Below are 45,463 nucleotides of genomic sequence, written 5' to 3'. Positions count from 1 at the left end.
CATGCTGGGCTTTTTGCTTTTATATTATTATTTTATGATATGTAAAAAATCACTTAGTTGCTTTTGCTTTATTTTTAGTAACTTAACTTTAATCTATCTTATATTTTTATCTATAACTGATATGTATTTAGGTTTCTTTCTTAAATTGTTTAGTAAGTTTTTATCATCATCTTTCCACCAATATTCTTTATATATAGCTGGTTTTTTAAATTCATAAATGCTAATTAAACCTAACAAACCTGATGGTGAATCGGCCATAAAATCCCAACCGTTCTTTTCAGTACAGTACATTTTTAACTTTTCGTCATACCAAATTCGGTATCCTTTTTTATCTAATATATTGAGTACAGTGTTTGATATATTTGAATATTCAGATAATGCCGGCATAAAATTAATCCTGTTTCATAACTTTAATAGTTTACAACTAGCTGATGTGTGATTATCTCATTTTTAATACAAAACTAACGTAGAAAATCATGCTAGTTGTTTTTGTGTTTTGTATTCAATAGGCGTTATACTATTTAATGTCTCATGATTTTTTCAGTATTATAAATGGTAAGTCATTTTCGGTCATTCTATTTGCTTGCTCCAGGTTGTTAAAATGATACAAATCTAACCTGACATATTTTTAGATAAAAAGCACTTTAATTATTTAAAATTTTATACTCAAACACATAGTTTCCTGAAAATTTTTAACATTATTTTAAGATTTAAAGGTAGGTACAAAAATAAGTATGTAGAAATAGTATTCTCCATTTTATAATTATTTTGTTAGATCAAATACCTTCAGAATATTTTTATAAAAAATAAACACAGCCTCTATTTTTTAGACTTATAACGTTGAATAGAGCTTGAGAGGTTTTGTTCTTCTATCCATGCTAATTTTTCAGTATAATTTTTTTCAGCACCACGAGTTGTTGGGCGATAATATTTTGTATTAGCCATTTCTGGCGGAAAGTAATTTTCACCTGCTGCGAAAGCGTTGGGTTCATCGTGGGCGTAACGATACTCAGCGCCATAACCTAAGTTTTTCATTAAGCTTGTTGGAGCGTTGCGTAAATGCTCAGGAACATCGTAATCAGGTTTTGATTCGGCATCAGTCATTGCTTGTTTAAATGCAAGGTAAACTGCATTACTTTTTGGTGCACAAGCAAGATAGATGATTGCTTGTGCAATTGCACGTTCACCTTCAGCAGGACCAACTCTTGTAAAGCAGTCCCATGCGGCAAGCGCGACTTGCATAGCTCTAGGATCGGCATTACCAACATCTTCCGAGGCAATGGCTAATAATCGACGTGCAACATAAAGTGGATCTCCGCCAGCTGATATAATTCTTGCATACCAATAAAGAGCGGCATCAGGTGCGGAACCACGTATTGATTTATGTACCGCGGAAATTAAATCGTAAAAACGATCGCCTTGATTGTCGAATCTCGCATTACGTTCTCCTATAACTTCTTTGAGTAAATCAGGTGTAAGTTCATGCCCATCTGACATGTCAATTAATAGTTCAAGTGTGTTAAGTGCTCGCCTTGCATCACCACCAACGAATTCAGCAATTTGTTTTTTTGTTTCTTCTGGTAGATTGATGTTTTTATTACCATAACCACGCTTAGTATCGTCCATTGCCTGCTGTAAAATTTGCTCAATGTCATGGTTGGTTAATGATTTGAGCAAATAGATTCTTGCACGAGATAATAATGCAGAATTTAATTCAAATGATGGATTTTCAGTTGTTGCTCCAATAAACGTAACAGTGCCGTTTTCGACATAAGGTAAAAACGCATCTTGTTGACTTTTATTAAAACGATGAACTTCGTCAACAAATAATATAGTGCGGATCCCTGCTTGCTGATTAATTTTAGCTCGTTCAATTGCTTCACGAATATCTTTTATGCCAGATGTAACGGCAGAAACTCGTTCAACTTTAGCATTAGCATGATGAGCAATAATTTCAGCTAAAGTTGTTTTGCCCGTGCCTGGCGGCCCCCAAAGGATCATTGAGTGTAAATTTCCAGCTTCAATTGCTTTGGGTAGCGGTTTATCTTTCCCCAATAGATGAGATTGACCTATATATTCAGCTAGATTACGTGGGCGCATTCTAGCTGCTAATGGTTTAAATTCATCAGTAGTAAATTCAAAAGACATACTCGGCATGGCAGGTATTTATCCGCATTTGTAAAATAAAACCTATTATATACTCGTTATTTATTAAGTGAAAAAAGAAAAGAAAATATCTTTCCCCAGTGGAATAAAAACGGTAATATTTCGATCATATATAGTAATCAAAATATATTTAACATATTTTTATAGAATAAATACATAAGGATTGATTATGAAAAAGTTTTTACTTTTAATTGGAGCATTAGTTAGTTTATCTGCATGGGCTGGCGATAAAGAAGTATTACAACAACGTTTAGATAAAATTGACGGGTTTTATGCAAGGTTTTCGCAAGATGTGAAAACGGCCGATAATCAACAAGTACAAGAAGGTAAAGGCGATTTATGGGTTAGTAGACCTTACTATTTTAATTGGACGATGAATGAACCTGATGAAACATCGATTATTTCTGATGGAAAGAATATGTGGGTATACACACCAGCAGTTCAACAAGTTAGTGTAATGGACTTGAAAAAAGCGATCGATAACCGATTAATGTTACTAATTACTGACAGTCATAACCCAATTTGGAATGTTTATAATGTCACTCGTAAACAAGATTCGTTCACTTTAAAACCAACCGATGGGTCTAATCAAGACTTTATTATTTCGGTATTACCTACAGGTATGATTTCTAACTTTACTATTATAGAAGAAGATGGCCAACGTAGTTTTTATGACTTGTCTCGACAAACACTAGGTAAAGTCGCATTAGACAAATTCAAATTTACTCCGCCAGCAGGCGTAACTGTTGATGATCAACGTTAGTATATTGTAGATTTATAATGTACTAAAAAAGATAGCGCTAGCAAATCTAATTAAAACAGAAATTGAATCGATATCTACTGCTAGCGTTATATTTTACGAAGTGAATCAAAACATTACCGATTTGCGTTTTTCATAATACGTGCTTTATCAACTTGCCATTGGCGTTCTTTAATATCGGTACGTTTATCGTATTCTTTTTTACCTTTGGCAACACCAATTTTTACTTTTGCCCATGCGTTTTTCCAATATAACGAAAGAGCAACAACCGTATAGCCTTGGCGGTTGATCTGACCAAATAATGAGTTGAGCTCACGCTCATTTAGCAGCAACTTACGATTTCGCATCGGTTCACAAATAACATGCGTTGAGGCAACATTTAACGGCGTAATAGTTGCACCAAATAACCATGCTTCACCATCTTTAAGTAAAACATAGCTATCACTAATATTTGCTTTACCTGCACGGAGAGATTTTACTTCCCAACCTTGCAGGGATAATCCCGCCTCAATTTCCTCTTCAATAAAGTACTCATGGCGTGCACGTTTATTTAATGCAATAGTTGCCGATCCCGGCTTGTGTAATTTTTTCTTAGTCATAATGTGCGTTATTATAGAGTTACGTGATACTATATGCTACTAATTTTAACTTTTTATTTTATTATTATGGCACATGTTTTTCACGAAGTTATTGAGCCCTACTCAATTGAGCAAATGTTTGCTTTAGTTAATGATATAGAAAAATATCCAGAATTCATTCCTGATTGTATCGCAACAGGCATTATTAGAAAACAAGATAATATTATGACTGCCTTTATTAAGGTTGAAAAGTTCGGTTTTAAAAAATCTTTTACCACATTAAATAGAGTTAATGAACCTAACTCAATTGATATAACGCTTTTAGAAGGTCCATTCAAACAATTATCGGGTCGGTGGCAATTTGTTAAAATTACTGAAAACCAAAGTAAAATTAGTCTCAATTTAGATTTTGAGTTCAAAAATAAATTATTAGATATGACTTTTACTCCTATATTTAAAGAAATCATGACTAGTATGGTTAATGCGTTTTCAAAAAGAGCAAGGCAGATTTATTAAAATGATCAATATTCAAGTTGTTTATGCGTTACCGAATAATCCAACAGTAATTAATTGTAATGTTGATGAGCAAACGAATGTCTTGCAAGCAATTACAAAATCCAATATCTTATCGTTATGCCAGATTAAACTAGATGAACATTTAATCGGCATCTATGGAAAACGTTGTGATCTTAATGAATTGGTTAAAAATGGCGATCGTATTGAAATATATCGCCCTTTAATCAATGATCCTAAAGAAATAAGACGAAGAAAAGCTGCACAAAAAAATTATGGCTAAAGGCAAAGGATATTAAATGCATAATCTGTTAATTGAAAAGATTGAAACTTTATGCAAAAAACGTGGTATTAAACTGACAACGCAACGTCGAACAGTTTTAGATATTATGTTAACGGCAAATAAAGCAATGAGTGCCTATGATCTTTTAGATCTACTCAAACTAAGCGAACCTCAAGCTAAACCTCCCACAATTTATCGTGCACTTGAATTTTTACTTGAACAAGGTTTTATCCATAAAGTGGAATCTTCTAATAGCTATATTATTTGTCCACATTTTCAAGATCCTGAACATATTTCAATTTTATTCATTTGCGATAAATGTCAACAAATCATCGAAAAACATTCACAAGATATCGAACATCAATTTAAACAGTTAGCACAACAAAGTGATTTTTTAATCAAACATAGTGTGCTAGAAATACACGGATTTTGCCAGCAGTGTCAACCTTAATTATTGTTCTTTGGTTAATTAATATTGCCTGTGATACTGTTGGGCAAATTGCATTTAAGTATGCCGCAATTACTTCAAAAAATAAGCAGGGTTTACATTATTGGCAAAAATTATTTAGCAATTTTTGGCTTTGGTTGGGATTTGGCACATATTTTATCGGTTTTATTTTTTGGCTAGCATTTTTAAGTAAAGTGCCTTTATCGCAAGGTATTTTACTAGGTTCATTTAATATCATAACTGTTATGTTAGCTGGGCGTATCTTATTTCAAGAGCACCTTACTTTATTCCGTATCATTGGTATATTTTTTATTACTACTGGCGTAGTTTTAGTGGGGCTTACGTAATGAAAAAATTTTATATTATTGGATTTATTTTACTATTATTTTTTGACACATTTGGTCAAACAAGCTTTAAATTAACGGCAATATCAGCTATGCCATTTGAAGTGAGTATTGATTGGTTAATCCGTATTTTTACTTATGGTTGGGCTTATTTAGTAATGCTTGGCTATACAGGGGCATTTGTCACTTGGATGGTATTATTAAAAAAAGCCCCAGTGGGTCCAGCTTTTGCCGCTTCTCATTTACAGGTGGTTACAGTAATGTTGGTATCGGTTATTGTTTTTGATGAGCAAATTACATTGACACGCATGCTTGGTGGGTTATCTATCATTATAGGTATTGTCTTTTTAGCTCTAGCAGAGCAAAAATTACAGCATAAATCCTAAAGTTGCCTATTTTATACTGAAACATAGTGTTTCCTGAAACTTTTTAACAAAGAATTAATACTTCTAATTTACTAATTTAGCAATTAGCCAGTTTGAGTTTATCTTATTTAGTAGAAATAATATGCCCTAATGAGCATATTGATTTCTAACCTTACAACTATTAATTTAAAATATTATTACCTGTAATGGATTATTTTAATAAAAATGCTTTTGGGATTGTTTAAATACGGTCACGCTCAAGGATAACAATGTGAGCTTCTCGATTCCAGAATAAGAACAAGCGACGTATCTCTCTTTCCATCGTTACTACACGCCAGCCTGCTTCAGCATTTTTATTTAGTAACTCGGTAAACCTAGCTGGATTAACATTAGCTGATCCAAAAAGAAACGAAGAAAAAGCGTTTTCTTGATAAATAACTACCTTATATTCTTTCATAAAAAATTAAAACTCCAATAATTTATTTAAATTAAGATTAAAAATTTTTAATATTATATACTGTTAAGACTTTAGTATCTAGCGTATAACATTTTTGTTTGATCTAAAAAATAGATATGTTCAATCTATATTAAAATTGTTAACCATTTTAATATATAGCTCTATTTTGCTCGACGTTAGCCTGACTAAGCACGAGGGTATTACGGCCTGACAGGTTATTAGACCCTTTATCTACTTTGCTCAAGCTAAAGGTACAATTGCTTGGTATGAAATGGCAAATTGTAGGAAAAAATAATAAGTTAAACAAATACACATAATATATTACCAATTATTTATCGTCGATGATGATGTAGCTGACCTTTATAAGAGTTATGAATTTGGTTTTTTATTCGTGAAAGGTATAATATCTCTAATACTTATTGATAAGTTCTTTATATAAAAAATATTACAGTTATAATTTGTAAAAAAGTTTCAGGAGAGTAGTTGTTTTAGTATAAAACACTATTATTAATTATTGATGAATAAAGAATCTTACTTTCAACGTTTTAGCGGTATAGCTAGGCTTTATGGTGAGTCAGCTTTGCAATGTTTTTCACAAGCGCATATTTGTGTAATTGGTATCGGTGGTGTAGGTTCTTGGGTTGCTGAATCGCTAGCGCGTAGTGGTATTGGTCAAATTACCTTAATTGATATGGATGATGTTTGTGTAACAAATACAAATCGCCAAATTCATGCGTTAAAATCCAATATTGGCAAAGCTAAAACCTCGGTTATGGCTGAACGCATTTTACAAATTAACCCTGAATGTATCGTGAATGAAATTGATGATTTTATTAATTCAGATAATGTTGGTGAATATTTAGGAACAAAGCAATCCCCATGTTATCACTATATTATTGAAGCAATTGATAGTGTACATGATAAAGCGGCTGTGCTTGCATATTGTAAGCGACAAAAATTGAAAGTGATTACCATTGGTGGAGCTGGTGGACAAAAAGATCCAACCCAAATTAAAATTGCAGATTTGGCAAAGACAATTCAAGATCCATTAGTAGCAAAGTTACGTGAAAAACTAAAGTATAATTATAAATTAAATAAAGATAGCAAAGGTAAATACGGCATTCCTTGTGTATTTTCGACTGAGCAATTAACGTACCCTTCTAAAAATGGACAAGTATGTTTAACAAAAAGTGAAGCAGATGGACCTAAAAAAATGGACTGTGAGTCAGGGTTCGGCGCAATTACAACAGTTACAGCCACCTTTGGTTTTGTGGCGGTTAGTTATGTGCTAAATAAATTGTGCAACACATAATTTTTTAAAACTAGTCCTTTTTCTTCCATAACAAATTCCATTAATAATAACCATTTTTGAATAAAAATGGTTCCTTTTTTTATATCTATTTCTTTTTTAGTGACTAAATACATAAAAATTAGTTACTTTTCTGATGCCGAGCGTGATAAATCACGCTTAAATTAAGTGATAATTAACTATTTTGTATTTTTCATCATATGAAAATAAATTACAAATATTAAGCTTTAATTTGTAAAATGTATTTTTGTAAACTTTCTAACTCGGATTTTGTGTCGTATGCGTAGATCCGAATTTCATCATAATGTTCAGTTTCATTAATTTCTAGTTCGTGAGAATTTTCATTTGTTACTACTGTTTTCTTTAGCTCACCAGCTAAATAATATTCAATATGATATTTAACGGTTTCTGGTTTATCAATATTACCTTCATTATATGCAATGAGATTATCTTGTTGTATTTCTTTGTTTCGATGTAACCATGTTAATACTATTGTTTCTTGTTCTTTTAGTGTTATTGTCTCTGTAATAACACCATTTACCTGTAAATTAGCTGGAGGATATGGGCGTGCGGCTCTTGCGTCAAATTTTAGTGCTCGAATGGGGGCCTTATTTGCACTGAGTGTTCCAGCATTAGTTTGTGTTAACTGTTGAACATAAACAACTTCACCTTTTAAATATTCAATACCGTCCGTTTCAAATAGGCTATCAAAAAACCAGATAAACGAATCTTTACTGTGTGTTTGTGGTAATGTGTCTGCACATCCCCTTGCTATTGTTAAGGTCCCATTTAACTCATCAAATGCATCAATTCGAACAATTTCATTACCAATAATAGCTGCACTACCAATTGAAACATCTGTCATATTTTTGTTAAAAATCACGTTTAATTGTGTATCTATTTTACTTAACTGACGTTTACTGATTAATACCGCACTTGGCGTAAAGTCGCCTGTTCCTCTTATTGTAAAATCAGCACCTTCAGTTGTAGTTTGTAATAAATAGTTAATTGACTGTGAATTTGGCTGAGCAGAAACTAGAAACATATAGCCTGATTCGTTATTAACATCATAATTTGATAACTGGCTCATTGCAAAATAGGGAGATTCAAATAACATATAATTTTTAACTGGTCTTGGTGTTGTATCTTGAACTATCCCTGTCCCAGATTGATTACCACTATTATAAACGGTGTCTGCCAACCCAAAAACATCCTGAATTGCGGTAATTTCAATCATTCCATCTTCGTGCTCGTTAATAGAGCCCACCCGCATGACCATATCTTCGATATCTCGGTCTGGTAGTGATACCCGAAAACAATCAGCAGGAGTTAATATTTCACCGCGTCGATCAAACTGAATCGTTAGACGAATTAAACCCGCAATTCCAGATTCCAGTTCTCGCTGTGCAACACGTGCAGCCAGCTCAAATGTTGGTAGTGCTTTATATTCAATAGAGCTACTGATTAAACCAACGGCTTGAATTGCACCTAAATTTTGTGCCCGAACTTCACTATCCTCGTTCGTTACTGGATTATGCCATTTTACAGCAATTTCATTTGGTACATTATCGGAAGCGCTACTATCATCGTCCTGTACCACTAAAATACCGTTATCATAATTAAACAATGGTAAATCTTCTGTTTTGTAATTATCACGAATCAGTTTTAGTTTAATTTTTCCTGTTGTTAAATCAGCATATTGTACTGCGCCTATATGATCTAACACCTGCTGTACAAATGTATCTAACCCATCTTGTCGATTGTAACGAAAGCATAAACCGAATTTTTCATTATATAGAATATCAGCAGCAGTTTTAAATGAATCTAAATCAATATCCTCATATAGTTGCAATCCTCGTCCCCAATCATTGTTGGTTGCACACTCTATCAAAATATGCGCAGGATTCATTGCGTGAATAGTTCTTAAATTGCTATTTATTCCATTATCTTTTTCATGAATTGTTGATGTATCATCATATAACATGATGATACATTTTTCTGGGTACCATACTTCGTTATTTGACCAACCTTGTGTTGTACGTCTGACTCTATATTTCCACGGTTTTGGACTTGCTGAATAAGCACTAATTAAACCATCAAAGAACGTCGTAACCATGCCCCGAAAACCAGGCACAACGCCGCCCAGTAAATTTTTTACACGACTAGTTGGCTCCTGATCTGCATCACCCATTGCGATTTCAAATATGCCTTTAATTCCACCTTCACCACCAACATTAGTACCACCAAACAAATTCGGCTTATCAATATAAATTGATTTGCTAACAGTAACTTCATTTGCTTTACCTGCAAACACAGTTTTATCATCAGCGGTAATAGCAACTAACTCATTAATTGGACCACGCCCAAGCCCCGACTGAATACTGAAAAAGTATTTATAACCAATTGTTGTTTTCTTCTTTTTACTGCCCATACTTACCCCTTATGCACACTAGCTTGCTTTGCGAGTTCAACAATACGAATAGCTAATGCATCACCCGTACTTAAAATCGTTGTGCTATCAATCCCACCATTTTGAATAAAATCGTTAAAACTCAGTCCATAGTGTTTAAACCAGGCTCTTAATCCCCACGCACAGCCTCCACCTTGACGAATATCTGCCATAGTTATCCATATACTATTTTCTAATTGCTTCATAACGATAATTTCCATAAGCCAGCACAAACCAATCCGCAGTCCAACAGTCACCAAAAAACACACACTGTGGCGTTCCTTCTGTTGGCTGTGGATAATCAAAGTCATCAAACGTTGCTGCATTAACCTTATTATTATGTTTTTTGGCTAATGCTTGATTTAGAAAATAGGATGCAACCAGTACAACAACAAAACGCGCAATCGCCCACCACATAATTAACCTCCTAGAATAGTTTAGTAATGCTATACGGTGATTTGCCAGGCAGGTGTGGGCAACCACCATAATTCAAATGGTTATTAAATTTATTTTCACATGTATCAATCGTATTATCACAACCAGGATATACATTAATTATCAAACCTACACTTAAGCCATAAGTCCCACCGTACAGACTTAAATTATTGTTATTATGCATGCGAATACCTCGCCTTTCTGTTAGACCTTCAAACTCATATTCAATATAGCCACCGCTAAAGTAACCATTATTAATACTCTGTGGTACATTAAATGTAATTGATTTACCATCTAATGCAATTATCTCTAACCCTGAAATGACATAATGACGAGCTTTAACTTTACATCTACTATCATAAAGTGCATGGGGGCACTTTCTACCCCAGGTCAGCCTCAATCCCTGACGGCCAAATGTATTGACAATATTAGTTGTGATAATTTTGGCTTCACCAATTTTTTCACGTTTGACTTCAGTGATATTACCCACCCATGCCACCCGTAACTCTTGTTGATTATCATGATAATGCATGCGATAAATTCTAATTTTTACCGATGTACTCGGTGGAACACCTCGGTAAAATGAAACCACTTTATTCGTAACGGGTAATGTGATTTCAACATTATTATTACTACTTGCTGATAGCCCGTTATCACTAATTGCGATCGCTTCCCATAGCGCATTATTAACCATTATTGAGCGATCTGCATTTGTATAGCGATAATATAAATTTTGCCTTTTGAACTCATACAGAGTTAATGGCTGACCATTTGCAACGGAATACTCAAACTCACTCCAGCTCATACCGTACCTCTCTAAATGTAACTTTTATTCTTGCTGTACCATCAGCATCAGTTAAATGTTCCCATATAACTTTGTCATCATTTAAACGACATAGTCGCATTATTGATATTTTGATGACTTCATTATGTGTAAATGACGCCTTTTTATTGAGCAATAACCGAAGTCCACCTTTATTATTGCTTTTCACGTTGACAATCTCACGATATAAAATTCGGTTACCACTCAGTAAAATTCTTAAGAACTGTCCGCCGTGATCAGTTTCAGTCATGTTATTTTGCTCAATATCTAAAATTTCACTCGTTACATCATCAACTAGTTTGCAATCATTACTGAACGAGGGGACAAAAATAGGTTTTTGGCGACCACGGAGAGCATAAAACAAGGCACGCAGCTCAAGCTGTTTATTACGACCGTTAATTAAAAACTCATGAGACTGAGTGATAAAAACACGACTCGCGCTATCTGAGTAGTACAAGATACCCGTTTGATTGTCGATTTCACGTCGCATTGATTCATATGAAACATGTACATCATCTGACCAATCTGGTTCTTGCTCCAGCACATAAAAATTATTGTACATAGGTAGCTCAACATTAACGTTAATGTCATTTTTTTCAACAACTAAAAATCGTAACTCTGCAGTTGCTAATTCATCTGTTCGTCTGATGATTTTGGGCGGTTCAGTCAGTTTTGCAAATTTAATAGGAAATACTTTTGCACCTTTAAAAATGGTTGTGTATATCGGTTCAGATAGTGTAATACTTGAATTTTTAATTGATTCAATATTGGCAACAATTGTATTACTACCATCTATAACGGTTAAATTACCTCCTATATGATAATCTCGCCCGATGGTTGATAAATAAATTGTCTTATCACCTGGTTTGATTTCTTTATCCAGTAATGCTATATCACTATAAATCGGCAATGAAAATGAGCTTAAATAGTTCTGAAATAGTATATTTTCAATTTGTCGACGTTCGTGTTTATGGATAAGCGTTTGAAACTCAAATGTCCGACGAGGTGTTAATCGCATTGCTACCCGTTGTTCTGCCCCTGTTTGTGATTGATGTACATTGGTTTTCCATTCTAATGTTTCTGTAATACCATGCGACCAATTTGGAGAGAGAGGAAGCGGTAGCGAACGATTACCGCTAACAACTAATGTAACGGTTTCAGCGTTTAAAAAATGAAACGAAATTGTACAGTTAATACTATCTGTGCCGTGGCTATCAATATCAATTGATAATATTTTTAGGCTTAATCGGCTAAATAAAAATGGTAACGTCACATTACTGACAGTGACCCCTTGTTTATCACTATAGGTAATATCAGTCAGAATTTTACTGCTGAAATAACCGTTGAAAATTGATACTTCTATAGTGCGTTGATTACTCACATAGCCAACATCAATAGTGGATGGATTAATATAGAGCTTATTATAAATAATATTTAAAAATGATTGTGTAATGTAACCTTTTCGCACATTGAGCAACTGCAAAGGTATACCATGTATAACGAACCCCGTTTCATCTTCAACAACAGATGAGAGCTTAGCCATACCCTGATATAATTGTAAATCAAAGCTACGTTGACCACGAATTTTTTTCAAATCATTAATAACGTATCCTGTATGTTTGTTACTCATTACTCAATTACTCTATAAAAGTAGCCAAGGTCATAACTATTATCTTCATCCTGAACATTGGATGTGACAGTTTGAAACATTGTTGCCGCACAACAATAATATTTTTCACCATTAATTTCACGAATAGTACCAGGAACAACACTATCAATTCTGGCGACATAAAAATCAGGAACTACACCGATGCGTTGATATTGTTTGCTAGCCAAATGCAGATAAATCGATTGTGGCACAAGCGTTATCAAATTATTAAATTGAGATAAACTTGCCTCAACAAGTAACATATCAGGATGGGGTTTATAATCACGTTTAATCGTTGCATCACCAATGCCCATTGCGCCCATTCCTTCATAACCTGACTCATTTGCTCCAAAAAAATAGTCTTTTTCGTTAACTCTGACAACGCTAGCAAAGGAACGATATTCTCGGCTTCCGATATACAAGTACATATCACTGGTGAAGGGATATGATGCGTAACTTGTATCATTTGTATTTGTTGAATGTGTTCCGTACGCATAATGACCATCAACATAAACGCCATCTTTTTTTAGCGTTCCGAATCCAAAATGTCGAAAACGGCGAGAATCAACACGTACAACAACATGAATATATTGTGTTGTTGCTAAAAATGTATATGACGCAAATGGCTCATGATGAAAATTGGTACCAGCCCCCCAATAATAACGATAGAAATTTGCTTTACCGTTAACAGAGCTTGAACCAACTTGGTTATCCCAGGATAAATTTGCGTTAAACTGATTGTTGATAACAATGTACAACGTGGGGAGTGAATTCGATGATCCAACTCTTAGGCTCCAAAAACAATTTTCATTATGTAAATAGAGTTCTTTTGCTTTAGTATCAATTTTATCAACAACCCACCCATCAACTGATTGTGCAAACGTTGCTAGTTTTGATAATAAATCTACGACTGATGATGCGTTACCCGTTTGATATGTCATATTTAGCTCCAATTCTATACTTTTTCAATTGCAAAAAAATCAATATTCGTTACACGAAAACCGTTTTGAAAAATAATAAATTCGCGGCCATCATCGGTTTTAATTGTATCTTCAGCTGCACGACTTAATCCTGGCACCCAGTAAACGCCATCTAATGCTCCCCAGAATTGAGTTGCACCTTTTGTTACATCTACAATCGATACGGGATATAGCGGTGAGTAACAATCAGGTGATGCAGTTAACACACTGATTTTTTTATTGCCATAATAATAAAATTGTCCAATACCTCTTGGATAAACTAACTTTGTTCGGCTACCTTTTGAACCATAAAACTGTTGCCATGACTGCGATGGGGCAAATACGTAAAAATGATTGATAAGAGGGTCGATAATTGACGCAAAATAATCTGTTGTAACGGAATATCGTTGTAGTTCATTATTACAGCTACCTGCAATCACTAGTGGATAAGGGTACTCATTTGGTAATGAGTTTGGCAGCATAAAACCACAATAACAACTTGAATAAACGGTTGTCATTTTTGTTATCACAATAAATCGACGATTATTAGCAAAAAACCAGTAATGTAATGGATTATTATCAGCAAATAGTCCGACTTGTGTACGATTTAACATACCACTAAATACATTTTCGGGCTGATTGACCAATTCAACATTAAAATAGGTTCCACCACAAAAATAGAGATTATAAATATCGTTAGAAATACTATTATCTGTTTTACATGCAACATAAATATTATTGCCAGCAGTCGCTCCCGGCGCACTCCATGCATATGATTTTCGTTTTGCTATAGTTGCAGTAGCTGCAGTTTCACCACTGTAAATTTCTGTCCAATTATCTCCAGAATTGACCAATTCACTATCAGTTGTTAAAAATAGATTTAATTTATCCAGTAAATCAATTTCATTATCTGCAATTCCACTTTGATACGCCATTTAAATCCCCAAATCCTGTTTAATTGTTTGCTTATTTGCTCGAATAAATGTTTTAAATGCTCTACCGCCTGTTACGCTATTGATTCCGCGACTGACCATATCACCCGCATCAATGACTAATTCCTGCTGAATAACGGGACTTAATATTGTTGGTGAGCTTTTGCGTTGTTGGCTATCATCAAGTAATGGCGCTTTTGGAATATTGACATTGCTAACTAGCCCGCCTGTTGCATAACGACGTAATCGCCCCGTGTTAATAGCATGAAGATAGTCAAGGCCGTATTTTTTCACTGAAGCAGCTTTAACAACATATTCCCCATTAGATAATTTTGCTGGAATAGAATCGGATGTTGATGTACCAGCTCCAGTTATATAACCACCTGTTGCTGCCGCAACAGATGCCACGCCCGCTAAACCTGACATAGCAGAGCCACCAGCATTCGCTGATGTAATTGCGGTATATAAGGTCGCAGCGCCACTTGAAAATGCAGCTGCCATTGCGCCTGTTAATCCTGCGGTTCCCGTTGTCATTGCGGTGGTTAATGAAGTACCAAGTTCAACCGAACCAACACTTGCCGCAGTGGTTATTGCTGTGCCCATCAGTTCTGCTGAAGAGATAGCACTGGCATTTTCAACTGCCGTATCGGTTATTGAGCTAAAAAGTGATTTACCCAAATTACTAAGTTGATTCATGGCAATATCAGCAAGACCTTTACTTGCTACCTGAGCCATTGCTGATACGATACTTTGTGCAAGGTTTAATAATGCGTCTTTTAATTCAAACGTACCTTTTGCTAAAGAATCAAGACTACCTTGGATACCGCTTTGTAATCCGTTTTTAAATGCATTGGTTAATGCATCGGTAGTTTTATTTAGTTCTGCAATTTGTAGCTGAAGTGTAGCAAGTGCTTTTTGTGCATTTTCTCCAACTTGACCAGGAAGCGCTGTCATAGCTTGCAAAGTAGGTAAATATTTGGCAAGTTCTTGTGCTGTTTGCTTGTGCAAATCAACTAACTGGCTTTGTGCTTCAATTTGTGTAATTAAACCAGCAGTTACTTGTGCTTGTATACTTTGTTCTTTAATTGACTGTTGTGATTGTGCTTGCTGAACTTTTGCTAAAATTTCGGAAATATTTGCTTCAGCTTTTTTTAGTGGTAACAACTGGTCAATTAAGTCAATACCCTCAATATTTTTATTAGCTTTAAGTTGTGCAATAACCGCTTGATACCATCTATCAATTTCTGCCGTTTTAATTCTGGCAGGATCAAACAATAGCGAATTGAGTTGATTTTGTAATTCGTCATTAAGTTTTTTATTTTCGTGTGCTGTAATTGCATTATTTGCCGCATTAGCTCGATTACGTTGCTCTACCGTTAATTTTTGAGAATCAATCAACGCTTGACGAGTTGCGTATGTTTTTTGTGTCTGCTTATCAGCTTGTGATTCTAGCGATTTTATAAATTGTTCTGTTTCACGTGCCGCAGATTTTGCAGCTCGGGCTGATTCTTGTATTGCTTTTTTCTTTGCTTCGTGCGCATCTATCAATTTTGCATTAGCGATAATCTCTTTTTTGAGCTCTGGGCTAGCATTTTTATACTGACCTTTTTCAATTTCATAAAGTGCTTTAGCTAGGGCAGTACTTTTTTCTTGTAACGCAACTTTATTTTTTAATTGTTCGTTATACTGCCTGAGCGATTTATCCGTTATTTCTTTTACATCTTTATCATATTGACCACCAGAAAATGATTTACCGTCTTTTGATTTAACCCCTTGTGCTTGTAAATCTTTACGACCCTTTTCATTAGCCCACAGCGCTTCATATTTTTTACGTAATTCATCAACCGCTTTAGCTTGTTTTTCGGCATCACTGGCATTTTGTTTATGCAGCTCATCAAGCTCTTTTTGGGCATTGATTGCTTTTTCATTAATGACATCGGTGTCATGCTTTTCTTGTACTTCTTTTTGCTGTTTATCTCGTTGAGCCTGTTTTTCTTGTAATGCTTTATCATCATTTTTATTGTATGGAATATATCCTGCCCCAGGAACAATATAAAAACCTCTATTTTTGGCTTTCTCCATTCTTTCAATATCTTCTTCTAGGCTTGATAATCCTAAATCAAACTTAAGCTCTTTCTTTAACTCATTACCTAGAACACTAACCCCATTTTTGAAGCGTCGCCAGGCATCTTCTAACCAATTAAGCTGTTCTTGCATCTTGTTAGCGCTGACTTCCATCTCTTTGGCATATCTCTCGGTAGCAACGGCAATAGCTTGTTCTGTGTCACCTTGTGCTTCTAACGCTGCAATACGCTGATAAGTAGCCAGATCTAAAAAGTGATATTGTTTATTACTTTCAACAGCCCAGCTTGTGACCGAATTTTCAATACCTTTAAATGATTGAACAGCGTCTTGGGCACTTTTTCCTGTCACTTGTGCCATATACGCTGATGCTGTAGCAATGTTTTCAATCGATTTTGCTGATAATCGCCCCGCTGATGTCAGTTCTGCAATAACACCACGTGTTTCACTGTAGTTATGATTAATTTTACCGATACGTTGAGACATAGCCTCAAGCCCGCCTGCGGTAGCTCCAGCATAATTACCCGTTGAAATTAATGCACGATTAAACCGCTCTTGGTCTGAAATTATCGTACTTATCACTTGTGACATTTTGTAAGCGGCAGCAACAAAAATACCAACGGATAGTGTGGCAGCACTAAATAATGGCGGTAGTCGCCCAGTCATATTACCAATTGTTAGTAATGAATTTCCCGCTGATGCAAAATTACCACTTGCTAATTGTTTAAACATACTGGCGATACTACGACGGGCGCCTTTGGTATTCAGATCTAATTTTTTAGTACTTTCATTGAGTGTTTCAACTGTTGATAATGCAGCACGTTGATTATTGATTTTCCCAAGATAATCATCAAACGTATCACTATCAATGACGCCAGCTTTTTTGGATTTTCTTAACTTGTTTTCTAATTCATCTAAACGACTTAGACCTTTTGTCGCTGGATCAATGCTAGCAAGTAATTTATCTAAACCTTGGCGCAGTTTTTCAACTTCTTTTTTATGCGCTTCAGCTGCTTTAGTGGCAATACTTTGTGCTTTAGCTTGTTTTTCAGCAGCAGCGGCAGCTTGCGCACCACGGTTCATTGCCTCAGTTTGTGCCGTATAAACATCTTTGATGCTTTGAGCACTTTTTTTGTTAGCATCTTGAGCAACATTTGCTGACTCTTTCAGCTCAGCATTTAATTGACTGATATTATCTTTTGCTCTATTCACGTCAGCCGTGAACTTCATTGCAATATTCATATCGTTATTAGCCATTATTATTGCTCTCCGCGTAACTGTTTTACAAACTTAGTAACTTGTTTACCACCATTAAAGCCAACACAAACATCCTCAATTCGGTTAGCTCGTTCTCGGTTTTGTAACTTAATTAATTCATCGTAATACAGCAGTAATTGGCGTTGCGTGTAATACGGTAACTGCTGCGCATCATGTCCATTTTTAATTAATAATGTAAAAACTTCACTCCAGCTTACTGATTTGCCTGTTTTGCAGCGTTTTGCCGAATGATTTTGCGAGTTACCGCGTTCATAAAAAAACGAGAATTAACAACCCACCACCAATCAAGTAGTTGTAAACCATCTTCATATGACAACGCTTCAATAAACGAAATCGGTTTTTGAATAGAAGTACTGATTAACGAATAAACCAACTCTAAATTACCCATAATAATTGTGTCGGCTTGCTCAATAGTGATTTTGTTTGTACCGTTCATTTCATTCACAATTAATGCAACAAACTGGTCAATTTCGTTACCAATAGTTAGTGCATCTTTAAATGAATATTCACGTACTGTAATTGTTTCGCCTGCTAGCATGATTTCACGATTCGGCATTAATGTTGCTAAATCATTTGATTCTTCTTTTGTTGCTGTCACTTTTTCTGCCATGTTATTTACCTACTAATAAAATTAGAGAGTTGAATAATTAGCGGTGACACATCACCGCATAATAAAATAAATTTATTTCGCCTTTTGAACGTATGAGCCAAAATAACCAAGCGAACTATCCTTGTTTTGACTCATATCAGCCAAGACCGTGGCAGTAAGTGGTAATTCACCGTATCCCTCATTGTGTAGTAACGAGAAGTTAGAAATTGGATTGAATTTAACGCGGAATAGCTCCACAATTACATGTTCATTTTCACGGTCAGTATTGATACCATCGAGCATAAACCAACGTTCTGGTGGTTGACGGGTAAAAATGCCCAAGCTCTCTTTTTTAGCATAGGAATAATCTACCGTTGCAGTTAATGCTGTTGTAGTTAATAATTTGATTAATCCAGCGTGAGCTGATTCGATTTCATAATCCGTGCCTAATACTAATGTAGAGCCATCTGGTGTTTTTAACTCGACATCAGCTACAAATGGATGAGTTAACTTGATACGATCACCAATTATCAGGTTCTCTGGTAATTTTTCATCTGTCGCTATACCTGAATTAACAGTAATCTTTTCACCATAAAGCGCCAACGCAATGTTTTCAATTGACCAATCTTTTAGCGTTAAGTTTAACGTGCCACTTTTACCTAGTGTTAATTCACCAACTTGTAAGCGTTGTCCTGTGTATGATTCATTTTGTGTCACGGTTTCAACACTTAACTCCATCTCGCAAGAGTCAGCGGTACCAACATGCCGAAAGGCATTAGGTCGAACGGGTGAACTGGCGGTATTACGGGTGGCAAGATTTATGGTACCTTGTAAACTCATTAATAAATCTGACATATCTTTCTCCTAAAATTATTTATCGGCTACCGATGAAGTGTTGGGTTTGAAATGAATCAATCCAAACCAGCACGCCATTTTGAAAACCTAACGTTTGCCCACCAGTCCAACTAACTGGGCGAACGCCGTCAATAAACTGAACTGTTTTACCAATCAACAAATCGCGCACAGCTCCAATCACTGGGTTAGCTAGCTGTTTAACATTTTGAATATTGGTTGCTTGGCTAGAAATATCACGAGCAACAACCACAACACCAAAATTAACACTGACTGACTGCCGTGTACCTGCGGGCTTATCGTTGGGTGTTTCTTTACCAAGCAAAACGTAAGCCGCTGGTGTCGGCGCTGAAGTTAAATCGGTTAACTTACTGTATTCAGCACTAGTACCAACAAAAACTAAGGTTTTATCCGCTAATAGGCTTCTTAGCTTTTCAGCAATCACTGAAACATCAAATGGTGCGCTACTCATCGTCCAAAATCCCGTAATGTGTTCATATCAAATACTCTTACCGGTCCAGTCTGTTTTGGTACACCACCTGCGACAGGCAAAGCATCATCAATACCAAGCGAATATTTCCCTTCAGCTACCATTTTTAGAAAGCCCAGAACTTGTTTGTAATCACGCACGATAGGATCGTTTTTTTCATCAGAAACACGATTACGATGCAATTTGTAACGAACAATAATGCGTGCCCAATCAGTTAACAAACGAGGTACCTTAACTAAGGGTAGCCTGTGTCCACGTTGCCGTAAAAAGCCGTTTATTTCAGCTTCAGTATCAGCTATTGATTCATTAATACGTGCGATTGCTCGATTTGCCTTAATAACATCATCAGGCAACCAACTTGAAACATCACCACCATTAATAATGACTTCCAACAAATTAGCATCTACGGGCATTTCACCATCTTGAGCAACCAATTGGGATAGCTCAACGAGTCCTGGACGTTTGGATAAATTTAGCAATGTAATGTATGGAATATTCATCATCTTGACCCAAACCAACGATAAATTACCATTGGTTGTTGTTCACATTATTAACTGTTTGCGGGAATAACATTTTCAAACAGATAGCCAGCATCTTTAGCTACAACGAGTTCTTTGACAGATTCACCGACACGAACACGTTGACCGCCACGTAAACCAATATCAGGATCAACAATCGAGCCCGAAACACGATCTTTAAATTGAGCTGTATAACCAAACGTCACACCACCTTTAGTATTTGCTAATTTATTACGTACCGTGAATGATGCTTTATTGCCCCAAGCACGAAGTAATGCTGGAGATTTACCTGGTTTTGCACTATTTAAAAATGCATCACCGACATAAATAGCTTCTAACTCTAATAAGTCAGCTAAGAACCCTAGCGGAACAAGACCGTTTTCACCCGCATTACCATGGTACGCGGCAACAATTTTTCGATGACGACGTAATATTGTGGCAACTCGACGTCCTAGTGTGCCGATATTTGGACGCTGAACCATTGCATCAAATGCATCCGTTATTAATGCTACTGGGTCACTATCAGGATTATTCCATTGTTGTGCAGTAGTTAATGTTTGTTTATTGCTGTAATTTGCACCATTAAAAAGTAAATTTGCTGCTCGAACTTCACGATCTAACAAAATTAAATCAGTCGTGGCTTCAACGGCATGACCAAGTGGGTTATAACCTGTAATGGCTGTATCAATATCATCTTGAGGAACAGGACTATCAAGACCATAATCATTCACAGAACTTTCTTGCTCTTTGGCACCAAACTCAACTTGATTGGGTTGTGACGTCCGACCAACTTTGGTATTAGGCAAAGTAAATCGCTCTGAAAAATCAAATTCAAGCCATTTAAATGATGTGCTAGAAACAGGCACACGAGGCAAAACCTCATCGGCAATTAACTTATTATTACGGTAAGCGATAGCAATTGCAGTCAACTGCGGTTCAACTGGGAAAGGGCGTTGCATATAAAACTCCTCAATTAAAAATTTGTTTATTAAAGGTCATAGACTATTAGTTAAATAACAGGTCAAGCTTGTTTGCTTGGTGCAATCCAAATTGAGCCTAACTCACCTTCATTACCATTTTCTTCAGCAAAACCAATAATAAAATCACCACTATTTGCTTTTTTCGCTCGACCATCGGCATTTGCTGTGATTGGAGCACCAATTGCAATTGCTTCGCTATAAAAAACTTGTGCCAACCCACTGCGCACAACATCAAATACTTCACCGTCACCACCACCCACAATTGTTGATACACCGATTAATAATACGGTACCGTCAATCGCTTGTTTTGCTAGACCATCTTCACTACCATGACAGACAATCACGCGTGGTTTGACTTCGCCTTCAGCGGTTTTTGCTACTGTTAATCCTGGAATATTCATATAAAAACCTTTTGGTTAAAATTAAAATGATGCTGACATTAATAATCAGCCTGTAATTAATGCTCTTACTTTTTAGCTTTGGTTACATGCGTAACTGCTTGGCTAATTGAAATTGTATTGCCTTTGTCTGCCTGTTCTTTTTGATAGGCTTTGGCTGCATCAGCAATGACTTTTGGATCTTGTTTATCAACGTTATCTTCACTATCACTAGCAGCCGATTTTTCAGCAAAGTTCATAAAAGCAGGACGTTCTGAAAGTACTTTTTTGATTAAATCAACTGGGGAACTGTTAACAGTTGCATCACCTTCAGCAAATGAAATTGGTTCACTACCCAACGCCATAAATACTTCAACAACTGTAGTTTTATGCGCAGGTAATAATTTTCCATCTTTAACTAGTTCATCAACAAAGGCAGCAAATTCCGCTCGCTTGTTAGTTTGTTCTTTTTCTAGCAATGCTTGTTCACGTTTGGCTAGTTCAGCATTCTTAGCGTCAATTGTTGCTTGTTGTTCGGCAAAGCTAGCGTCTAAAGGTTGTGGCATTTTTTCTTTCTCCTTTTGTTTTCTGTCGGATATTGCACGCAATGATTCAAGGCGCCATTGCGGTAAAAATAGGTCTGCACTGGCAATGCCGGCTTTTTCAATCAGCAGGTCACGCAAATTAGCTAAAATTGAAATCAAATTCTCATCAAATTCTTCATCAGCCATAGAGAATTCAACAGCACCTTGCTCGCCGTCAGATTCGGCAAAACTAACATCAGGCAAACCTTTAATAGCAGGCGCTGCTGCACCTAAAAAACCAATGTGCCGCGCATAGTAATGACCCGGTTTAGGATTGCCTGGTGAATCCGGTAAATAAATTGAAAGTGAGCGTTTTTTATAACTGCCCGCATTATAGGCTTCAGCAAATTCTGGATTAATCTGATCTAACTTGGCATAAACCAAACCATCTTTTACTTCAAATGATTTTGCCCATGCGTAAGCTGGAGCTGTTAGTTTGGGATGGCCGATTACAGCAGGTGCTTCAGATAGCGTTGGATCATAGCTTTCAGCTAAATCAATACAGTTTTCTAAAGTAAAAGTGATTTTTCGACCATCTACCGCAGTATGCGTACCAGGTTTAAAAACGGGAATAAGTGCCATAAAAAATGCTCCAATAAATTGATATAGAGCATCATGACTTATTTTGAGAAAACGGTAATCTGAACGCGGGCAGATAATTTTTTAATGATTTGGAAAGGGGAACGGCAAAATAATAGAAGAAATACACACTAAAAACTTATTATAAAGCATTTACAACACGATTAAAGCGATTCGTAAATAAACTAATTAGCCTTTTTTAGTAAAGTGGCTTAAAACGCGTTATATTGCGTTTTAAGCAAAACCCAAGTGCTCACGCACAACATCGACCAAGAGTAATTTATCTTGAGCGCTAATGCCAAGCCATGGTCTTGCTGGAATTACCACTTGCTTTACAGGAAGTCCTCCCACATTTAATGCATTGCCCCTAACTGGTTTAATTGTACCGCCGAACTGATGAATAGCGCCATAGATTAAGTTTGTACCAAACAACAAAGTATTACCTTCAATCTGCCAATGCAACGTACTTCTTAGATTACCATCTAGTGTTAAAATTTTATCTTTTTGTTTGGGTTTAGATTCTTGATACCACGGTGATAATGCTTGCCAAGGTATACCATCTGGTGATTCTTGGGCATTAAAGCGTGCTTCATGAATATCTAATAACACTTCACCCATGTGATCAAATAAACCAGACATATCATCTATGGCTGCTTCAATATAAAGCATGGCATCAAGCGCATCTTGTATATTAAACTCAATATTTACGCCAGTCATTTTTTCACCTATACTATTTCGAATGTAAGTAAGCAGCTTCTGCCAAAGCCTCAAATCCTTACTTATGCACCTCAATTATGGCAGTGATTGAGGTTTATCGTTTAAACACTCGAACACCGACCCGAAGCTGTTCTAAATATTCAGGGTTATCAGGCGCAAATGTTGTCACACCTAACCAACCATCATCACCCACTTCAAATACCGCAAGCATTGGCTTAACTTCTCCATCAATCATAAAACGAGAAATGTAGCGCCGGCGCACTACAGATTTTTGTAGATGATCAAAGTATTCCATTCTTGTCCAAATTTCATCGGGCAGTTTTAACGAATCCGCAAGTAACAATAAAAATTGCTCACGACCACGTTTTGTAACTTTCAATTCACCAGTTTTGCTAACAGTAAAAAGTTGTTTGCCTATTACTAATGCTTCACCTGCTACATCTTTAAAAATGGTAGGATTATTTAATGTTGCACCAAATTCGTTTAAAAAAATATTTGCATAATCTTCTTCCGTTAACCCTTTTTCTAATATCCTATTTTTACTAACTTCACGAATAGTAGGCCAGTTATCAACGGCTTTAATGGATGGTACACCACGTTTAAGCGTTGGATCGCTATCAAGTGGGTTAGGTACAAATGTATCAAGTCTTGATTGCCCGGGAATATGTTCAAAACTTGGATCAATGCCCTCTGGCACTCTTACAATACGTGGATTACCGCTATTTTCACCAATTACTCTATCAACCCAATTAATTGATGGGGCGGTGTCTGGCCCATCTTTACCCATTCTTTTTAAATCACCTTTAGTTCGCCCACGAACACGACATTGACAACCATAGCCATTGGGTGGAAAGTGAGTATTCCACCAAGGATCATTAAAATCTAATACTAGATGATCCCAACTTTGATGAAGTTCTCTAGGGTGTTCAACATAATCACTATGCAAATATTCCATGTATGGAAACTTAGCATCACGTAATTGCTGGTAGCGTCCAGCTTGATAAGATGAATTTAAATTTGTTTCATAGATGATACGAGTACGCCAACTAAAACTACCGTTATAGCTCCAGCCATGTTTTTCGACAATTTCGGCAAAATCCTTTCTAAATTCTTCAAGTGTAGTACCTTGGCTAATTGCTTTATCAATAGCTGCACGAAAATCATTTAGTAATGCATTACGATTTGCCCCCGCCACAACAAAGGCATAATCATGTTCATTATTGTAGATATCTACATAGCTGTTTGTGGGCACATTTGCTTTACGTCTGAAGAATTCAATTTGCTCTTTAAATGGCAACGAGCCATATGCGACATTAACCATTTTTGCTATCCTCAAGTAGTTCTGTGCGACCTGCTAAATTAGCTGCTGTTAATGCTTCAGCCATGACCTTTGCATATTTATCTAATTGCATATCGGGAATTAGCTCAAATAACTTATCACGTAATTCTTCTAATGATTGAACATTATCAACCAGTTCTTTAATTTGATTAATCCATTTATCAGTAACGGGGTGCATCTCAGTATTTAATCGTTGTGACTGAAGTACTGGCGCAAAGTTATTCGGTTGCTGTTCGGCAAAATCAACGTTTTTTAAAGATTGCGCATCAATCGATTCCGCTGGTGCTGGTTGTGGTTTTTCTTCCCATTCCCCGCCGTACGTATCTTGCACATGAGCCAATGTTGGGCGGTAGCCAGTTGATTCAATAATATTTTTATCACGTTCTGATAATGATTTCAGATCCTCAGGTTCATCAAAAATACGTGAAACTTGAGGAACAGCAGCACCGGGAAAATTCATCTGTGTAAACCAAGTACCTGGTCCTCGATTCCAACTCTCACACATTACATCAGAATCTGATTTTGCAATTGAACTTAATACCGCAGCTTGGAGTGATTCATCACCACCGATTGAGCTTGATGCACCACCTGAGGAAGTAATTTGTCCAACGGTTACACGCCGGATAGCTTCGTTCATTGAGTCGTAAAACGCTTTATAATCGCCTGCGCCTGAGCGTGCTATTTGTAGCAATTCAAGCGTCATGCCATCTGGCATGATGATGCCTGAATCGGTCTGAATTGCACGAGTGAGTGACAGTAAGTCCCTTTTTTGTTCTTGTGTTGCACCTGTACTATATTTGCCCACTGCCGTTGGCATGCCGAATTTTTCCAGAAAAATTAGCCAGAACTTAATATCATTGCGTTTAAAAAAGCTTGGCCAGTAAAGCCAGTGAGCCAAGCCTAAGCCGTAGGGTTCATCATCATGATCGGCACCAGTTGCATAATGCCAAAAGTACGGTGCATCACAAGCAACACCTTCATGCATATTATTGGGCGTTAATAAGCGCAGTTCACCCATTGGAGTAAACCGAAAACGACGCCGATCACGAACTTTGATATCGTCAATCCAATATAGATTATCTTTGATGCCATAAATTAACTCCGCCACAGCATAACCGTAAAAAACACCGTAGTGCATTAACTTAGTTACACGGTCAAATCCCACCGACTTCAGTAACTCACTCATAGCTTCAGCAGCTTCGGTATCAATTGGTTTATCGCCTCCGGGTTCCACTTTCCATTCGCGAGAGATTACTGCATCTTGACGTTGGGTAAATGCTGACTTGACTTCATCATCATTCAATACTTCTTTATAAATATCTAAACGACCGCCACCCCGATTACGAAGAACACTATCATCTGGTAGCGCTAGCGAACCAATATACAATTTAGTAATATCATTATTTTCACCTGTGCCTGCCAGCTCTCGTCCTGTTTCAACATGTGGCTTTTTACCTTTAAACCATAACATTAAATAAATCCTCCAAAATCGTTACCGCCACGTACCGTGCCAAAGCCTGTATCAGCTGTTTCCAGTTCTGAGCTACCCGAATATTGATTCAATGAACGGTAAGAATCACGATATCCAAGTGACTGATATTCAATTTCATACCTATCTTGGCTAGCTGCATTAATTGCAAGAAAGGCAGCCCAAGTTCGATCAGCATGACCATTACTATCAGAATCAGCAACAAAACGCGGTTGCCCCGTTGCGCCAGTCACTTTTTTCAACTTATGCAAATCAGCACGAAGTGCATTATTGCCGGCTGGGATACGAATTTTTCTATCTTGAAAAGCTTGTTTACCTTGTGTTGCTAATGTTAATTTATTGGGAGCGGTAAATAGCACACCTTCAACGACCATTTCACCATAGCGCCGTTTAGCATCCTCCACCGGTTTTTCACCCATACCTGTTTGGTCCATACAGATACGAATAACACGATAACGTCTAAAAACATCATCAAGCAGTAAATCTTGCTCAGCAAAAGAGAGTCGCTTTCTCTCAATAATTTCACGAGTCCAAAAAACATCGCCCACTTGTTCAATGACCCAAATAACAAATAGGTCATTACGTGCAGCAATATCAACACCAACAAAACAAGGATTGCCTGTATAGTGTTCAGGAACTCCTGCTTTTTCATCTTCAACGCTAGTAATTAAATCAAAATCAAGCCAACTGCTGGCTTCATCAAGCCACTTGAGTTCAAACTCTTGTGCCCATAAATCATCATCACCGGCACCTTTGCGTAATTCCTCAATATTTCGAGGTAACCCATCATTAACGCATTGATAAATATCCGCTACATGGCGTGACCAACCATCATCTTTACCAGTCATCAGTTCATAGAACTTATTCCCTTTACCATTGGGAGTGCTGATCACACGCAGTTTTAAGCCGGGTTTAGATATAACAGGGAACAGTGCTTTCCAAATGGCACGGCTATCTTGATGAAAGGCAAATTCATCCAGTAAAACACTAGCACTAAAGCCACGAGCAGTATCAGGATTTGCAGGCAATGCTGTGATTTTACTACCACCAGGTAATTCAACTTCTAACGCTCGAATATTGGCATCCCAATCATAATCGAGTTCTTTAAAACCTGCGGACATTGCACGCAGATGAACTTTAACCCCCTCATTCATGGCTTCACGTGCTTGACGTTCACCACGTGATAAAATAACCCAACGCGCACGTTTACCTTGAGCTTCAGCTCGCAAACAGTCGAGTACAATTTGCAATGTACTGGTAAAGGTCTTACCGCATTGTCGAGAGAACATTGCAATAGCAAAACGGCTGGTATCATTAACCCATCGCTTTTGGTAATCATATAATTTAAGAGCTGGTTCGGTTTGTGTTGTCATAAGTCATACGCCGCTTTAATTACTTTTGCTAACATCTCAGCTGGTACTTCGCCTGTTTTTTCTAGCTCATTCAGTTTTTCTTTTTGCTCACGCAATAACTTTTCACGTGCTGCTTTCTCTATTTCCTGCCTCTCTTTAAAACTTAATTGCCTTGCTTGCATGGCTTCTTTGGCGGCTTTTGCTAAAAAGCTAATTTCCTTGATAGTGATATCTTCCGATTCATGTGCCTTAAATGCGGCACGCGTTGCCAGCGTTGTAACAGCTTGTGCAAGTAGTGCCCCTGATTTATCATCAACACTATCACCAAGCTCATCCACCAAAATACGTGATGCTGTTTCAATTTCACGTAAGCTATTGGTCATTTCATTAAAACCTTTTTGATAGCGGTGAAGGCTAGAACGGCTTGGCGTATCAGTACTGGGAAACGTTTGTTGCAGTTCGGCAATCATTTCATCAAGAGTAAGTTGATCGGCTCGTAATAATTTTTCGATATATGTTCGAACTTCTGGCTCTAGCTTGTGAATTGTCGATTTACGTCCCATAATTAAGCTCCTGCGCTTGGACGTTTTACACCAGGCACAACAACTTTACCGGTGGTCACATCAGCACCAAAATCGGTTAAACGTGCAACAATAACACTACCAATTGTTTCGGTTTTAATTAAGTCTTGTTGTCCAAGCCAACTTAAATGGGTTTTAACTTGATCACGACTAATAGCGTGGCCATAGTGATCTAACGCACTATAGATAATGCTAGAATTACTGCTATAACTTGGCATTTCATATAAGATACGCAAAATAACCAAACGTTGATCTTCTTTTAAAAATTCAGCGTAGCTCATAATTCCTCACTTGTTCTTTAATAAAAATTGGTTAATGTTATCTAATTGACGAGATAATCCTGAAAGCCGATCAGATAACTGATTTAAAGTAGCTTCATTGCTACTTAATTTTTCAATCAATTTGGTTACCTGATGCTGAGTTGGTAATGACTTAACCGTCTCTTCAACTTGTGTTACTCGAATACGTAAGTCTAGTAGCTCTTTTTGGCTAGCCGATTGACGTCCAATTAACCATGAGTAAACACCAACCACCGCCATTACAGCCCATTGCAGAAACTGCCAGTTAAAGGTAAGTTCATTAAAATTCATCGTTTATTCCTTTTTTCTTCCAATGCTGCACATTCAATACATAAATCAGTAACGACTAACTTTCGACGTTCTTCAGCTATAGGCTCTTCACAGATTTGACAATACAGGCTCGATACTCCCGTCTTTGCTTGATGTTTTGCTAGTATTCGTTCTCGTGCTTCCATTTCAACAGTTGATGCTAAATCAGCGTTATCCATTGTTTACCTCGTTGATATATTTTATTAGTTCAATAAGTCGACCTGAGCACTGACCGTATTGATCATAAAGCTGTTTTAAGGCTTGAGCTAAACCGTCAGCCGTATTATTTCGCCGTTTTACGGGTAATTCGCATGGTACCGTCAGTTGTGCTGGTAAAACCATGGGTTGTTGCTTGTGCGGCATTTGCACGGGCTGAGTCGATGAACTGCAAGACACTATCATCAAACACGCAATGAGTGCGATCATTAGCCGTTTTGTTAAGTGCATCTTGTAATGCTTGAGTTGATTGTTCATCATATAATTTCCTTTCTGCTATCTGCTGTGACAATGAATAACTTGCATCATTAGCAGTTTTAGTTAGTTGCTTTGTACTCTCAATAAATTGGCTTAAAGTATTCATTGCTTGTTGTGCTTCTAAAGCAATATATTCTTGTTTGGCCATTGATTTGCCATGGCTGATACCTAATCGGTAAAGCGCACCCAAACCAACAACCAAAATTATTCCCAACAAAAAATAATTTTTACTGCCCACAAAAAAGCTTTTGATTAATTTGCCTATATTTCTAATCATCACAAACTCCTAAACCCCAATTTTCATTTATATAAACAGGTTGCCAACGGTAGATAATGCGAATCGGATAATCACGGTTTTCTTTAAAATTAATACTTTTACGACCGCCATTTATATTTTCAACGACTCCCCAGTAATGTGTTGCATCTTGGTATTCTCGTTTTGCTCGCTGACGATCACGATTTATCCAGCCAAGCCCACCGTTATATGCTGAGAGCGTGAATCCCCATCTATCACAATCACTCGCCGTTGCATTAATACGCTGATATAACCAATAATCATATTGAACTAAGGCACGCAGTGCCCAAGATGGGTTATAAGGTTCGTTGCTACCCAATGATTTAGGGTAAGCCCCCGCAATCCAATCCGCCGTAGTTGGCATAAACTGAGCTAATCCTTGAGCACCCACATGTGATTTTGCGTTTACTTTCCATCGAGATTCCTGATGAATTTGCGCTGCAAATAATGAAACAGGTGCATCAAGACCAAATATTGCTCGTGCATTACGTGTCAGTTCCCGTTGATGTTGCTTAGCATCATTTGGTACACCTGCTATAGCAGGTGCTAAATGACAACTAAACAGCATAAACACAATAATTAAAGTTAAATAACGCATGGCTATAATCCAAGTGTTACGCCAAGGATTACAGCAAAAACAATTAATGCACGGCGAATTAAAACAACCGCAAAAATCATCCGATAAGGTTCTAATACAGGATATTCGGCTAAGTAATTGGCATTTGATTTGTCATACAATCTACCGTCTTTTTTGTATTTAATTTGATAGAAGTTTTTACCATCTTTTTTCCAATCAGTGCAAAGATAACTACCTGGAGAAGAATAAGGAAAAAGGGCACGGTCAAGGTGATAACCAACAACAGCAGAAAGTAAAACAAGAGATAGTTTATAAACGACGACTGGTAATTGCTGAGGTGATAATAATGTTATGATTAATAAAAGAATAAATGAAACTACATACCATTTTAATAAGCGAATTTTGGATAATTTTTTGATAGGGTGTTCCATAAAAAACCTCATAATTAAATTAATGTATGAGGTTATTATGATCTTACTTACTTGAAATGTAATTTGAACGGGGGCAGATTAATTTTAGTCTTCCAAGCTCTTTTTAAAGTCATTTTGACAAGCATTCAATTGTAATTGATAAATATCAAGTTCTTTAGATAAAATATCATCTCGCAATTCTTCTAATTCAACTCTTTTTTCATCAGAGATATCCATGCCAAGCTGTTTATTTATCTTTTCCAAATACTCAGTTTGCGCATGTTCGTATCTACATTTTTCTAAACTTTTGAATGAATAACGAGAGGAAAAAACAACAATATAATAAGCAATAAAAACGGAAACTGCAGGGCTGTAAGTTTTATACCCAATAGTCCATTCATGTAAAGCGCACAGGTTATCTAACAACGGTGTAAAAACAGACACCAAAAAAGCCTGAAAAGCTAAATAGGCCTTTTTACTTAGCACGATGCTTTCCTCGTGCTAATTTTTGTTTTTTTCTTATATCCAAAATTTCATCAATAAAATTTTCATCATCTAGAAATAATTTTTTACTATGTTTTAAACCATTGTTATCAGTTACAGTTAATTGAATATATTTTAAAGGTTTAAATTTAGTATATAACCAAACTATCCCACCTTTAACTAATAAGATGGTTACGATGAATATTGTTATACAAGTTACAATATCAAAAATGGACATAATTTTACCTAAATTATTCTGCGCTCTTTAGCTGCACGATGCCTAATAACTCTATCAATAGAATAAGTTGTTTTTGTTATTATATCTTCTTCTGTTACTGTTTCTGTTCGTAATAATACAACAAATAAATCATCTTTGGAAAATCTAGTTTGATTTGTATTAACACGTTCTAAAAAATTTTCATCATTCATCGCTACTGTAATTTGTTCACCTGAAGGTAAAATAATGCTCCATCCTCTAACTGAAGAAAAATTAACTTTTGCGAAATGTACATTCACTTCTTTTTCTTCTGTTTCTATATCTTTTTGAACGAGAACATTCTTTTTTTTAAAGCTTTTTGCTGAGTTTTTTTCCACTTCTGTAAGTATTTCTTGATCATCTGATTTTAATTTAAATAAAGATGATTTCTCAGTTTGTAATGGTTTATAGACTAACTGGTCAATTTCTTTTCTTATAGCTTGGCTTGTTAGTAATTTTTTTACATCTTCTGTACATTCAAGTTCTTTATTACCAACTGTTAATTTAGATATACCAGATCTTTTATCTGTGTTAATTTCAGCTATCTTTTTACCTTTAATTATATCAAGCGCAGCCCAAATGGATCCAATTGCTGTTGCAGTACCTGTTGTTAAACCTAAGGCTTCTAATGTATTTCGTGATATATCTATAGCTTCACAGATAACTTCAAAAGAGCCTTCTTTATGGGCTTTTACTGTAAGTTTAGGGGATGCACCTTCACCATTTAATAATTTATCTGAATGCTCTATTAGTGTGGCTAGTGAAGAAAGTGCATTACCTAATGTTCTGGCATCAATTTGATTATCCGAGTATGCGTCACCACCATAAACAATTGAAAATTCTGTTTGATTTGTCATTATTTAATTCCTTACATAAAAATATTTTTTATTCGCTACAATTCTTCTCTTCAACTTCTTTTAATTGCGCCAACCGCCTATTCGCACTTTTCAGCGCTTCACCTTTTTCAATAACATTACCAACCCCAAAATCACCTAAAAAGGATAGAACGGAACGACCATCAAATTTACTTTCTTTGTCAACATGTTCTATAAAACCTTGAACTTTTGCTTTTTCTAGTGCTATTTCACGGCAAGTCATGGTGTCTTTTTCATATTGAGTTAGCTCACTAACCATCAATAATCTTCATTTTCTCAATAACTTCAAATCTATCTGTGTTTGTTAAATGGCTAACTTCCTCAACACCACCTTGGGATAAAAGTAATCCACTTATTTCAGATGGATTTTTGTAGATTGCAAACTCATATTCTTGAAAACCAGTAAACGCACCATACCCATTTTTAGCATTAATAAATACAACATAAACAGTTACATCATGACCATCTATTTTTCCTTGCATATAGCCTTTAAATATATATTGCGCACTATCTGGATCTTTCAGTTTACCCATCATATAGTTTTTTATTTTTTCCTCATATTCAGGATGAGAATTGCAACCAACTAATAAAAAAATGCTAAATATAATTGAAATGCAAAATAACCATAATTTTTTCATCTTTAATCCTTAAAAAATAATCGCCCCAAAAATAAAACCCACGGCAAATATTGCTAACGTGGGTTTTATTTGAGTTCTGAATAAAGTTATTGTTTGGTTATATAAATTTTGATTATTTAATTTCTCTAAATTAGAAAGTTCTTCAACATAATTTAATACATTTTGTAACTGCATTTTATTAAGCCGTTTTAAATCTGAAGTACAAAATTGCCGCTTACTGTAATGATTCATCTTATTTTTTAATTCATCTTTGTCATTAATTTCACAAAGAATCAAATGGATAAGCATTTTGCAAGATGCTTTTTCTTTAGCTGCTTCAAATTCATCTGTTAAAAATTTATCGGCAATAGGAAATTGTGAAACAGTTATTTCATTAATACTACAAACACCAAGAGTAGCGTGTAGTTTAAGCCATAGTTCTCGTGCCGTTAACTCCCCATAGTTTTCAATATCAGAAATTAAACTATGAAGCGATTTTCGTTGAGCGGGAACCAACGGGCGAGTATCTAACTCATCATCATTACTTGACGTAATATTATAAATATCTCTACCAGCTATTTGTTCTGCCGTATTATCCTGAAGTCCAACCGTCACTTTGTTTTCCGCCTCCTAGTTGTATAAATATTTCCACCAGCAATTTGACCTTCACCTCGAATTGTATTATTCGAAATATTAACCCCTGCCTGCTGAGCCGTTCCTGCCGTTAGTGCACCTAAGGCTGCCGCTTTAATTGCCAATGGTGCTATTCTAAATTTGTCAATTAAATCTTGCTCATCAACAGATAAATTATTTGTTGTTCTAATACCAGTTACAACATATTGAACATCTAACCCAAAATTAGCTAATGTAGATAAATATAACGCATCAGGAAATCTCTCACCTTTTTCATAATTAAGTTGAGTTAATTTCTTTACATTAGCAATTTCTCCCATAGCAACTTGGCTAAGTCCCATACGTTCACGTTCTTCTTTTAGTCTTAATCCGATATTTTTTTGCATACTTTTTATCTTGACAGGTATAAATATTTATACCATAATTTAACACATAATTTATAAATCACTTATTAATAACTTATATCAAAGGAGCTAAAAATGTCTAAAGTTCTCACTCCCGAACAAGTTAAGCAACAATTTCAACAAAAAGGCAAAACTATCAAATCTTGGGCGATTGAAAATGGTTACCACCCCGTTGTTGTTTATAACGTTTTAAATGGTTTAAGCCGTGCTCATCGTGGTAAAACACACGATATAGCAGTAAAACTTGGCTTAAAACAAGCTTACTAATGCTGATTGTAACAGTTTTTCATATACAGAAAAAGGGCGAAAAACATGAACAAATCACAAATTTCGACATCTGGCACTCGAATACTTAAGGTACTAAAAGCGCTTAAAGGTTATACGTTAACGGGTTTATCTAATGGCGATATCGCAAAGATGATTAATGAATCACCTGTTAATGTAACGCGTTCACTTCAAACACTAATCGAGGAAGGACTAGTAATTAAGTTAGATAATGGTTTGTTTGCTCATAGTGTGCAAATGTTGCAAATAGCCCAAGCGCATGCAATTCACATCACTAAAATGCAAGACCAAATAACAGAAATCAATCAGCGTATTACTGCTGGTTCAAGAGGATAACTAAAATGGCAAGACAAGCAAACAAAGCAAAAGAAGAAATTGAACTACCTGCAATTGATGAGCAAGGGATTAATGATGCAATGAATACCGTGACTACTATTCAAAGTGAATATAACGAAGAACGGGATCTAGTTAATCAGCTTTTGGGGCAAGTTCAGATGGCTGACTCATTCAGCCAATTTTCGAAAACGGTTTACGTTTCGAAATTAGCATATGTTAAAGAAAATCAATTGTATAAAAATTTAAAAGGTCGCAAAAACGTAAACGGTTTACTTTTTTCTGGTACATGGGAAGAATTTTGTCAATTATTGGGAATGTCACGAGTTAAAGTTGATGATGATATTGCTAATCTAAGGATATTAGGCGAAGAAGCCCTTGAGTCTATGTCTCGTATGGGCATCGGCTACCGTGAATTACGCCAATATCGTAAACTGCCCGAGGACCAAAAAACGGCATTAATTGAAGTTGCTAAAGCAGGCGATAAAGAAGCCTTAGTTGAGTTAGCAGAAGAATTTATTGCTAAAAATGCTAAAGAAAAAGAGCAACTCAAAAAAGAAAATAGTAATTTGCAAGCTGACTACAAAGCATTAAGCAAACGTAATGCTGATGTAGCGAAAGAAAAGGAAGAATTAGCAATAAAACTGGCTCAATTTGAAATGAAAACCGTACCACTAGATGAGCGTTTAGAGCCGTTTAAAAAACAGATAGCAGAAACACAATCACGCATGGATAAGCTATTTGAAGAACAAAGGCAGTATGTAGACATTATGTATAAATTGATGCTCGAAATACTGGAGAATGACCCTGATTACGATCCCGAAAAACCATATTCATTGCCTGAATCAATGCAAATTGCATTATTAACATTGAATGGTTCAGCCGTATTAACTTTAGATCAAGCTCGCTATGTACATCGTGAACTTTGGAGCAAATTTGATAGCGATATTATAGAAGCTCAACAGCGACAAGAATCTTTAGTAAATGAGAATATCCAAGATTTATATAAATGATATTTCATATCAAGGGAATTTAAAAATGGTATCACCTAATATTCGCAACTATTTAAATGAATTAGCAATCAAGCTAGATAACACAGATTTTGGTTCAAGAAGCGCTATTATGAGTGAAGCTCAAGCCTTTTTAGGTATTTCTAAACAAACTATTTACCGACAATTAAAAGAGTTTTGTGGTTGGTCAAGTGATCGGAAATGCAGAGCTGATAAAGGTGATACAAGTGTTTCTGATATTGCTTTAAATGTGGTCGGAGCAATATGTAAAGAGTCGGTGCGTGATAATGGTAAACAAACTATGTTTACAACAACAGCAACAAGTATTGCAAAACAAAATGGTTATGAAATTGGTGTAAGTACTAATCATTTTACTAGGTTATTACGAAACCGCAAAATGAATGTAAAAGCACAACAAGTGGCAAATCCTGTTCAGTCATTACGTGCATTACATCCTAATCATGTGCACGAAGTAGATCCTTCTCTATGCCTAATTTATTACATGAAAGATAAACAACATATTATGCGTGACCGTGATTTTTATAAAAATAAGTTAGGAAACTACGCAAAAGTTAAATACAAAGTCTGGCGTTATACTTTGTATGATCGCGCATCGGGCATGATTATACCGTGGTATGTAGAAGCAGCTGGCGAAAACCAACACTCATTATTCCAGTTTTTAATGTTTGCTTGGGGTGAGCAAGATGGGCGGTTATTTCACGGTGTACCAAAGCTATTGTATTGGGATAAAGGTTCAGCAAATACATCATCAGCAATCAAGAACTTGCTAGACCATTTAGAAGTTAAATATCTAGAACACGAAGCAGGTAATGCACGAGCTAAAGGCGGTGTAGAAAATGCCAACAATATCATCGAAACACAGTTTGAAAGCCGTTTAAAATTTCAACCAGTTAACTGTATTGATGAGTTAAATCATGCAGCAATGAACTGGGCGGAGGCATATAACGCTAATCGTTTACCTGGGCAAGATACACGTTTGCGTCGTATTGGGTTATCAGAACCTGTATCACGCCAAGCGCTCTGGCAACATATTACGGCAGAACAATTACGTACATTGCCATCTATAGAAGTTTGTCAGGCATTAATGGCAAGTCGTGAGCAAGAGCGCCAAGTTAAGTCTGATTTAACCATTAGTTTCAAACATCCACAATCAGAATCATCATTAGTCTATAGTTTAAAAGGCTTAGAGGGTATTGCTGTTAAAGATAAAGTCAGTGTGCGTTCATTAGTTTACGGTGATTGTGCTATTCAAATTGAAGTCCCTCGTTATGACGGCGAGTCATTAATCTACCGTATTGAGCCAGACCGCAATTTTGATAAGTTTGGACAACGTTTAGATGCACCAGTGATTGGCGAAGAATATAAATCGAAAGGTAATACCGAGATTGAACAAGCAGCAAAAGCGATGGATCAAGTAGCATACCCAAACATGACCGAAGATGAAATCAAAAAAGCAAAGCAAAAACAAGTAGCACCGTTCGGCGGTCAGCTCAATACACTCAGTTATCTAGATGATATTAATCATCCTGCCTACTTTGAACAAAAAGGCAATGAAATTGAAACACCGGAACATTTAAAGCCAGCTACAACAACATTAACGCTAACCGCAGCTTTAATGCGTATTACCAGTTCAATCGGTCGCAGATTAACAACTGATGAAAATAAATGGTTATCGGCTCGTTATCAAGATGGTGTTCCTGAAGATTCGTTAGATTCACTAATTCGTACATTTACAACACCTGTTGCAGTCGGTGACGGTACGACAGGGTTTAGGAGTGTTAAATAATGCTGAAATTAAAAAGCGTAATGACGCAATTCAATATCAAACAGGCACAACTCGCCAAGCATATTGAATACAAAGGCAATTCAATCAGCCAAGCAGTAATTAGCCAGCTCGTTAATCACAATATTTGGCCACGCTCTATTAAACGTGAAGAACTAGAGCAGAAGATTGAAAAGGCATTAATAAAATTAGGTTTAAGCAATGATTATTTACTAAATATTTTTGAAGAAGAAACTGACACAGCCGAAATCTTGGCGGACGACGCTGTGCCAGTTGACTCAAATGAAAAACACTTAACAAAGGAGTCAGCCTATATGTTACTACGAAAACAAACTATAAATCGAGATGCACGGGCACATTTCCGCATTCCTAGGGATCCATTTACGGATGAAATGACCGAAGATGCCGACGTTTATCTATCCGATGATATCCGTTATGTACGTGCAGCAATGCGTCAAACGGCAAAGCATGGGGGCATGTTGGCAGTTATTGGTGAATCAGGTAGCGGTAAATCAACACTACGCCACGATTTAATTGATTGGATCAATATTAATCATGAACCAATAACAGTTATCGAGCCTTATGTACTTGGTTTAGAAGATAACGAAGTCAAAGGTAAATCACTAAAAAGTATGGATATTAGTGGTGCAATCATCAATGCGATTGATCCACAAGCAAAACCAAAACGCAGTGCTGAAGCACGAGCAAGGCAAATGCATGAACTACTCAAGAATAGTGCGTTATCAGGTCGTAAACATTTAATGATTATTGAAGAAGCTCATGGTTTATCAATTCATACGCTTAAGCATTTAAAACGCTTTTATGAGCTACAAGAAGGTTTTAAAAAATTACTGTCAATTATCTTGATTGGGCAAACAGAGCTACAAACAAAACTATCAGAATACAACCCTGAAGTTCGTGAAGTGGTTCAGCGTTGTGAAGTTGTGAACTTAAAACCACTTGATTTTAAAGTTGAAGAATATATCAAGCATAAATTTTCACGTGTTGATATGGACTATACAACGTTATTTGATTTATCTGCATTTAATGAAATCATCAATCGGTTACGTGTTGCAACAACACGTCGAGGTGAAAAGCAAGTGCGTTCATTATGTTATCCATTAGCAGTAAATAACCTTGTTTCTAACGCATTAAATCTAGCTGCACGCATTGGTGCGCTAAAAGTTACAGGTGAAGTAATTGTTGAGTGTATCAAAGACCGAGGAGATATCTGATGAAAAAGAACCAACTCATCAATAATAGCATCAATGCGGTTAATAATGCTGTAACTATATTATCTAATGAAGAATTTACCGTCATTGGTTTTTATCATGATTCACTTTCAAAGCCAACTATTGAAATTGAGCATCACCCAAAGTGCAATAAGTTTATAGCTGTGGGTAAAGCGATGTATTACCGACATGAAGGTTATTACAGGTTTGGGCAATTTGAATTAAATGGCTGCCGAGTTATATGGAAAGAACGCGATATTAGTCGTTTGCATTAATCGAATAGGAGCTATAGAAATGATAAAGACTAAAAAACGTATTAAAGCTACCGCATCAATCTATGTTGTGCAATCAAAAGATCAAGCAACAGAGGCTATTAAATATTTAGGCGATATACAGCGTGAATTAATCCGATTAGAAACCGAAATGAACGATAAGATCGCTGAAATTACTGCAAGTTATTCATCAAGTATTGAAGTATTAAAAAAGAAGTCAGTAGAAATACAAAAAGGTATCCAAATTTGGTGCGAAGCAAACCGTGATGAATTAACCAACAATGGCAAAGTTAAATCAGCCAATTTAGTTACTGGTGAAGTGCAATGGCGCAATCGTCCACCATCGTGTGTTATTCGGGGGTTAGAAACAGTTATAGAAACCCTGAAAAAGCTAAAATTGGAACGATTTATTCGTACAAAAGAAGAAGTTAATAAAGAAGCTATTTTAAACGAACCAAATGTAGTAGCACATGTTCCTGGCATCACTATCAAAAAAGATGTAGAGGATTTTGCGATAGTACCTTTTGAACAGGAGGTTATTTAACTATGCAAAAACAAGATTTTTATATTTTGCATCAATTTATATTAAGCCAGACAGCTAATTTTATAGTTCACTGTAAAGAGTATGGTTTATCTGAATTTGAAGCTGATCGCATCATCGACGAGCTAGAGGAATTAGCAAATGGCTAAATTCTCTAGCCCAAAACGTTATATGCCCGACCATTATATTTCAATCAGTCATGAACATTCATTTATGCGTGAAGTAACTGGTCAGGGCTATGTTGATGGAAAGCTGTACGATGAACTTTATGCTGAATATATAAAATTAAAATCAGTTAAAACATTGAAACAGCGTTTTGTTAGTTTTTTAAGGTGTTTTTATGACAAATAATAATGAAAAGTATATTGAAAAAATCAAAAAACTTTTAGCTTTAGCAAAATCAACAAATCCAAACGAAGCTGCTATTGCAATGAATCAAGCCATCAAATTGATGGTAAAACATAATATTAGTAATAAAGATGTGGAATTATCTGAAATTGAGGAACATGTGTCAAAACATGCCCCTTCAAATGCAGAAAAACCACCAAGATATTTTTCAATATTAGTAAGTATCATTTCAAGCGCATTTGGTGTTCGAGCTTACTTTACTTGGGAAAACAATAAACGAAAGGTTTCATTTTATGGACTTAGGGAACGACCACAATTAGCAGCTTATACCTTTGACGTTTTAAGTGTTCAATTAGTTAAAGCTCGAAAAGAATTCTTATCGCAACAAAATGGTAATTGTAAAAAAATCACTAAAATCAACCGAGCTGATGCGTTCTGTGTTGGCTGGGTTAATGGTGTTTATCAATTAATTGAAGATTTTGCAATGACTGATGAGGAACTAAATCTATTAGCTGAATATAGAAAGACAAAAGATTTATCACCAGCTAAGGTTAGAGATGCTAAAAAGTGTAATGGTTCAGACTCTTCACAATTTATTGGTTATTTACAAGGTAAAACCGCTCAATTGAATCATGGTGTATCAAGTTCAGGTTATTCTTCATCACTAATAGGGGTTAAATAGATGAAATCTAAATACATCAAGCTGATTCATATTGCAAAATCTCAACTTAATCTGGATGACGATACCTATCGTCATCTATTACTGAATATAACTAAAAAAACTAGCACCAAGGATATGACTGTTTGGGAACTGGAAAAAATTCTAAATAACCTGAAATCAAAAGGTTTTAAAGTTAAATCATCAAAAAAAACAGGGAAGATAACTGCTACAGAACCAGTTCATAAAAAAATACGCTCATTATGGCTAGAGCTAGCTGATGTAGGTGAAGTAAAAAACCGCTCAGAAAAAACTATCAATTCATATGTAAAACGTATTACTGGTGTTGAAGTGATGGATTGGCTTACCCAAAAACAAGCAATGGTTGTAATTGAAAGCCTAAAAAGTTGGCTAGAACGCGTAAAAAGGAATAAAAATGAAATTAACACGTTGCCCAATTTGTCATAACGAAATTAATTTAGAAGCATTAGTCGAAGATGATTCTGGCAGAGAATTACTTATATTAGTAAGTAATTTAAACTATGGCTGTGCTAAACCGATGATTGCCTATATTGGTTTATTTCGTACTCAAAAATCAAATTTAAGTAACTCACGAGCAGTAAATTTAATAAATGAGGTACTACAACTTTTTCAACCAAGTAGACATCTAGCTCACGCGCTACGGGAAACAGTTAATAATATTCACGCTAAGCGTTTAACTAGTGAGTACAAACCGTTTAAAAATCATAATTATCTAAAGTCAGTTTATGATTCTACTAAGCATTTATTTGCATATGTTGAACATAAAGAAGAAGACAAACCAGCTCGTAGCAGTAATGAAGAGTATTTTGAACAGATGTATAGAGCCGGTATCGATTTTAATAAATTAGAAAAAAATATACCCGGTGCACTAGATTGGTATAAGAACAAAACAGGAGCGTAAATTATGACTAAGTCTGCAATATCTATTAAACGTCACGAACTGCTAACGCATATATCATTATCTGTGGCTAATGAAGCCATGGATTATGGTCTACCTGAAGATATTGCAGCTCATCTTGGCGATAGTATTGCAAATACAATTTCAGAACTGTTCGGCGGTCAGAATATCACATTTCCACGCGACTACAGATTTAAACTAAACCAACGTGACTTGCAAATCTATGACGCATTTAAAGGCAATAACTACGCAGAACTAAGTCAAAAATATAAAATGACAGAACGAGGTATCAGAAAAGTAATCGACCGAGTTCATAAACGAATGATAAAAGAAAAACAACCAACACTGTTTGAATTTAATGACGCCTAATTAATTTTTAGAGCAAAATTTTTTAGGCAATTTTTTATTTCATATTTTGTAACACTTTTTCAAAAAACAATTTCATTATTTCCCTGTTTATTTTGTTATATCCCATTTATCTCATCATTCTGTTATTATTTATCATGTTCTATTTCACTTTTCGTAACATGCTTTTTTTTATTCAATATATTATTGTATAAAGTAAAAATCTGATTTACGATAACGTCAATTTCGTTTTGTCATTATGCTTAAGCATTAAATAGTTTCAAGGAAGACGCCAAACGATCCCGATTTATTTTTTAATTTCAAGGAGAAATCTATGGCAGTAACTAACATGAATGAGTTAAATGAGTTAATGGCTCGAGTCAAAAAGGCACAGGAGACTTATTCAACTTATACTCAAGAACAAGTCGACAAAATCTTTGTAGCAGCTGCGACAGCCGCTGCTACGGCACGTATTCCACTTGCGCAACAAGCTGTTGCAGAGTCAGGAATGGGAATTGTCGAAGATAAGGTCATAAAAAACCTTTTTGCCGCTGAGTATATTTTAAATAAATATCGTCACGATAAGACTTGTGGAGTCGTTGCTGAAAATGAACCATTCGGTACTATTACTATAGCAGAACCACTTGGTATTATTTGTGGAATTGTTCCAACAACTAACCCAACTTCAACTGCGATTTTTAAATCATTAATTAGCTTAAAAACTCGCAATGCAATTGTCTTCTCTCCACATCCTCGAGCTAAAAAATCAACTATTGAAGCTGCTCGAATTGTATTAGATGCCGCAATTAAAGCTGGCGCACCAAAAGATATTATTGGTTGGATTGACGAGCCATCTATCGAATTATCAAATGCATTAATGCATCACGATGATGTGTCTGCTATTTTAGCAACTGGTGGACCAGGCATGGTAAAAGCCGCTTATAGTTCAGGTAAACCTGCGTTAGGTGTTGGTGCAGGTAATACACCAGTTGTTATAGATGAAACAGCTGATTTGAAACGTGCTGTTGCCTCAGTACTTATGTCTAAGACATTTGATAACGGGATGATCTGTGCATCAGAACAAGCAATTGTTGTTGTTGATTCTGTCTATGATGAAGTACGTCGCTTATTAACTCAATATGGTGCATATGTCTTAAATGCTAAAGAAACTAAAGCAGTACAAGGTATTATTTTAAATGACAAAGGCGCCTTAAATGCCAATATTGTTGGTCAGCCAGCAACTAAAATTGCTGAAATGGCCGGTCTTAAAGTTCCAGCTGGTTCGAAAGTACTTGTTGGCGAAGTAAGTAAAGTTGATTTATCTGAACCGTTTGCCCACGAAAAACTTTCTCCAACGCTTGCTATGTTCAAGGCTAAAGATTTCTCTGAAGCTGTTGATAAAGCAGAAAAATTGGTTGAAATGGGTGGAATGGGGCACACTTCAGTCCTTTATACTGATCAAGATAGCAATCGTGAACGTATTGCTTATTTTGGTAGTAAAATGAAAACTTGCCGTATTTTAATAAATCAACCAGCGGCTCATGGTGGTATTGGTGATTTATATAATTTTGATTTAGCGCCATCTTTAACATTAGGATGTGGCTCTTGGGGGGGTAACTCGGTATCTGAAAATGTTGGACCGAAGCACTTAATCAATAAGAAAACAATCGCTAAGAGAGCAGAAAATATGTTATGGCACAAACTACCAAGTTCTATCTATTTTAAACGTGGCTCACTACCAGTAGCTTTAAGTGAAGTGGTTGAGCAAGGTGCAAAACGTGTATTTTTAGTAACAGATAAATTCCTATTTAATAACGGTTACTCAAAACAAATCACTGATCAATTAGAAGCACAAGGTGTTATTTGTGAAACTTTCTTTGATGTTGAAGCAGATCCAACATTAAGTGTCGTGCGTAAGGGTACTGATTCAATGCAAGCATTCCAACCAGATACAATTATTGCGTTAGGTGGTGGTTCACCAATGGATGCTGCAAAAATCATGTGGGTTTTATATGAGCACCCTGAAACTAAATTCGAAGAGCTAGCATTACGTTTTATGGATATTCGTAAACGTGCTTGCCACTTCCCAAATATGGGGCAAAAAGCAAAATTAATTTGTGTAACAACCACATCAGGTACAGGCTCTGAAGTAACTCCATTTGCCGTGGTTACTGATGATGCAACAGGTCAAAAATATCCATTAGCGGATTATGCTATTACGCCTAATATGGCAATAGTTGATGCAAACTTAGTGATGAATATGCCTCGCTCACTTTGTGCTGCTGGAGGCTATGATGCTGTAACGCATGCTTTAGAAGCTTACGTATCAGTTATGGCAAGTGAGTTTTCTGATGGGCAAGCGCTACAAGCGCTAAGCATACTTAAAGCTTATTTACCAGCAAGTTATAGAGAAGGCGCTAAAAATCCTATTGCTCGAGAAAAAGTGCATAGTGCAGCAACGTTAGCAGGTGTTGCTTTTGCTCAAGCATTCCTTGGCGTTTGTCACTCAATAGCTCATAAAATTGGTGCAGCATTCCATATTCCTCATGGTGTTGCTAATGCGATGTTAATTAGTAATGTTGTCCGTTTTAATGCAACCGACAAACCAACTAAACAAGGTACGTTTAGCCAATATGGTTATCCTAAAGCAGTTAGCCGTTATGCCGAAATTGCTGATCATTTAGGTCTAACCGCAGCTACGGATAATGATGAGAAGAAAGTCGAGAAATTAATTGGTTGGTTAGATCAACTTAGAAAAGATCTTGATATTCCATTTTCTATTAAAGAATTTGGTGTGGATGAAAAAACTTTCTTGGCTCAAGTCGATCAGCTTGCAGTTGATGCCTTTGATGACCAATGTACTGGTGCAAATCCACGTTATCCTCTAATTGCTGAGCTAAAACAGATCCTTCTTGATACTTATTATGGTCGTGCATATCAAGACAAAGGCGATATTAGCGAAGATGTAGCGGTACAAACAGCGGCTAAAGGTGTAGGGACAACTAAAAAAATGTAGTTAAAAAGAAATAACATAAGTTTATTTTGAACTAAATAAAACCCGAAATAAGCATAAATTTCGGGTTTTTTTATGTTTTTGATTTATTTTTAAGCAAACAAAATAAAATTTGTTTTTTTTGCTTGCAAGGTTAAATGTTCTAGTTCATAATGCGCAGCACTTAGGCCGGCTTAGCTCAGTAGGTAGAGCAACTGACTTGTAATCAGTAGGTCGCCAGTTCGATTCCGGCAGCCGGCACCATTTTCCTAAGTAGACAAATTTATAAAGATTCGGGGTGGGGTTCCCGAGCGGCCAAAGGGAGCAGACTGTAAATCTGCCGTGTCACACTTCGAAGGTTCGAATCCTTCCCCCACCACCATCATCTAACATTAGCAATAGCTAATTGAAGCATTTAGGTAGCCGAGTTTGAACATGCGGGCATCGTATAATGGCTATTACCTCAGCCTTCCAAGCTGATGATGCGGGTTCGATTCCCGCTGCCCGCTCCAATTGCTGATATAGCTCAGTTGGTAGAGCGCACCCTTGGTAAGGGTGAGGTCGGCAGTTCAAATCTGCCTATCAGCACCATTCTTGTTAATCTCCTAAACTTCTAAAAATATCAAATTTGCCTGCTTTATAGCTTGTCACTCGGTAACTTTATCTGTTATCATTCAGAGCTAATTTTAAGTTAGTATTATGTTGATATTAAATATGATACTTGGTTAATGTGGTGATTCACCACCGATTTGTATTACATTTGAGGGACGATAAATGTCTAAAGAAAAATTTGAA

59 protein-coding genes and 4 tRNA genes are annotated in these 45,463 nt (G+C 36.2%); 25 read left to right on the top strand and 38 right to left on the bottom strand.

Annotated features, from left to right (window positions below; translation table 11 throughout):
- Nucleotides 1-93: 93 nt before the first annotated feature.
- Both B9N71_RS10630 and B9N71_RS10625 read right to left on the bottom strand, forming a co-directional pair.
- Nucleotides 94-387 carry a hypothetical protein gene (locus tag B9N71_RS10630; RefSeq protein ID WP_085165911.1) on the bottom strand — a complete coding sequence of 98 codons (294 nt, stop codon included), beginning with the start codon at nucleotides 385-387 and terminating at the stop codon, nucleotides 94-96.
- 432 nt (nucleotides 388-819) lie between these two features.
- Nucleotides 820-2,157 (bottom strand): replication-associated recombination protein A, encoded by a 1,338-nt coding sequence (locus B9N71_RS10625; protein WP_085165910.1) that lies wholly within the window; start codon nucleotides 2,155-2,157, stop codon nucleotides 820-822.
- Between the two features lie 178 nt (nucleotides 2,158-2,335).
- Between B9N71_RS10625 and lolA the strand changes: the two genes are divergently transcribed.
- Entirely contained in the window at nucleotides 2,336-2,929 is a 594-nt protein-coding gene (gene lolA, locus B9N71_RS10620) for an outer membrane lipoprotein periplasmic chaperone LolA (protein WP_065560472.1), read from the top strand.
- A 113-nt stretch (nucleotides 2,930-3,042) separates the two neighbouring features.
- Here lolA and smpB read toward each other — a convergent pair whose 3' ends face one another.
- The gene (gene smpB, locus B9N71_RS10615) at nucleotides 3,043-3,525 is read right to left on the bottom strand and encodes an SsrA-binding protein SmpB (protein WP_065590504.1); all 483 of its coding nucleotides are present in this window, start codon (nucleotides 3,523-3,525) and stop codon (nucleotides 3,043-3,045) included.
- A 33-nt stretch (nucleotides 3,526-3,558) separates the two neighbouring features.
- Here smpB and B9N71_RS10610 point away from each other — a divergent pair, with 33 nt between their 5' ends.
- From B9N71_RS10610 to B9N71_RS10590, 5 genes are read left to right on the top strand one after another with little or no spacing between them, the layout of a single operon-like run.
- Complete coding sequence (locus B9N71_RS10610; RefSeq protein WP_081296689.1) at nucleotides 3,559-4,020, top strand: type II toxin-antitoxin system RatA family toxin; 462 nt, start codon at nucleotides 3,559-3,561, stop codon at nucleotides 4,018-4,020.
- Nucleotide 4,021: 1 nt separating this feature from the next.
- Nucleotides 4,022-4,300: an RnfH family protein gene (locus B9N71_RS10605; protein ID WP_065590505.1), complete on the top strand. Its 279-nt coding sequence runs from the start codon at nucleotides 4,022-4,024 to the stop codon at nucleotides 4,298-4,300.
- A gap of 16 nt (nucleotides 4,301-4,316) precedes the next feature.
- Complete coding sequence (gene zur, locus B9N71_RS10600) at nucleotides 4,317-4,751, top strand: zinc uptake transcriptional repressor Zur (RefSeq protein WP_051634260.1); 435 nt, start codon at nucleotides 4,317-4,319, stop codon at nucleotides 4,749-4,751.
- Nucleotides 4,739-5,095 (top strand): EamA family transporter, encoded by a 357-nt coding sequence (locus tag B9N71_RS10595; RefSeq protein ID WP_034913647.1) that lies wholly within the window; start codon nucleotides 4,739-4,741, stop codon nucleotides 5,093-5,095. Before zur ends, B9N71_RS10595 begins: the two co-directional genes overlap by 13 nt.
- Nucleotides 5,095-5,478, top strand: a complete 384-nt coding sequence (locus B9N71_RS10590) for a DMT family transporter (protein WP_034913644.1) — start codon at nucleotides 5,095-5,097, stop codon at nucleotides 5,476-5,478. The genes B9N71_RS10595 and B9N71_RS10590 overlap by 1 nt, the downstream gene beginning before the upstream one ends.
- 220 nt (nucleotides 5,479-5,698) lie before the next feature.
- On the opposite strand, the gene B9N71_RS10585 is transcribed toward B9N71_RS10590, so the two are convergent.
- The gene (locus B9N71_RS10585) at nucleotides 5,699-5,914 is read right to left on the bottom strand and encodes a DUF4177 domain-containing protein (protein WP_065590507.1); all 216 of its coding nucleotides are present in this window, start codon (nucleotides 5,912-5,914) and stop codon (nucleotides 5,699-5,701) included.
- A 517-nt stretch (nucleotides 5,915-6,431) separates the two neighbouring features.
- On the opposite strand from B9N71_RS10585, the gene tcdA reads away from it, so the two are divergent.
- Nucleotides 6,432-7,226, top strand: a complete 795-nt coding sequence (gene tcdA / locus B9N71_RS10580) for a tRNA cyclic N6-threonylcarbamoyladenosine(37) synthase TcdA (protein WP_085165909.1) — start codon at nucleotides 6,432-6,434, stop codon at nucleotides 7,224-7,226.
- Nucleotides 7,227-7,443: 217 nt separating this feature from the next.
- Here the strand turns inward: tcdA and B9N71_RS10575 are convergent, their stop codons facing one another.
- The 34 genes from B9N71_RS10575 to B9N71_RS10415 all read right to left on the bottom strand — a co-directional run bounded on the left by B9N71_RS10575 (nucleotide 7,444) and on the right by B9N71_RS10415 (nucleotide 33,890).
- Nucleotides 7,444-9,654 carry a phage tail protein gene (locus B9N71_RS10575; protein ID WP_085165908.1) on the bottom strand — a complete coding sequence of 737 codons (2,211 nt, stop codon included), beginning with the start codon at nucleotides 9,652-9,654 and terminating at the stop codon, nucleotides 7,444-7,446.
- Between the two features lie 2 nt (nucleotides 9,655-9,656).
- Entirely contained in the window at nucleotides 9,657-9,878 is a 222-nt protein-coding gene (locus tag B9N71_RS10570) for a hypothetical protein (protein ID WP_208610491.1), read from the bottom strand.
- Nucleotides 9,859-10,089: a hypothetical protein gene (locus B9N71_RS10565; RefSeq protein WP_075508847.1), complete on the bottom strand. Its 231-nt coding sequence runs from the start codon at nucleotides 10,087-10,089 to the stop codon at nucleotides 9,859-9,861. The genes B9N71_RS10570 and B9N71_RS10565 overlap by 20 nt, the downstream gene beginning before the upstream one ends.
- Before the next feature lie 10 nt (nucleotides 10,090-10,099).
- Nucleotides 10,100-10,912, bottom strand: coding sequence for a phage/gene transfer agent baseplate hub protein (locus B9N71_RS10560; RefSeq protein ID WP_085165907.1), 813 nt, complete (start codon nucleotides 10,910-10,912; stop codon nucleotides 10,100-10,102).
- Nucleotides 10,899-12,560, bottom strand: coding sequence for a hypothetical protein (locus B9N71_RS10555; RefSeq protein WP_085165906.1), 1,662 nt, complete (start codon nucleotides 12,558-12,560; stop codon nucleotides 10,899-10,901). Before B9N71_RS10555 ends, B9N71_RS10560 begins: the two co-directional genes overlap by 14 nt.
- Nucleotides 12,560-13,519: a hypothetical protein gene (locus tag B9N71_RS10550; RefSeq protein WP_085165905.1), complete on the bottom strand. Its 960-nt coding sequence runs from the start codon at nucleotides 13,517-13,519 to the stop codon at nucleotides 12,560-12,562. The genes B9N71_RS10555 and B9N71_RS10550 overlap by 1 nt, the downstream gene beginning before the upstream one ends.
- 14 nt (nucleotides 13,520-13,533) lie before the next feature.
- Nucleotides 13,534-14,472 carry a hypothetical protein gene (locus B9N71_RS10545; RefSeq protein WP_085165904.1) on the bottom strand — a complete coding sequence of 313 codons (939 nt, stop codon included), beginning with the start codon at nucleotides 14,470-14,472 and terminating at the stop codon, nucleotides 13,534-13,536.
- Entirely contained in the window at nucleotides 14,473-17,808 is a 3,336-nt protein-coding gene (locus B9N71_RS10540) for a phage tail length tape measure family protein (protein ID WP_085165903.1), read from the bottom strand.
- 214 nt (nucleotides 17,809-18,022) lie between these two features.
- Nucleotides 18,023-18,439, bottom strand: a complete 417-nt coding sequence (locus tag B9N71_RS10535; RefSeq protein ID WP_085165902.1) for a DUF6631 family protein — start codon at nucleotides 18,437-18,439, stop codon at nucleotides 18,023-18,025.
- 72 nt (nucleotides 18,440-18,511) lie between these two features.
- A complete protein-coding gene (locus B9N71_RS10530; protein ID WP_085165901.1) occupies nucleotides 18,512-19,273 on the bottom strand; it encodes a phage tail tube protein in 762 nt (253 codons plus the stop codon).
- 19 nt (nucleotides 19,274-19,292) lie between these two features.
- Nucleotides 19,293-19,742: a phage tail terminator protein gene (locus tag B9N71_RS10525; RefSeq protein WP_065569086.1), complete on the bottom strand. Its 450-nt coding sequence runs from the start codon at nucleotides 19,740-19,742 to the stop codon at nucleotides 19,293-19,295.
- The gene (locus tag B9N71_RS10520; protein ID WP_085165914.1) at nucleotides 19,739-20,260 is read right to left on the bottom strand and encodes a gp436 family protein; all 522 of its coding nucleotides are present in this window, start codon (nucleotides 20,258-20,260) and stop codon (nucleotides 19,739-19,741) included. The genes B9N71_RS10525 and B9N71_RS10520 overlap by 4 nt, the downstream gene beginning before the upstream one ends.
- Nucleotides 20,261-20,310: 50 nt before the next feature.
- A complete protein-coding gene (locus B9N71_RS10515) occupies nucleotides 20,311-21,237 on the bottom strand; it encodes a phage capsid protein (protein ID WP_085165900.1) in 927 nt (308 codons plus the stop codon).
- 62 nt (nucleotides 21,238-21,299) lie between these two features.
- Nucleotides 21,300-21,659, bottom strand: a complete 360-nt coding sequence (locus B9N71_RS10510; RefSeq protein WP_085165899.1) for a hypothetical protein — start codon at nucleotides 21,657-21,659, stop codon at nucleotides 21,300-21,302.
- A gap of 65 nt (nucleotides 21,660-21,724) precedes the next feature.
- Complete coding sequence (locus B9N71_RS10505; protein ID WP_085165898.1) at nucleotides 21,725-22,801, bottom strand: hypothetical protein; 1,077 nt, start codon at nucleotides 22,799-22,801, stop codon at nucleotides 21,725-21,727.
- Between the two features lie 231 nt (nucleotides 22,802-23,032).
- Nucleotides 23,033-23,515 (bottom strand): phage virion morphogenesis protein, encoded by a 483-nt coding sequence (locus B9N71_RS10500; RefSeq protein WP_085165897.1) that lies wholly within the window; start codon nucleotides 23,513-23,515, stop codon nucleotides 23,033-23,035.
- A gap of 94 nt (nucleotides 23,516-23,609) precedes the next feature.
- The gene (locus tag B9N71_RS10495; RefSeq protein ID WP_085165896.1) at nucleotides 23,610-24,836 is read right to left on the bottom strand and encodes a PBECR2 nuclease fold domain-containing protein; all 1,227 of its coding nucleotides are present in this window, start codon (nucleotides 24,834-24,836) and stop codon (nucleotides 23,610-23,612) included.
- Nucleotides 24,829-26,325: a DUF935 domain-containing protein gene (locus B9N71_RS10490; RefSeq protein WP_143422117.1), complete on the bottom strand. Its 1,497-nt coding sequence runs from the start codon at nucleotides 26,323-26,325 to the stop codon at nucleotides 24,829-24,831. The genes B9N71_RS10495 and B9N71_RS10490 overlap by 8 nt, the downstream gene beginning before the upstream one ends.
- A complete protein-coding gene (locus B9N71_RS10485; RefSeq protein WP_208610490.1) occupies nucleotides 26,325-27,716 on the bottom strand; it encodes a terminase large subunit domain-containing protein in 1,392 nt (463 codons plus the stop codon). Before B9N71_RS10485 ends, B9N71_RS10490 begins: the two co-directional genes overlap by 1 nt.
- Nucleotides 27,713-28,258 (bottom strand): phage protein Gp27 family protein, encoded by a 546-nt coding sequence (locus tag B9N71_RS10480; RefSeq protein WP_085165894.1) that lies wholly within the window; start codon nucleotides 28,256-28,258, stop codon nucleotides 27,713-27,715. The genes B9N71_RS10485 and B9N71_RS10480 overlap by 4 nt, the downstream gene beginning before the upstream one ends.
- Before the next feature lie 2 nt (nucleotides 28,259-28,260).
- Nucleotides 28,261-28,557 carry a VpaChn25_0724 family phage protein gene (locus tag B9N71_RS10475; RefSeq protein WP_085165893.1) on the bottom strand — a complete coding sequence of 99 codons (297 nt, stop codon included), beginning with the start codon at nucleotides 28,555-28,557 and terminating at the stop codon, nucleotides 28,261-28,263.
- 6 nt (nucleotides 28,558-28,563) lie between these two features.
- Nucleotides 28,564-28,866, bottom strand: a complete 303-nt coding sequence (locus B9N71_RS10470; protein WP_065574282.1) for a DUF2730 family protein — start codon at nucleotides 28,864-28,866, stop codon at nucleotides 28,564-28,566.
- Nucleotides 28,863-29,063 (bottom strand): TraR/DksA C4-type zinc finger protein, encoded by a 201-nt coding sequence (locus B9N71_RS10465; protein WP_085165892.1) that lies wholly within the window; start codon nucleotides 29,061-29,063, stop codon nucleotides 28,863-28,865. The genes B9N71_RS10470 and B9N71_RS10465 overlap by 4 nt, the downstream gene beginning before the upstream one ends.
- Nucleotides 29,056-29,226 (bottom strand): hypothetical protein, encoded by a 171-nt coding sequence (locus tag B9N71_RS13695; RefSeq protein WP_442345863.1) that lies wholly within the window; start codon nucleotides 29,224-29,226, stop codon nucleotides 29,056-29,058. Before B9N71_RS13695 ends, B9N71_RS10465 begins: the two co-directional genes overlap by 8 nt.
- Nucleotides 29,168-29,635 carry a hypothetical protein gene (locus B9N71_RS10460; RefSeq protein WP_085165891.1) on the bottom strand — a complete coding sequence of 156 codons (468 nt, stop codon included), beginning with the start codon at nucleotides 29,633-29,635 and terminating at the stop codon, nucleotides 29,168-29,170. The genes B9N71_RS13695 and B9N71_RS10460 overlap by 59 nt, the downstream gene beginning before the upstream one ends.
- Nucleotides 29,628-30,251 (bottom strand): transglycosylase SLT domain-containing protein, encoded by a 624-nt coding sequence (locus B9N71_RS10455; protein ID WP_085165890.1) that lies wholly within the window; start codon nucleotides 30,249-30,251, stop codon nucleotides 29,628-29,630. Before B9N71_RS10455 ends, B9N71_RS10460 begins: the two co-directional genes overlap by 8 nt.
- A 2-nt stretch (nucleotides 30,252-30,253) precedes the next feature.
- Nucleotides 30,254-30,661 carry a putative holin gene (locus B9N71_RS10450; protein ID WP_085165889.1) on the bottom strand — a complete coding sequence of 136 codons (408 nt, stop codon included), beginning with the start codon at nucleotides 30,659-30,661 and terminating at the stop codon, nucleotides 30,254-30,256.
- An 84-nt stretch (nucleotides 30,662-30,745) separates the two neighbouring features.
- Nucleotides 30,746-31,126 carry a hypothetical protein gene (locus tag B9N71_RS10445; RefSeq protein ID WP_085165888.1) on the bottom strand — a complete coding sequence of 127 codons (381 nt, stop codon included), beginning with the start codon at nucleotides 31,124-31,126 and terminating at the stop codon, nucleotides 30,746-30,748.
- The gene (locus tag B9N71_RS10440; RefSeq protein ID WP_085165887.1) at nucleotides 31,116-31,361 is read right to left on the bottom strand and encodes a hypothetical protein; all 246 of its coding nucleotides are present in this window, start codon (nucleotides 31,359-31,361) and stop codon (nucleotides 31,116-31,118) included. The genes B9N71_RS10445 and B9N71_RS10440 overlap by 11 nt, the downstream gene beginning before the upstream one ends.
- Before the next feature lie 8 nt (nucleotides 31,362-31,369).
- Nucleotides 31,370-32,236, bottom strand: a complete 867-nt coding sequence (locus B9N71_RS10435) for an LAPAL motif-containing putative phage structural protein (protein WP_085165886.1) — start codon at nucleotides 32,234-32,236, stop codon at nucleotides 31,370-31,372.
- Between the two features lie 28 nt (nucleotides 32,237-32,264).
- On the bottom strand, nucleotides 32,265-32,513 hold the full coding sequence (locus tag B9N71_RS10430) for a hypothetical protein (protein WP_208610489.1): 249 nt from the start codon (nucleotides 32,511-32,513) through the stop codon (nucleotides 32,265-32,267).
- Nucleotides 32,506-32,892 (bottom strand): hypothetical protein, encoded by a 387-nt coding sequence (locus tag B9N71_RS10425; RefSeq protein WP_085165885.1) that lies wholly within the window; start codon nucleotides 32,890-32,892, stop codon nucleotides 32,506-32,508. Before B9N71_RS10425 ends, B9N71_RS10430 begins: the two co-directional genes overlap by 8 nt.
- A 9-nt stretch (nucleotides 32,893-32,901) precedes the next feature.
- Entirely contained in the window at nucleotides 32,902-33,486 is a 585-nt protein-coding gene (locus B9N71_RS10420) for a hypothetical protein (protein ID WP_085165884.1), read from the bottom strand.
- A complete protein-coding gene (locus B9N71_RS10415) occupies nucleotides 33,483-33,890 on the bottom strand; it encodes a helix-turn-helix domain-containing protein (protein WP_085165883.1) in 408 nt (135 codons plus the stop codon). The genes B9N71_RS10420 and B9N71_RS10415 overlap by 4 nt, the downstream gene beginning before the upstream one ends.
- Nucleotides 33,891-33,983: 93 nt before the next feature.
- Here B9N71_RS10415 and B9N71_RS10410 point away from each other — a divergent pair, with 93 nt between their 5' ends.
- The 18 genes from B9N71_RS10410 to B9N71_RS10330 all read left to right on the top strand — a co-directional run bounded on the left by B9N71_RS10410 (nucleotide 33,984) and on the right by B9N71_RS10330 (nucleotide 45,259).
- On the top strand, nucleotides 33,984-34,175 hold the full coding sequence (locus tag B9N71_RS10410; RefSeq protein WP_065567015.1) for a DNA-binding protein: 192 nt from the start codon (nucleotides 33,984-33,986) through the stop codon (nucleotides 34,173-34,175).
- Nucleotides 34,176-34,220: 45 nt separating this feature from the next.
- Nucleotides 34,221-34,529: a helix-turn-helix domain-containing protein gene (locus B9N71_RS10405; RefSeq protein WP_065574272.1), complete on the top strand. Its 309-nt coding sequence runs from the start codon at nucleotides 34,221-34,223 to the stop codon at nucleotides 34,527-34,529.
- Between the two features lie 5 nt (nucleotides 34,530-34,534).
- The gene (locus B9N71_RS10400; protein ID WP_085165882.1) at nucleotides 34,535-35,539 is read left to right on the top strand and encodes a hypothetical protein; all 1,005 of its coding nucleotides are present in this window, start codon (nucleotides 34,535-34,537) and stop codon (nucleotides 35,537-35,539) included.
- Nucleotides 35,540-35,564: 25 nt separating this feature from the next.
- The gene (locus B9N71_RS10395; protein WP_085165912.1) at nucleotides 35,565-37,343 is read left to right on the top strand and encodes a DDE-type integrase/transposase/recombinase; all 1,779 of its coding nucleotides are present in this window, start codon (nucleotides 35,565-35,567) and stop codon (nucleotides 37,341-37,343) included.
- Nucleotides 37,343-38,575, top strand: coding sequence for an ExeA family protein (locus tag B9N71_RS10390; protein ID WP_085165881.1), 1,233 nt, complete (start codon nucleotides 37,343-37,345; stop codon nucleotides 38,573-38,575). The genes B9N71_RS10395 and B9N71_RS10390 overlap by 1 nt, the downstream gene beginning before the upstream one ends.
- Nucleotides 38,575-38,847, top strand: coding sequence for an HI_1482 family protein (locus B9N71_RS10385; protein WP_085165880.1), 273 nt, complete (start codon nucleotides 38,575-38,577; stop codon nucleotides 38,845-38,847). Before B9N71_RS10390 ends, B9N71_RS10385 begins: the two co-directional genes overlap by 1 nt.
- A gap of 19 nt (nucleotides 38,848-38,866) precedes the next feature.
- Entirely contained in the window at nucleotides 38,867-39,388 is a 522-nt protein-coding gene (locus B9N71_RS10380; RefSeq protein ID WP_085165879.1) for a host-nuclease inhibitor Gam family protein, read from the top strand.
- Between the two features lie 2 nt (nucleotides 39,389-39,390).
- Nucleotides 39,391-39,534, top strand: a complete 144-nt coding sequence (locus tag B9N71_RS13075) for a hypothetical protein (protein ID WP_167370098.1) — start codon at nucleotides 39,391-39,393, stop codon at nucleotides 39,532-39,534.
- Complete coding sequence (locus tag B9N71_RS10375) at nucleotides 39,527-39,736, top strand: hypothetical protein (RefSeq protein ID WP_085165878.1); 210 nt, start codon at nucleotides 39,527-39,529, stop codon at nucleotides 39,734-39,736. Before B9N71_RS13075 ends, B9N71_RS10375 begins: the two co-directional genes overlap by 8 nt.
- A complete protein-coding gene (locus tag B9N71_RS10370; protein WP_085165877.1) occupies nucleotides 39,726-40,415 on the top strand; it encodes a DUF2786 domain-containing protein in 690 nt (229 codons plus the stop codon). The genes B9N71_RS10375 and B9N71_RS10370 overlap by 11 nt, the downstream gene beginning before the upstream one ends.
- Nucleotides 40,416-40,859 (top strand): gp16 family protein, encoded by a 444-nt coding sequence (locus tag B9N71_RS10365; RefSeq protein WP_085165876.1) that lies wholly within the window; start codon nucleotides 40,416-40,418, stop codon nucleotides 40,857-40,859.
- Complete coding sequence (locus B9N71_RS10360) at nucleotides 40,828-41,334, top strand: HI_1489 N-terminal domain-containing protein (RefSeq protein WP_085165875.1); 507 nt, start codon at nucleotides 40,828-40,830, stop codon at nucleotides 41,332-41,334. The genes B9N71_RS10365 and B9N71_RS10360 overlap by 32 nt, the downstream gene beginning before the upstream one ends.
- A 3-nt stretch (nucleotides 41,335-41,337) precedes the next feature.
- Nucleotides 41,338-41,700 (top strand): Mor transcription activator family protein, encoded by a 363-nt coding sequence (locus B9N71_RS10355; RefSeq protein ID WP_065636011.1) that lies wholly within the window; start codon nucleotides 41,338-41,340, stop codon nucleotides 41,698-41,700.
- Nucleotides 41,701-42,010: 310 nt separating this feature from the next.
- Nucleotides 42,011-44,692, top strand: coding sequence for a bifunctional acetaldehyde-CoA/alcohol dehydrogenase (gene adhE, locus B9N71_RS10350; protein WP_085165874.1), 2,682 nt, complete (start codon nucleotides 42,011-42,013; stop codon nucleotides 44,690-44,692).
- A gap of 164 nt (nucleotides 44,693-44,856) precedes the next feature.
- Nucleotides 44,857-44,932, top strand: a tRNA-Thr gene (locus tag B9N71_RS10345).
- A 33-nt stretch (nucleotides 44,933-44,965) separates the two neighbouring features.
- Nucleotides 44,966-45,050: transfer RNA gene (locus B9N71_RS10340), tRNA-Tyr, on the top strand.
- 55 nt (nucleotides 45,051-45,105) lie between these two features.
- Nucleotides 45,106-45,180, top strand: a tRNA-Gly gene (locus B9N71_RS10335).
- Nucleotides 45,181-45,183: 3 nt separating this feature from the next.
- A tRNA-Thr gene (locus tag B9N71_RS10330) sits at nucleotides 45,184-45,259 on the top strand.
- Nucleotides 45,260-45,463: the final 204 nt, after the last annotated feature.

It is taken from the genome of Gilliamella bombi (genome assembly GCF_900103255.1).
GTDB classification, from domain to species: Bacteria; Pseudomonadota; Gammaproteobacteria; order Enterobacterales; family Orbaceae; genus Gilliamella; species Gilliamella bombi.
The sequence above is the reverse complement of the archived record's forward strand: the minus strand, read 5'-3'. Positions and strand labels throughout refer to the sequence as shown.

Coding starts and splice junctions, on each gene's coding strand:
- B9N71_RS10630 (WP_085165911.1), bottom strand. CDS start 387: ATGCCGGCATTATCTGAATATTCAAATATATCAAACACTGTACTCAAT.
- B9N71_RS10625 (WP_085165910.1), bottom strand. CDS start 2,157: ATGCCGAGTATGTCTTTTGAATTTACTACTGATGAATTTAAACCATTA.
- lolA (WP_065560472.1), top strand. CDS start 2,336: ATGAAAAAGTTTTTACTTTTAATTGGAGCATTAGTTAGTTTATCTGCA.
- smpB (WP_065590504.1), bottom strand. CDS start 3,525: ATGACTAAGAAAAAATTACACAAGCCGGGATCGGCAACTATTGCATTA.
- B9N71_RS10610 (WP_081296689.1), top strand. CDS start 3,559: ATGCTACTAATTTTAACTTTTTATTTTATTATTATGGCACATGTTTTT.
- B9N71_RS10605 (WP_065590505.1), top strand. CDS start 4,022: ATGATCAATATTCAAGTTGTTTATGCGTTACCGAATAATCCAACAGTA.
- zur (WP_051634260.1), top strand. CDS start 4,317: ATGCATAATCTGTTAATTGAAAAGATTGAAACTTTATGCAAAAAACGT.
- B9N71_RS10590 (WP_034913644.1), top strand. CDS start 5,095: ATGAAAAAATTTTATATTATTGGATTTATTTTACTATTATTTTTTGAC.
- B9N71_RS10585 (WP_065590507.1), bottom strand. CDS start 5,914: ATGAAAGAATATAAGGTAGTTATTTATCAAGAAAACGCTTTTTCTTCG.
- tcdA (WP_085165909.1), top strand. CDS start 6,432: ATGAATAAAGAATCTTACTTTCAACGTTTTAGCGGTATAGCTAGGCTT.
- B9N71_RS10575 (WP_085165908.1), bottom strand. CDS start 9,654: ATGGGCAGTAAAAAGAAGAAAACAACAATTGGTTATAAATACTTTTTC.
- B9N71_RS10570 (WP_208610491.1), bottom strand. CDS start 9,878: ATGAAGCAATTAGAAAATAGTATATGGATAACTATGGCAGATATTCGT.
- B9N71_RS10565 (WP_075508847.1), bottom strand. CDS start 10,089: ATGTGGTGGGCGATTGCGCGTTTTGTTGTTGTACTGGTTGCATCCTAT.
- B9N71_RS10560 (WP_085165907.1), bottom strand. CDS start 10,912: ATGAGCTGGAGTGAGTTTGAGTATTCCGTTGCAAATGGTCAGCCATTA.
- B9N71_RS10555 (WP_085165906.1), bottom strand. CDS start 12,560: ATGAGTAACAAACATACAGGATACGTTATTAATGATTTGAAAAAAATT.
- B9N71_RS10550 (WP_085165905.1), bottom strand. CDS start 13,519: ATGACATATCAAACGGGTAACGCATCATCAGTCGTAGATTTATTATCA.
- B9N71_RS10545 (WP_085165904.1), bottom strand. CDS start 14,472: ATGGCGTATCAAAGTGGAATTGCAGATAATGAAATTGATTTACTGGAT.
- B9N71_RS10540 (WP_085165903.1), bottom strand. CDS start 17,808: ATGGCTAATAACGATATGAATATTGCAATGAAGTTCACGGCTGACGTG.
- B9N71_RS10535 (WP_085165902.1), bottom strand. CDS start 18,439: ATGGCAGAAAAAGTGACAGCAACAAAAGAAGAATCAAATGATTTAGCA.
- B9N71_RS10530 (WP_085165901.1), bottom strand. CDS start 19,273: ATGTCAGATTTATTAATGAGTTTACAAGGTACCATAAATCTTGCCACC.
- B9N71_RS10525 (WP_065569086.1), bottom strand. CDS start 19,742: ATGAGTAGCGCACCATTTGATGTTTCAGTGATTGCTGAAAAGCTAAGA.
- B9N71_RS10520 (WP_085165914.1), bottom strand. CDS start 20,260: ATGAATATTCCATACATTACATTGCTAAATTTATCCAAACGTCCAGGA.
- B9N71_RS10515 (WP_085165900.1), bottom strand. CDS start 21,237: ATGCAACGCCCTTTCCCAGTTGAACCGCAGTTGACTGCAATTGCTATC.
- B9N71_RS10510 (WP_085165899.1), bottom strand. CDS start 21,659: ATGAATATTCCAGGATTAACAGTAGCAAAAACCGCTGAAGGCGAAGTC.
- B9N71_RS10505 (WP_085165898.1), bottom strand. CDS start 22,801: ATGGCACTTATTCCCGTTTTTAAACCTGGTACGCATACTGCGGTAGAT.
- B9N71_RS10500 (WP_085165897.1), bottom strand. CDS start 23,515: ATGACTGGCGTAAATATTGAGTTTAATATACAAGATGCGCTTGATGCC.
- B9N71_RS10495 (WP_085165896.1), bottom strand. CDS start 24,836: ATGGTTAATGTCGCATATGGCTCGTTGCCATTTAAAGAGCAAATTGAA.
- B9N71_RS10490 (WP_143422117.1), bottom strand. CDS start 26,325: ATGTTATGGTTTAAAGGTAAAAAGCCACATGTTGAAACAGGACGAGAG.
- B9N71_RS10485 (WP_208610490.1), bottom strand. CDS start 27,716: ATGACAACACAAACCGAACCAGCTCTTAAATTATATGATTACCAAAAG.
- B9N71_RS10480 (WP_085165894.1), bottom strand. CDS start 28,258: ATGGGACGTAAATCGACAATTCACAAGCTAGAGCCAGAAGTTCGAACA.
- B9N71_RS10475 (WP_085165893.1), bottom strand. CDS start 28,557: ATGAGCTACGCTGAATTTTTAAAAGAAGATCAACGTTTGGTTATTTTG.
- B9N71_RS10470 (WP_065574282.1), bottom strand. CDS start 28,866: ATGAATTTTAATGAACTTACCTTTAACTGGCAGTTTCTGCAATGGGCT.
- B9N71_RS10465 (WP_085165892.1), bottom strand. CDS start 29,063: ATGGATAACGCTGATTTAGCATCAACTGTTGAAATGGAAGCACGAGAA.
- B9N71_RS13695 (WP_442345863.1), bottom strand. CDS start 29,226: ATGGTTTTACCAGCACAACTGACGGTACCATGCGAATTACCCGTAAAA.
- B9N71_RS10460 (WP_085165891.1), bottom strand. CDS start 29,635: ATGATTAGAAATATAGGCAAATTAATCAAAAGCTTTTTTGTGGGCAGT.
- B9N71_RS10455 (WP_085165890.1), bottom strand. CDS start 30,251: ATGCGTTATTTAACTTTAATTATTGTGTTTATGCTGTTTAGTTGTCAT.
- B9N71_RS10450 (WP_085165889.1), bottom strand. CDS start 30,661: ATGGAACACCCTATCAAAAAATTATCCAAAATTCGCTTATTAAAATGG.
- B9N71_RS10440 (WP_085165887.1), bottom strand. CDS start 31,361: ATGTCCATTTTTGATATTGTAACTTGTATAACAATATTCATCGTAACC.
- B9N71_RS10435 (WP_085165886.1), bottom strand. CDS start 32,236: ATGACAAATCAAACAGAATTTTCAATTGTTTATGGTGGTGACGCATAC.
- B9N71_RS10430 (WP_208610489.1), bottom strand. CDS start 32,513: ATGGTTAGTGAGCTAACTCAATATGAAAAAGACACCATGACTTGCCGT.
- B9N71_RS10425 (WP_085165885.1), bottom strand. CDS start 32,892: ATGAAAAAATTATGGTTATTTTGCATTTCAATTATATTTAGCATTTTT.
- B9N71_RS10415 (WP_085165883.1), bottom strand. CDS start 33,890: ATGCAAAAAAATATCGGATTAAGACTAAAAGAAGAACGTGAACGTATG.
- B9N71_RS10410 (WP_065567015.1), top strand. CDS start 33,984: ATGTCTAAAGTTCTCACTCCCGAACAAGTTAAGCAACAATTTCAACAA.
- B9N71_RS10405 (WP_065574272.1), top strand. CDS start 34,221: ATGAACAAATCACAAATTTCGACATCTGGCACTCGAATACTTAAGGTA.
- B9N71_RS10400 (WP_085165882.1), top strand. CDS start 34,535: ATGGCAAGACAAGCAAACAAAGCAAAAGAAGAAATTGAACTACCTGCA.
- B9N71_RS10395 (WP_085165912.1), top strand. CDS start 35,565: ATGGTATCACCTAATATTCGCAACTATTTAAATGAATTAGCAATCAAG.
- B9N71_RS10390 (WP_085165881.1), top strand. CDS start 37,343: ATGCTGAAATTAAAAAGCGTAATGACGCAATTCAATATCAAACAGGCA.
- B9N71_RS10385 (WP_085165880.1), top strand. CDS start 38,575: ATGAAAAAGAACCAACTCATCAATAATAGCATCAATGCGGTTAATAAT.
- B9N71_RS10380 (WP_085165879.1), top strand. CDS start 38,867: ATGATAAAGACTAAAAAACGTATTAAAGCTACCGCATCAATCTATGTT.
- B9N71_RS13075 (WP_167370098.1), top strand. CDS start 39,391: ATGCAAAAACAAGATTTTTATATTTTGCATCAATTTATATTAAGCCAG.
- B9N71_RS10375 (WP_085165878.1), top strand. CDS start 39,527: ATGGCTAAATTCTCTAGCCCAAAACGTTATATGCCCGACCATTATATT.
- B9N71_RS10370 (WP_085165877.1), top strand. CDS start 39,726: ATGACAAATAATAATGAAAAGTATATTGAAAAAATCAAAAAACTTTTA.
- B9N71_RS10365 (WP_085165876.1), top strand. CDS start 40,416: ATGAAATCTAAATACATCAAGCTGATTCATATTGCAAAATCTCAACTT.
- B9N71_RS10360 (WP_085165875.1), top strand. CDS start 40,828: ATGAAATTAACACGTTGCCCAATTTGTCATAACGAAATTAATTTAGAA.
- B9N71_RS10355 (WP_065636011.1), top strand. CDS start 41,338: ATGACTAAGTCTGCAATATCTATTAAACGTCACGAACTGCTAACGCAT.
- adhE (WP_085165874.1), top strand. CDS start 42,011: ATGGCAGTAACTAACATGAATGAGTTAAATGAGTTAATGGCTCGAGTC.